Genomic DNA, 46911 nt, shown 5'->3' with positions numbered 1-46911 from the left:
AGGGTCGGTGATCTTGCCCAGACAGTGCGGTTCCATCTGCGCCCATTGGGCGTCCGTCAGTACAAAGCGATCCATCCAGAGTGTGAATCACAACTCCAGCAAAATGGAAATCCTAAATCCCCACACCCCTTAGGGCAGGCCCGCAGGCAAATCGCCGCGTGGGTAGAGGACTACAACCGGCACCGGCCGCATTCGGCGCTCGGCTATCAAACACCGGCGAACTTCGCCGCCAAATTGCACAAGCAATGGCCTGCTTCGCTTCGCCCTACGGACTGCGCTGCGCAGGCCATTGCTTCTACCGCGTTTATGCGCAACAAAGTCGCCCGACTATAATCCCGCTGGAGGCAAACTCGGGGTCACGTCAATCCCGTTCGGGGTAACGGCCGCCAGGGCAACCGCTTCTGTTGAACATGCCCCTAGCGAAGAATGCCCCATCTTCGATCGATAGGCAGTATCGGTCCAAACGCCCGGGGCAGTTTCAGCATTACTCCGGCCAAGCAGTAATATTGGCCAGTGCAGGATAAAGATTTTTTGGCGGCGTTGATAGAAAACGTTCGCACGTCTGCAATAAAACAAAATCAGGACGCAGATTTTCGATTAGCTTAACGTCTACTTCGTTTCCCCAATAAAATAAGTAGCGTTGGAAAATATGTGCAAAATATGGACTCATCCCCCAACTTGGTATTGTTTCACTAAAAGAATTTCCAAATATTATTATAGTTTTTTCAACTAAGCATTCAGGATTGTATGTTGCGAACATAGATCCAGTATGTTTACGTTGAGGATCTCCTAGATTAAAGACTGTACCGGTTCCTTCAAACATGGCTGGAACCTGCACAAATTCTTTCATTGGCGGATCAAACTTACTACCGAGATCACCAAGCTGTTCCACCATGTGGATATCTTCACTGCAACTCAATGCAACATCGACATCAAGCTCCCGCATCAGGTCATTGACATAGGCGATATTCCCCGCATAGGTAAAATGAGTGTCGTTTCGCCGAAACCATTCTCCACCCGATCGCATCAGATTGACAGGGCTGTGGATATGCCCCTTTTTTACATCAAGTATCTTGCTCAACCGCGGCGTGATGCCATTACCTAGTGGAAGTGGGTAGCTGTCACTCAGGATTGTCGCTTTGTTAGGAACGATTGTCAGAAGAAATCGTGCCGCGACATTTGCACAAGCCGAAAATGCGGAATCGGCATAATTCAGATATTTCTCCGCCTGAGCGTTTGCCTCATTAATATCCTGATGATAGGCTTGATAATAATCGTTGCTGCCGTTCAGAAGAAAAAGCCGGTCATTATAACCAACGATTGCCACGTCATCGGATGAGACGCTTCCGGATTGCATCCACTCTCCCAAAGCAACAGATCCACCTTTGTTCAATCCTGCTAAATTGGTCATCGAGAGTCCTGTGTTGCGCGTAGGAGCTACCAATATCTGAACAGCAGCCATTACGAAAGAGGCGAGCAAGAGAATGAGCCGTGCTCTTCGACGAACCTCCGCAGTCGGCAGGCCCGCCTCCTGCTCCTTGATCATCCCGATAATCTGCGCCTCGGTGAAACGGCTCTTCCTATTGCGTCTGCTCCTTCCTCGTGGACAGACTCTACATCAGAATGAGTGACCTTTCGGGGGGCAAGTCACCGATCGTCTAGGGCCTCAGCCAGCTTCACATCGGACAGATCATACCAGACCGACAACAGGAGCGCTCTGAACATTGCCAGAGGCGGCCAAGCGGGCTCACCTTTGCAGGCCGGATAAAGCGGATCGAGAGGAGCCGCGACCGTGCGCCAATCAATCAGCGATACAAGCGCGTCGAGCGATGACGTCTTGCGTTCGGACCGTGAAAACCCAAATTGCTCCAGCCCAATCGAACGCTGCGCCACGGCAACTCTACTCCTTGGAAAGCCCATAGAATCAGCATTTAACGCGACTGTCTACGCCCACCCGCGCACAGGCCTCACAAGCGCTAAAATAACGCCTCCTCCCGGTATGGAAGATTACATGCCGTTAGAAAGGCGCGATATATGACGCCGTTTCTGGCCCTTGTTGCCTGAAACTTCTTGACGTCAGCAAGGCTTAATTTTTCCTTCGCTTCTTCCAGCGTATTCAGCGAGGCCGCTTCCGAAGCAGTCAAAGTAGGAATGCCAGCAAAATCAGCCATTTCGCTTGTTCTGGAATCGTGTGGGATCAGCAGGGCTGGGACACCAGAGTTGAGAGCGATTATCGCTCCGTGGAGGCGGGTGCCAATCACCCCATATCTATCTCTTAAAAAATTGGACCAATGATTCACATCAAAGAATACCCGGCACCTTTTCCTGAGATAATCGAAAAAATCATTTTTCCGTTCAAAACCATATAGTTTCGAAAGATAATCAATGGCATTATCAGAAATATTTCTTGCTTCGGAATCTTGCTTAACAAGAATCATCATTTCCTCAATCTCAGATTGAAATATCATATCAGCATCTAGCTTTTTACAGATAGAAAATAAACTATTATTTATACTATCTTGTTTTAAGAACTTTTCAGAGATTCCATATCTTGTAGATTGTATTACTATAGACTCTCTCTTATCTATGCCATTTTTATAATCATCTAATTTCATATATAATGATGGGCATCCAGTAACTATCGAATTTTTTATTCCTAAGGTTTCCAAATATGATTTCGTTATTTGCCCTCTTACAGATATTAAAGGAGACTTTTGAGAAAGAATTCTCGCCAAACGTATTGATGATTCACTCGCCTTGAAATTCTTTATATCATTATTGTCATTCTGTATTCCTAGACCAACAACTGTTGCTGGTATGTGCGTTTTCTCTAATATATCACACAGCCATCCCCAATCATTATATGAGTTTATCCAGTTTGCCGCCGGTATGACAATGTGATCTAGTTCTTTATTAGCTTGATCTGGTTTATAGGAAAATCCAATACATTGCGTTTCTGCATTTAATTGCCTATAGACAGCTTCCGTAAACATAAAGTTTCCGGTATTCATGCCAACGCTTTTGTACACTTCATCGAAAGATAAAATATTTGTATCAACATTTCTTTCAATGGAGACAATTCCTATTTTTTTCATATTTATCTCCAGAATATTAGACTTTCTCTTTAAGCAGAAAGACCTTCTGATTGCATGGGAGGCAGCCAGTGAGCAAAAAAGCTGGATGCCAGCGCAATATATGCCCTGCACCATGAAGCACGCCACAGGTCAATCCCGCAGCGTCCCTCATGGCGCGTTAACGACAGGACGTCACTCCCGTCACCACAATGGCAGTTCTCTGCTGACAGCGGAGAAAAAATAGATGACATTATATATTCAGTCGGTCTCCAGACCGAAATGCGCGGCAACATGCTCTGCATAGGCCCCGGCGCGATCCATTGCCTCGCGGCCGAGATCATGTCGTCTGATCGTATCTGCCTGAACGGCTACAATCTCGTCATAATGACGCCTGTTGCCATTCGATATTGTAACGCTCCCGGAGTGACGTCGGTGATCATTCATGGCTTTGGGATTGAAGGCGATACTACCTCTTTCCAACACACGCAAATAAGCGACCCAGTCTCCGGCATTGCGATACGACAATATTTCCTCTCCATGTTCCGCCAGAACGGCCTGGAGAACGGATTTGCGGAACAATACTCCGCTGGCGTTTGGAATGGTATTTTTGAGATAAAGACCGGACGCTATCTCAACCTTACCTGAAACCTTATACGGCTTGGTCCACCGATCCATATCCAGGTCGGCGACATAGTCTAGATAATCAGGGGCAATGACCATGCCTTCGCTATCGATCTGACGCGACTGACTATAGCTGATTACCACATCTGGGTCTGAAAAGGCCGTGACAGTATCTGCCAAAAATGAGGGATGCGCGAGATCATCTGCTTCGGCAATCCAGATCACGTCGCCTTCAGCCATTTCGACACCGCGCTGCCATTGCCGAAAGACAGATCCGGAATTAAGCTCGTTTACGACTACCTTGACGGGAATATGACATCCAGAAACATAGTCCTTTATGACATCAACGCTATTATCGCTAGAATTGTCGTCAATAATGATAATCTCATAGGGTTTGAATTTCTGACTCAAAACAGTTTGAATTCTACTAACTATATATTTTTCGTAATTATAGCTAGGAATTATGACAGAAACCCTTGGATTACTTTCTCCGGCAAGATGAATAATATCGTGAATATAGCGGGAAAATGAGAATTTTTGATCTATCAGATCAAATCCTTTTTTCCTGCATTCACGTCTATGACCGGCGTCATTCAGAAGATTGACGATAGCCTTCCCATATAGTTTGGTGTCAAACTGAGGCACCAGGACACCACTGCACTGCGTAATCACGTCGTCCATCCCCGTCGCCTTGGCAAAGGCAACGACTGGCAAGCCACAATCCATAGCCTCTAGGGCCACGGAAGGAAACGGGTCTTCCCGGGATGTCAGTGCGAAGATATCGGCTCCGGCATAGAATATGTCAGTATGTTCGACCAAGCCGGGGAAATGGAAATGCGCCGATTGCCCTGCATCCGCAGCAATTTTCTGGACCTGACCGGTCCAATCCTCAGCATCATGCCCAAGCCATACAAACATGGCGTCCGGCACGGTCTGCAGGACTTCCAATCCAGCCCGGACGAACAAATCCACGCCCTTGCGCTTGTCCGCATACCCCACGCCCAGGATCACAGGCGCGCTAGCCGCGATGCCTAGTTTCTCACGCAGTAGACTGCGCGCTTTTTCGATTCCCCCCTTGGAGCGGCGGATGTTATTGACCTTATACAGGCCCTGAGGCTTGATCACGCACTGATCATCACCCAGACTTGCAAAAGACCGGAATGACTGAGCGACAGGTTCTGACGCAAAAACAACGTAATTGGATAAGCGGGCCACCGATTGAGCGATATTCTGCAATCCATATTGCCGGATTACATCGTGCATTTCGTGCACAAGGGTCAAAATATTATATCCTGCATCCTTGAACACAGAGAGCATGATTGAGGAAACAAGAGTATTGGATATGACGCTGCGCGCGCCCAAAGCGTAAAGTTCATTTACAATCCGTTTGGCGACATCGCCCTGAGGATCATGGCCGGACAGGTCGTGCAGATAGGCGACTTTGCGGAACTCATCCTTGAGCGGGCCGTCTCCCAGTAGAAAAACGTGCACTTCATAGCCGATAGACGACAGTTCCCGCGCTATGTTCAGCGAAAGATATTGCGCACCGTGCGGATATGCGTCGTGGCAAACCAGAGCAATGCGCCCGCGCATAGGGGGGGCCTCGTCCGACCAGCCTGCGATCGCGCGGCGTGTGGCCTCAAGATAAGCATAGCCGGTTTCCTGATCCGGCTCCAGATGAGCCCCTTCCGCCCATTCGTTCCAAGCGTTTACGAAAACGATCCGTTCCTGCAGATTAGGCTTGGTCCGCACTGTTTCATCAATGGCGTTGTTGAGCCAATGCTCGTAGAGTTCCGGCGTATTGTCCGCGAAGATGGCGCCGCGGTTCTTGCGGCGGGCGGTATTATCCCAACCTGGACAAACAGAACGAAACAGCTTGTATCCCGGATCTTCGTAATTCTCGCTGCGGCGAACAAACTCTTTCCAGTCGTAGATACGACCCTCGAAATCATCGTTCAGCAAAATGGCCTGATCGGTGATGTCGGGCGGACTGGAGTTGTTGGGCGGGAACTCGATGACGGCATCGAAGCCGAAGGCATCAAGGTCGGTCTGCCCAAAGGACTGGGTACACGCCAAAAAGATTTCGCCAATGCCATTTTCCCGACACCATTGGCGCCATCGCATTGCCGTTTCCTTCGGAAAGGGAAGCAGCGCTGGTCGATAGACCAGCACAAGCGGCCGACCATCAATGCGAAGGTAGCGCGGATCGCGAAGATATCGTGCGATGTCGGAAATGCAGTTTATGTCGTCGATCGCTGAATGTTGTTGGGCGATCAATATCTCGTGGTCGGAACCGTCCCAACGACGAGACCAGTTTTCATTTGCCCAGCAAAGACAAAATGGATGATCTAAGCTTTTATCTTCGAGCCAAGCCTCAATCGGCGATTCCATCAACCGATGACCTGCAAACCAGTAATAATAAAAGCAGAATGCTTCTATACCATATATCTTGGCTAATTCTATCTGCTTACGTTGTACGGCCTTGTCTGTCAGATTATAGTAGCCAATATCCTCATGTGGGACGTGGGGCTGATAATGTCCGACGAATTGTGCCTGAGCAGGGCGTACATTGGTCCATTCGGTAAAGCCCTTGCCCCACCATCTGTCATTTTCGGGAAACGGATGAAATTGGGGAAGATAGAAAGCAAGAAGACGCGCGCGCTTGGCAGCGAGGCCTATATGGCTCTCTTGGGACACATATTGGCTTTTGCCTGGCACCCATGCCACCGAGCTGGAGACTGCTGGTACAACCCGCGCCTCATACTGCCCATTTGTAATATAGTGAATCAGTGGGTTTATGTTAGCCAAGGCAACGTCAGGATTGGCATCCAGATAGCCTTTCGTGCTGAAGCGAGCCGATGGATCGCGATTCAGCTCGGCCCCGAGCTGAATATAGTGAACAATAGGATCCAACCCCAGCTTAGCTACTTCCGGATAGCGCCCAATATACCACGCTTCATCAAAAATGCCGGATTCCCGGATAATTCGCAGGTCATTTTCATCGCATTCATTCAACATTAGTTCGCCCCTGATTCATTTCAAAACACCCCGGTCAGGCAGACCACGTCCGCCCTTCATCTATGCCATGTCTGATATAATGATCGAGAGCATCCATCTGTGAGGATTCAACATCCGGATGAATGGAATAATATAAATCTCTGTCAAAAAATCCGCACCTTTTCATTTCTTCATAATTTTTATTATCTCTCCATTTTTTTGGCATTATATACCACCATCTTGGCTTTTCTTTCGAAATTACACCGAAAATTTTTCCAAGATTTTCATGAATATCTTTCATTTTTTCTGTATGTTCATCTTTAATTTTTTCCTTTAAAATATTTTCTCTTTCTATTTCATCGACGATAAATACAAGATCTTGCGTATCCGAAGAAAATTCCTTCGAAAGCGGTTTTCCAGATCTCAAATTTTGTGAAACAAATGAAACATCTTCCTTCATTTTTCTATAGAGATTTCGATACCTACTAGCCTCTTCATCCATTTCGATAAGACGCCGAGTTAAAAATTCTACGTTGTGATGAAGATCACTTGCCAAACTGGCAAGTTTTGTTTTTTCATAATTCGCTATTCCAAACTTATCATTTGCATTTCTTATGGCAATAGTTCTTTTATATTCATCCAATGGGCTTATTGGATTTTGTGATTTTAAATCTTTAACATTTATGCTATTCTTTAATTCTTCACAAAGATTTTGAAGGCGCTTCACTTCATATTTTTGATTTTCCAGATCAAGCTTTTCCTGAAGCAATCTAGCTTCCAAACGAGAAATTTTGTTCTGGCTTGAAGCTACGAGATTGGCGGCCTGGACAGATCTGTTTTGGTGACCTTTTATGGTGAGTTCCAAATCTCTTCTTTGACCTGCGAGATTGAACACCCACTTGTTTGCTTCGTCCAGTTTTTCGCGCAACGTCTCCGCTTCACTGGTCAAGCCATCCGCAATCGTCAACTGCCGATCCAGCGCGGCCTGCGCCTGGACTATCTCTTCTTCCTTCTGGCGCAATCGGTTATCGGCAAAGCCAGATTGCTCCTTAAGCTCGGCTCGCAGCGTTTCCGCCTCGGCGGTCAGTCGGTCCGTTCTTGACTGCTGATCTTGCAACTCCGCCTGTATCAGAGCGATCGCATCATCTTTCTGGCGCAGCACGGACCTAGATGCCTCGATCTGCCCTTCCAACTGACCCTGTAATGCCCTTGCCTCATCGGCCACCCTTTCGGCATTTTCCTTTTGCTCGCTCAGTTGCAGTTCGAGATTAGATGCCTCCTGCATCTTTTCGCGCAGTTGACCCTCGGCGACGTCGGCCCGATCGGCAAGGGGACGCAATTTTTCCACTTGGGCATGAGCAACAATGGTTTCCTTGTTGACCATGGAAAGAAGCGAAATCGTACTATCATTTGAATTTCGCATATTTTCCAGTTGAACTAGAAAATATTCTATTCCTTTCTTAATAGAAAGAATCTCATCTCTTATGGAAAAATTTATAGGTTTTTTTGTACCAGCGACGTTATTATCACTTATATCATTTTCTACGTTTTCCAACCATTCTATAATAGAATCGATATTTGATATTAACAACTTAGCTTTACCGCCATGATCATTATAATCTTTTGGGTAGATATCAGATTTATCATTCATTATTTAATCACCTTGGACGATCTCTGATATTTTTCCATCAATCTCTTTTTTTCGTTGGTCGGAGCGTTTGCTTTGACCGATCTCACACCGAATTCAAGATAGATGGTATGAAGTTCAACAGCTTGGTCATCCATACTACGGACCGCCGGTTGATGAAGCACAGGCTGGCCCCGATAGAGTGATGGATTGGCGTCTATTCTCGCAAAAATTCTGCTCAAATCTGCGGTGGTTGTCACATCAACCTGATGGCCATTTTGGTTTTCGACAATATCCTGCCCGATGGCTCCCAAGTGAGAAGCGACAACCCACAGCCCACTGGCGAGAGCCTCACGCGTCACAAGACCAAAACTTTCCGGCCATGTCGATGGCGCCAGAAGAACGTCCAACTGACTATATAGCTGTGCCACCTCAGTCTGCGCGAATGGCGCTGTCAGCCTTACCGGGGTCGTACCCCAAATAGTGTCCATATGCTGGCCAGGGCCCAATGTGCCGTCAACCATCGTCAAATGAAGATGGTGATAGTCACCACGGCGAAGGGTCGCCTCGATCAATGTGGCCCCTTTATGCGCAGAGCGGCTACCCACATGGCCCAGCGCCACTCTCCCATCGCTACGCGGCGTTCGCAGCACCAACTTGAGCGAGGGTGTGCCATTCTCAACGACACGCATATTGGAGATGCCTGCCTTCGCATATATGTCGGCGAAGGAGGCCGACACACTCATAGCGGCTTTCGCCCCCTGCAGCAGCGACGTGAGACGCTGCCGCCTGGCCATCGAGGCGGGCCCATGTGGGCTATTTTGGCAATCTCCCAAAATGTCCATGCTCGGCAATTGGAGCAGCCCATCGGAATCGACTAGGAACTGATAATCTGAAATCCACCATGCGTCGTGCAGAGTAACGACATAGGGGATGCCCTGCTTCAAGGCGACTTCGACAATCGTTGCGGTCAGCCTTTGGATGCAATGGAAATGGATGATGTCGGGCTTGAAGTGATCTAGCACTCTTTCAAACGGCTCTACATGCGCATCGTTGAACGGGCGCCAGTCCATGTTTACTTCCTGAGGCGTGGAGAGGCGATAGACAGCTATTCCATCTTCCTTATCCATGCTGAGCTGGCCGGCCGGCACTGCTCCGTCCATCGAACAGAAAATGGCGATATCCAAGTCCGGGAACCTGGCCTGGAAGGTGCGGACATTATCTTCTACGACGCGAGTGGCACCGCCATAGCTCTGTGGCGCGTAAAAGACGTTGCAGATCAGTACCTTTAAGCGCTTGCGTACTGCAACCACCGGAACAGGCGCAGCAGTATCAAACAGATTTGTCAGGCGCTGCGCCGCCACCTCTGTCGCATAGTCAGTGAGGGCCTTAGCTCGTGCGCGCGCGCCTACAGCCTCCCTCAGCTTAGGATTCTCAATCAGCCGTTTCAGAGTTGCATGCCACTCTTCCGGCGTGTCGGCGATAAACCCATCCTCGCCGTCGTCCAGTATCTCGCGGTAGGTCTTCGTCCCACTAACAACCGAAGGTATTTGCAGGATAGCAGCCTCAAGCCATTTGATTTCGCTTTTACAGTCGGCAACAATGCCCTTTTCAAGAACAGCTAGGTTGATGTCGCAACTGGCCAGAATCGACCAATACGTGGTGATATCCGGTGTAAACGGATAGAATAATATCCGATCCTCCATCACCGCGATCTCGCTCATCACCTTGAGATGGCCTGCGATCACGAGATCGACATGCGGATAGCGCCGCATCAGATCTAACAAAGCAGGACCAACGAGCCGGTTGAAATCCGCATTGTGCGCCTTGGTGCCCGACCCATAAAATATCCGCACCCTTCCGTCCGTCCGTCGGACCGGATTGGCTCCCATGACAATCGCTGGATCGTTGCGTTCATCCAACCCGTTGCGGATGACGATCCCTGATTGCGTGGCGGTGATGGCTTTCATCTGCTCGGCCAGCGTCGGGGTCGACGCGATGCTGCCTTTGCACATTGTCATCGCATAACGAAACAGGGGCACGCCAAATTGAAGCCCCGCATATTCTGTCACAGATATCTGATTTTCGAATGATTCATACGGATCGGGATAATGTTTTGCGTCGAAAATAAGATCGTCGATTTCATAGAATGTCTGCAAGTTCATGCTGTTGGCATGAAGTATCGCTCTCATAATATGCGGGAGCGCAGCAACTCTGTAGAAAATGGCTGCTCGAGCGCCTACCAAGCTGTCCATGAACCCTTGAACATCATGATGTGAAAATATTTTTACCGGGATTTCTGCATTTTCAAATTGAAATACTTTCTGTTCAATCCGGTAATGCGTGCATTGCCGCAGATCATCATTAGCCAAGATCGTTACATATCCATCGGGATTTCCGCCTGTAGCAAAAGGAATATTATCCATTTCCTGTAGCAGTTCCTGCATTTCATCGAGCGTATCTGTCATCATCGCATCGATGGCCGTGCGATTGACCAGCCCGCCGCTGCCTGCCGCAGCCTCCTGATACAAAGCATGTGCGCGCGCGCTCTGATGATCAAAATAAGCCTGGAGCAGCCCCTGTAGCTTTTGTCCGAATTCCACCTTCTGGCGCCAATATTCGGATGCGGCCCGCATGATGGAGAAAGCCTTGGCGAAATCCCTGCGATCCGCATAAATGTCGACAATATGCAGGAATGACCAGAGCGGCGCGCGATCCATGGCGATCGAAGCAAGATAGGCTTCAAGCGCGTCGTCTATGTCTCCTTGTTGACGGCAGGCGTCTCCAAGCAGGCACAATATCTCACTCGTCGGCGACGGACACTGCCTGAACACAGCGACAGCTTTGGCAAGATCGCCCTGGACGAGCGCGCGACGGCCGATGCAATCGAGGATACGGGTCGCGTCCCGCCCCATCAGGCCAACATAACGAATAATCTTGCGCGGAGCCTCATCAAACAATGACATCAACGCTTTGCTGCGTGTTGTCAGATGCGACAAGCCTGCCAGTCTTGCATATGCCTGCCAGTCGAAACTCATCGGAAACGGAAGACCGCCTAAATAAGGCGCCAGAAAGATTTGCTCATTAGGCGCTATACCCGCGGGAAACCCTTCTTTCAGCCACGCGCGATACACATCTGCATCAACCATGCCCTCGCATGCGGGCATCATCGTGTTTTCTCTGAAAAAATCTATGTCGAACCGATATGCGAAGCTAATAGGCCAAAGCTTATCAATTCCAATCTGGCAAAATAAATCTATAGCCTCTTCATTTGTGGTTGGAATAAATGGCAAATACTCTCCACTCCACGCCACGAAATCCGAAGCAGAAAATGCTTTTTTCCATTTATAATTTTTGCTATGAATTACATTCTTATTTTCGTCAGAAAAAAGGCTTGTCCTTCCTTCCGCAAAACCATGATTTACAAAATGATTGAATAAATCTTCGTCACTTTCAAATTTTTCTAGCAAATCCCTATTGTAGAATTTATAGGCTGCAATATCAAATTTTGAACGAAGATCATGGTTGAGCATAGAATTGCTCTTTATAAATTCATCACGGTTACGAAATCTATTTTCCGAACGTCCATGGTTAACAAAATGGCGCAACGCCTGCCTTTTGGTTTTTATCATTCTCAAGTCACTATAATGCGACATATAAAAATTGGCATCAAACCCTTTAGCTGAATTTGATACCATAATTTTATATATGAGACTTTTAATTTTTTTCACAAAAGATCCTTTTGTCGATCCTTGGATTCTAAATTATTTGTGATTTTTTATATTTTCTTTTAATATTTTCCAAATAGATAATTTTTTACTTTTATATAATTCGTTATCATCAAATTTTAATTCTTCGCCAAGATACGAATTCGGACGCCTCTTTCCATCACCGATAGATATCAGATCACGCAAATGCAGCTTTCCTAACACTTCGTCCGAAAAAGCCGGAGTATAATAGATACAGTCGTCAAAATAATAGTGCGTCACTTGGGACCAGCGGGTCAATCGGTTGTCATTCTGATAGCTGCCGCCGTGCAACAGGTTGGCACACCAGATCAGCGCCTGCCCTTTCCGCGGCAGGAAACATTCTTCCTGTACGCCATATACCTCCCGCAGCGCCTGCCAAGCCGGACCATAAGGATCCTGCGCGGATGCCAAGTCGCTGCCATAGCCGCGGCGGCCGATCAACGCATTGGTCATGATCGGCCATTTATGCGATCCAGGATAGTAGAAGAGCGGTCCCGCATCCGGCCCGATATCCTCCATCGCCAGCCATACGCCACACATGAACCGTTCGGGCAGGCTGGAGAAATGGACGGAATCCGAATGGGCGTCCTGTTGCGTGCCAACCGGGAAATTGAGCGTCTGGAACGGGAAAGCCCGGCGTCCGTAAAGTTTACTGAGCAGATCGATGACGGCTTGATTGGCTGCGATGGCGCGGACATCTTCGTCAAACTGCCAAGCGTCCTGTACACGGCGTTCGCCGTGCGTCTTGTTGCTATGCGGGTCGGCGAAATCGATGCCGTAGCGCGGCCCCAGATGCTGCTGGATACGATCTATACGGCCATCCAGGTCAGCGTCCGGAAAATCGAAGACGGCATAACCCTTTTCATACAGATCGGTGGCGATCCGATCTTCCTCCGCATTCAGTCCCCATTCCGCCTTGAGCGCCGGAAATAGCGGGGATTCGATCAGGGGCAGGCCGGGTAAAATGTTGGTCAAGCGCGTCGATCCCTTTGCGGACGTTGATGATAGGTTGGCGTCACCGCCTGAATTGATCGAGCATCAGGCGAAGAGCACGGGTGCGCCCTCCCCGCCCATGTCCTATTTGTTTCAATATCGAAGAAAAGTCATGCCGGATCGTTCCACGGTCGTCCAGTTCGCGATAGAGGTTCCAGAAAGCTTCAATCCCCACCACCTGCGGTATCAGCCAGGCCCCATGATAACCGAAGCTGGTCGCGACGTCCCCAGCCCGCTCGGCGGCGAACCGGTCGGCCAGCATGCGCGGGGCAAAGCGCATTCCCTGCGCTTCCAACCAGTTGCGGTTGATACGGGCGATCGCGACGTCTTCGGGGTGGGACAGACAGAAGGCAGGATCACGGCACAATTCCATCAGGCGGCGGCTGCGCAGCGAAAAACCGCCATTGCCGACATCATGGCCGTCGTCGAACTGGGGCCAGCTGGCGCCGATATAGTCATAAGCCAGAAAGTCGGGATGCCAGCGTGACGCGTCCAGCACATGGCCGTCCCACTGGATAGTCAGGCAATGGCTGGTTTCAATATGGTCGACCAGTTGCGTCAGGATGAAGTCGGAATAGGCCCGTGCCGATGTGATGGGCGCGATCGGCACGACGGTGATGCCGGGATCATCGGGCGTCACCGGATGGTCGGTCAACAGCAGCGCGGCTGCGACATCGATTTGCGAAAGGCTGACTTCCAGTGCCCGGATCGTCGCTGTGACATTGACAGAGCTGACCGCGCATAACGTCACCTGCGGCAGAGGGAGGCGAGCAGCCATCAAAGCGCCACCGCAAATTGTTCGCTGGCGCGGCTGAGTTTTGGGTGGTGATAGGGGTCGTAGATTTCGTCGGTCTGCCACAGGCGCTTGAGCGCAGCCAGTTCGCCCGCAAAACGGGCCGCTCCCACCGGGTCGCGATCCAGCCCGCGCGACACCGATTCATGATGGATCAAAGTCGCGCGCGGTTCGTAGAGCGACTGCCAGCCTTGTTGGTTCAAACGCAGACACAGGTCAACATCGTTAAAAGCGACGGCGAAATCCTGTTCGTTGAGGCCTCCCACGGCCATGAACTTGTCGCGTTCCACCACCAGACAGGCGGCGGTCACCGCCATGGTGAACTGCGGCAGGCTGTGGCGGTGGAAATAGCCTTCCTCATCGGGCGACAGAAAGCGATGTGCATGGCCTGCCGCATTGCCGACGCCGATCACAACGCCGGCATGCTGGATGCGGCCGTCGGGATAGAGCAGCCGCGCGCCAACCGCGCCGACTTCTGGGCGCAGCGCTTGCGTCGCTAATATGGCGAGCCAGTGCGGATCGGTCATTTCGATATCATTGTTGAGCAGACAGAGCAGCCTGCCCTGCGCCTGTGCCGCCGCGCGATTATTGATCGCCGAATAGTTGAACGCGCCGCTGTGGCGCAGCACGCGGTGCCGGACGGGGTCGAGCGCGGCTAGATAGGCCAGCGTTTCGGGATCATCGCTGTCATTGTCTACGACGATGATATCGACGTGTGGATAATCGGCCGCTGCAACGCCATCAAGGCAAGTGCGCAGCAGATCCACGCGGTTACGGGTCGGCACGATGACGGACAGTAGCGGCAGTTCGCGAGCGATGGTAATCGGACGGGCCGGAACACGCGGCGACGGGCGATGACGGCGGTGATGCAGCATCTGGCGCAAGTGAACCGGCGCGCCCTGCCCCCGTTCCACCATATTCGCGACAAGCCCTGCAGCCCAGTCAGCCCTGTCAGCGACGGCCTCCAGATCGGCGCGGATTCCATGAACGATGCATGCGCCAGTTAGATAATCCTGATGCCGGAACAATTCGCTGTTCCAGTCGGGCTTGAAATAGGGCTTGGCGCGACGATGACCAATCAGCAGATCGTCGTCAGCATAGATAAGCTTTGTCGCGCTGTTAGCCATGACGGTGCGATAAGCATCTGCTGTGCCGGATGCGATCCGGTCACCGGGGCGGATGGGTAACAGCCAGGGATTGGCGCTCCAGTCGATTAGCGCGATGGCCGCGGAAAATGTGGGCGTCTCAGGGGTGCCGATGGCAAGCGGCGCCAAACCTTCAGCCATCAGGCTTTGCTGCGTGGATGCCAAAGATTTCGGATCAAAGTCGCCGGTCAAGTCGATAAGCGCGATGATCGAATGGCCGGCATTGGTTTTGCTTCGTGCCGTTTCATCACGTTCCTGACGCAAGGCCCATAAAGTGTAGGCACGTGGTGACTGACTGAGCAGCAGTGCGAACTGACCGCGGGCGCGGACCCGTTTGCGCTTGATCCACCATTTGGCTGCGGTCAGATAAGCGCGCGGTTCGGCCCGGAAAGCGTCGAAATGGACGGACGCCGTCAGCCATACGTCAGCAATCTGCTTGAAATGATAAACTATCGACGTCGAACGCATGGGGTTTTGGCAGATAGCGGCTTTGGCCCGGATCACCAAGGAAATCCTTGGCAGTCGATAGAGCAATGTTATTTTTAGGATACCAGATAGCTATCAGATTGCTATACGGTATCGGATAGCTATATGGTTAGCGCATGCCTACCATTGCGTTCATAAGCCCCAAGGGGGGCGTCGGGAAAACCACTGCTGCGCTGCTTCTGGCCTCTCAGCTGGCGCGGGGCGCCAGGGTGACGGTGATCGACGCCGATCCCAATCATCCCATCGCTGCCTGGGGCCGGGATGCCCAGTTGCCGGAAAATCTGTCGATCGTCGCCGATGTCGATGAGGATAATATCCTCGACAAGATCGAGGACGCTGCGGCGCAAACCCCCTTCGTCATCGTCGATCTGGAAGGGACGGCGGCCAAGATCGTGCTGCTGGCCGTCAGCCAGGCCGATCTGGTGGTCATTCCGATGCAGGGATCGCAGCTGGACGCGGAACAGGCGAGCCGTGCGATCCGCGTACTGAAACAGCATGAGAAGATGACCGGCCGCGCGGTGCACTATGGCGTGCTGTTATCGCGGACCAGTCCGATCATTCGCACCCGGACCATGGGGCATATCCAGGACGGGCTGGTCGACGCCGGTGTACCGATGTTCACGACGCAACTGCATGAACGCGAAGCCTTTCGCGCCATCTTCTCCTTCCGCCAGACGCTGGAAGAACTGGATCCCAGGGACGTGTCCAATCTGGACAAGGCGATCGCCAATGCCGAGCAGTTCGCGGTGGAAGTGATCGAGCAGCTGCGCGCCCATCGCAAAAGCGCGGCAAAGACGGATGAGGTGGCAGGATGAACAGGGCCAATCCCTTCGGCGATCTGGACGATTTCGGATCGGACAATGGTGCCAAGCCGGTGCCCGCCGACGCGATCGAGAAAATCGCGCAAAGCAGCGGTTTTCCGAGCCGCAAGGCTGGTGCTGCAAAAGCAGATGAGACAGCGAATTGGACAGGTGAAACGGCGTCGCCCTCCCCTGCCCCGGCTACGCCGACGGTTGCGGCTTCACAGCCCGTTAGGCAGCCGCGCCGTCATGTGACCGGGCGCAACCGGCAGATCAATATCAAGGCGACCGAAGAGACGATCGAAGAACTCTACCGGATCGCCGACGCGATGAACCTGCCGCTGGGCGCGGTGCTGGAACATGCGCTGGCCGCGCTGGACCGGCAGCGCAGAGAATAAGATACTTGATAGCTACCTAGATATTACATTGGTATCCGATAGCTACTCTTTGGCGCAGATGGCGATTTCCGCCAGCTTGTGGCGGCCGTTCTGGCGCAGCGCATCGACCATGAAGCGCCACACATTGGCGGCATCGCTGCGATAGCCTGTTTCGGATTCCTCTTCGCCGACATATCGAATGATTTCCGACCCGGCATCCTTCATCAGATCGTCCGGTTCGTGTAGTGCGTCGATCACTGTCATAAGGTGGGGCAGATAGGTCGCCCATCGCGGCGCGCCGTCCGACAGTTGATCTTCATCGTCCCCATGGGCGCGGCACAGGGCGCGGGCGGCTTTTTCGATTGGACTCATGTGGCTGATGCTTGCGTCGGTCCGACGCTGCGTCAAGATGGATTATCCTATTCAATAGCCGAAGGATATTGGATAGCTATCGGATACCATTTAGATAGTCTGTGCTGTGGATCCGCCATCCCGTTCAGACCATGCGAACCGAGCGCGCCCTAGATGCCCCGATCAACAAGGGGTGTCCCGCAACGTCTGTCGTGAGAAACCACGAAAGGAGTCTGTCCTTTCAGCAATGGTCATAATGTCGATACGACTTCCGATAAAAAGGCGATCAATCAACGATATGGAGGCATCTGTACCCGAATTACGAGCCTCTCACTGTCATTGCCAGCATATCGAAGAAACATATTTATCGACTTTCCTATCCGCTGCGAAAACGCGTTGCCAAGGCCGCTTGCTCCCGCTGGGGAGCATATGCGCCGCGTAGCGGCGCTTCGGACGATGGTTATCGGATATATGGTCAATTCTGGTTGTTGATGTTGCGATGGAGGGGCGCCGTCAGGCGCTGACATGTTGGCCGACTAGGCCAACTCTGCTGATTTTCCTTTATAATTGAATCTATAAGCGGTTGCGGATGGTTTTGAGACTCACACTCTGTGGGATTGTCCAGCGCGGCCTCAATCCGCGCCAATATCGCCGCAAGCTTGCCCTTTTCCATCATCTTGCGCCGTTCGTCGGGGCAGAGCGTCGCACGCATCGCCGCCATATCCTCCTGCCGATCGGCTTCGCGCTGGACCTGATCGTCGGGAAGGGGGGCAGGGCGCATCCAGCGGGGCAGATAACGCTGCACGATGTCGGGCAGGAAAGCGCGGTAAACGTTCGACGTCTGGGCATAGCGCGGGCCGGGGCCATCACCCTCTACCCGCTTGAAGCGGCGCTGGCGCATCAGGAAGCCGATATTTTCGAGGATGCGCAGCGATCGGGCCACGGTAGCGCGGCCCAGGCTGGTCGCGTCGGCCAGATAATCATAGCTGGGGAATACCCGACCTTTGTTGAGGCGGGCGAGGGTGAGGATTTCCTCCAGCACGCGCACGCTGGCAGCTGTCAGCGTCGTCAGCAACTGTTCCGCGATGGTAAGGACGCGGCCGTCGCAGCGCGCTTCGCGGCGCAACAGACGTCCCGCGTCGAGGATACGCCGGGCCGCGCGCAGCAGGCGGTCGGTTTCGCCCTTGGCCGGGCTGGCGAAGAAGAGATGTTCGAACGTGCCCGCTTCCACGCTGTCGCGCAGCACTGGTGCACCGGTCGGATGAGGGGCGCCTGAGCGGCTTTTCCGGGGCCTGTCACGCAGGCGGGCGGATTGCCCTGATTTTGCACCATAAGTCGCCGCGGCCGTGCCGAGCGCGTCAAGCATCACCTCACCAAAGGCAAGCGTTCCCATTCGTCCCTCCACACAGGAGGGCCGTCACCAGACAAAAAGAGGGCGTGGCGCGAAGCGCGCATCCTTGAAACGGGTTTCGATCTGGAGTAGGAAGAAAGGGTGTGACCCCGGTTCGACGTTTGGCGACGTCGCTCCACTACTCCAACGGATGCCCGGCCTTCGTGCCGGGCGTTCTTTTATGTGGTCACAGCCACCCCTTCATTCCATTGTCCCCACCGGCAGGGCCGGCCTGATGATCCGAACCGGCTTTGCGTCGATCCGATGCGTGATCCGACGGCATGACACCGTCGGGACGAGCATAGTCGCAGCAAAAATCCTACATCGGAAGGCCTGACGGTTCGTGCTTTCGCGTAGGAATGCAGAAAATCGTTCGTGCTTTCGAATAGGAATGGCCGCACCATTCGTGCTTTCAAGTAGGAATGGAGTGAACGGATTCGTGCTTTCGAATAGGAATGACCGCCGCCTATTCGTGCTTTCGAGTAGGAATAGCAGGGTGCGGACGAATCAGCGGGCTATCGGGATGACGCGACCGGGCGGTCGCGACACTCGATCAGTGGTCGGGCAGGGGGGTAGACAGGAGCTAGGGTGGGAACGGGCGGCGGATCAGTCGACGGGCGCCGCTTCCAGCGTCGGTGCAGCGCGACGGGTGATGATCACCCGCGCCGGGGTCGGCCGACGCCCGGCCTTGCGCGGGGCATCCTCCGTTTCGGACAGGCTTGTCGCCGACGCATCCTCGATCATCTGAATATCATAATCGGGTATGGCGTTGGCCGCAGCGATCTGGCGCATGGCGATGCGGAAATTGGGCAGCGGGTTCTGGAAACCGGTCTGGAGTTTCAACAGCGACAGGTCGATGTCGAGCGGCTCTCCATCGGCGCAGGAGGAGCGGGCGACTTCGTAGATGCGCCGCTCTATCGGGCCAAGTTGGAAATAAGTTGACGCATAATCAAGGACTTGTCGGTCACGCAGGATGGCACGGAACAGCCAGTCGCACAGACGCACCTTGACCGCCTTCAGCCGTTTTTCACCGCTGCCGGTGCGCGCATATTGCAGCCGCGCTTCCGACAGCCAGGAGAAGAAACCTTCCTCGCCTTCGCCGCCAGCCTCGATATTGGTGCGGATCTGCGTCCCCTGAAGCCGCTCCAGCGCGTCGGCTAGGCGGGAGTAGGAACGGGCGCTGTGATTGGCGCCGGTGACGCTGAACAGGTCGTGCGCGGTGAAGGTGAAGTCCTGCGAAATGCTCATACCCGCCTCCATCTTCGCGGCCATAAGGCTGGCGATATAGAGGACGATTTCCTTGTCATAGATGGTGGCGACGCCGCGCGCGCTGGGTCGCACCTCGATCGACACGGTGGGGGTGGAATAGGCCAGCGGCTTCATCCAGGCATTTTTGGCAAGCGCGAAAAAGGGAAAGGCCATCAGCGATCGCTCGCCACGGATTTCGCCCAGCAGCGGACTGTCAAGCTGAAACAATTCATTCTGCGCCGATGCCATTATGGTCGCTCCATGCCGAAAACCATGTCTTTCCTATTTCTACTCGAAAGCACGAACTGGGCGCTTTGCCGTCTTTTTCCGTCCTGTCGGCGCGTCAGTCGCCATGCCATCCCGCCGTTCATACCCCAGATGGGGAAGGAATGTCAGACGCTGCCGGTTGTGCACCGCCCTGCTGCACAGCCGCATCGAAGGGCAGGGCGGTGTCCACCACCATAGTATCGCCCAGAGCACGGACCCGTGCTTCATGCTCCTCCAGCAGGCGTAGTCCGGCGCGCACGACATCGCTGGTCGAGCCATAGCGGCCCGATCTCACCTGCTCGCTGACGAACTGGCTGAAATGGTCGCCGATAACGATGGAGGTATTGCGCGCCATGATGATCCCTGGACGACGGATGATAGATGAAAGCTATACCAATAAATAATACAGGGCAATGCAAGATAAATGGTATCTTTATGATACCATATGGTATCCAAATAACTCCATGAATACACAATGGTATGGAGGCGCTGTCGATTGGGTGCGGGCAGCAAAAAATCCAGATGCCGCATTGTCGCGGTAAGCAATCTGGACATAGAATTGTGGCAGATGCCATGAAATGGTGTCAGGGGGATTCCGATGGATAACAAGGCACAGCCAACAGCGGCAGGTTCCAACATGCGCATCACGCCCGTCATATTAGCGGGTGGATCGGGCACGCGGCTCTGGCCATTGTCGCGCAAATCTTATCCCAAGCAGTTCGTGCCGCTGGTGGGGGACGCAACGCTGTTCCAGGCCGTCGCCCGTCGCCTGTCCGGCGCGACGGACGATTTTACCTTCACGCGGCCGATGGTGCTGACCAACGCATTATTCCGTTTCATCATCGCCGAACAGCTGACGCAGGAAGGGATCGACCCCGACGCCATCCTGATCGAACCGGAAGGGCGCAATACCGCGCCTGCCATATTGGCCGCCGCGATGCATCTGGCGGCGCGGCAACCCGACGCCATCATGCTGGTCGCGCCGTCCGACCATGTGGTGCCCGACGTCGCGGCATTCCACGAAGCGGTGGGCAAGGGGCTGGCCGCGATCGACCGGGGCGATCTGGTGACGTTCGGCATACAGCCGACACGGGCGGAAACCGGCTATGGCTATCTGGAGATCGCGAGCCGACCGGATGGATCAGGCGCACCGATCAGCCTGACCAGCTTTGTCGAGAAGCCCGATGCCACCCGCGCGCAGGAGATGCTGGCGACCGGCAACTATCTGTGGAACGCCGGGATTTTCCTGTTCGCGGTCCAGGATATCATCGCCGCGTTCGAACGGCACGCGCCCGCCATGCTGGACAGTGTACGCATAGCCGTCGAACAGGCGGAAGCGGATCTGGGTTTCCTGCGTCTGGCGGCCGATCCGTGGAGCAAAGCGGATAATATCGCGATCGATGTCGCCATCATGGAGCGCGCCGACAATCTGTCCGTCGTCCCCTATGATGCAGGATGGTCGGACCTGGGCGACTGGGACGCAGTGTGGAGCCATATGCAGCCCGACGAACAGGGCGTGTCGCTGTCTGGCGCGGCGACGGCGATCGATTGCCGCAATGCGCTGCTGCGGTCCGAAAGCGAAGGGCTGGAAATTGTCGGCCTTGGCCTCGACAATATCGTGGCCGTGGCGATGAACGACGCGGTGCTGATCGCCGACAAATCACGCACGCAGGACGTCAAGAAAGTAGTCGAGGCATTGCAACGCAAGGGCGCGGTGCAGGCAGAGACTTTCCCCAAAGATCACCGGCCATGGGGCTGGCACGAAAGCCTGCTGATCGGCGGGCGGTTTCAGGTCAAGCGCATCACTGTGCTACCAGGCGCATCACTCAGCCTGCAAAGCCATTTCCACAGGTCCGAACATTGGATCATCGTGGAAGGCACGGCGCGCGTCACGCTGGATGGCGATGTGTCGGTACTGACGGAAAACCAGTCCATTTACATTCCAGTTGGCGCGCAGCATCGTATCGAAAATCCGGGGCGCATCCCCATGGTCTTCATCGAAGTGCAGACCGGCCCCTATGTCGGGGAGGATGACATCATCCGTTATGAGGACCGCTATGCACGGGCATGACCGTGGCCACACGGTCTGATAACAGGCCCGGATGAACGAGCGGACGGCCCCCTATCCCTTCATCGCCAGAGGCGCGAGCGCGGAACTGTTCGACATGGGCGGAGGGCAGGTACTCAAGCTGTTCCGCGACAGCGTGTCGGACGAGATGGTCGCGCGCGAGGCTAATGCGTCTGTCCATGCGGCGGCATGCGGCGTGCCGACAGCTGCCGCGGTCGGGCGGCAGGGCCGGGATGGGCGACGGGGCATCATCTATCCCCGGCTTGAAGGCGGGACGCTGATGGACTGGATCCGTCGCAATCCGATGCGAGCGGGATGGGCGCTGAACCAGATGGGTAAAATCCATGCCGCCATGCATCGGTCAGATGGAGGAAATTTGCGGTCGCTGAAACAGGTTCTGGCTACCGACATCGCTTATGGTCCGGCGCCCGAATCGCTACAACGGGCGGCCATCGCCTATCTGGAGGCATTGCCGGATAGCGACGCCCTTACCCATGGCGATTTTCATCTGGGCAATGTTATGATGACGCCGCAGGGCATGATGGTGATCGACTGGTCGAAAGCGGCAGCAGGACATCCGGCGGCCGATGCGGTACGATCCGAAATGCTGATGCGTTTTGGCATCGGGCCCGCCGACTGGGTGACGAACCTGTGGCGCGACTGGGCTGCGCGGCGGCTGCGCAGGAGCCATGCGGCGGCGTCGGCAGTCAGCGTCCGTGACATTGATGCGTGGCGGCCTGTGGTAGCGCTGGCCTGGTTGCGCGCGAGGGACGCCCCTGGGCGAACGCCGGCCTTTATGCGCTATCTGGACGGAGCGTTGAAACAGGCGAGATTGCCCGTCACACGGTGAGAGGGTTCAAGCTGGTTTTTCCAGCACCGCCAGACTTTGCCAAAAGGGAGGGTGATCCTTGCTGTCCTGCCCGTCCGTAAAGCGCGGTTCTATAAAACCGGCGTCGCGGGCAAAGCGGCGGATCCAGTCGCGATGCAGGAAAGCGTCCAGATGCTCGGCGCGGTTGGAGGCGCGCAAATGATCCAGATTGGCGTTCCACACCCGGTCATGCTCCGCTTCCTCTAATTCGAGAAAGGAGAAAATCATCTTGCCACCGGGCTTGAGCGCGCGGAATGCATCAACGGTATAAAGATAAGATTCACCCGGATAGAGATGGGTAAAGACCGACCAGTGAAAGACCATGTCGAGCGAAGCGTCAGGCGCGACGATCCGGGGTGAAACGTTGAGCAGAACATCATAGCCGGGACATTGGCGCGCCAGTTCGTCGATCAGTTCCTGCACGACATCCGCGCCGGTATAGTTGCCCTGCCATCCATGACGAACCAACGCCTGTGCCGTGCGGCCGCACCCGCAGCCCAGATCATAGACAGTCATGCCATCGACCAGCCCATGGTGACGCAGCACCGCGACATGGCCGTCGCCGATCGACACGAAATCATCCATGGTGGGCGCGCCGATCGCCTGCGCTAGGGCCAAGGTCGGATTGTCGGGCAGGGATTTCAGCTTGGCGCGGACGAGCGCCTGATAATCCCGAACGGAATGACTTTGGCGGACATGTGCGGACGAACGCTTCCTGCGAAGCAAGCGAGGAAGCCTGATCATCAACGTCTCCATGCGATATTGGAAAGCGATTCCATCATGATGGACAGAAAACACAGCCGCAACAAGGATCGTTGTCAATCCGATCCGAAAAGATCCCGCGTGAAGATCTTGTCCGACACATCCTCTATATCCGCCGTCATGCGATTGGCGATGATGATGTCGCATTCCTGCTTGAACGCGCCAAGGTCGCGCACCACCCGCGATCCGAAAAACGTCTCTTCCTGCATCGCCGGTTCGTAGATCACAACCTCGATGCCCTTGGCCTTGATCCGCTTCATGATGCCCTGGATCGAGGACTGACGGAAATTGTCGGACCCCGCCTTCATCACCAGGCGGAAGACGCCGACTTTCTTCGGGTGCTTCGCGATGATCTGATCCGCCAGGAAATCCTTGCGGGTGTGGTTGGCCTCCACGATCGCGCGGATCAGGTTCTGTGGCACTTCGGAATAGTTGGCGAGTAGCTGTTTGGTATCCTTGGGCAGGCAATAGCCGCCGTAGCCGAAGCTGGGATTATTATAATGCGACCCGATGCGGGGGTCGAGGCCGACACCCGTGATGATCTGGCGGGAATCCATGCCATGAGCGATGGCATAGCTGTCCAGTTCGTTGAAGAAGGCGACCCGCATGGCGAGATAGGTGTTGGCGAACAGCTTGATCGCCTCCGCCTCGCTGGGGTCGGTGAACAGGATTTCGACGTCCTTCTTAACCGCGCCCTGCAACAGCAGATCGGCGAAGATGCGGGCGCGTTCCGACCGTTCGCCCACGATGATGCGCGACGGGTGGAGATTGTCCTGGAGCGCTTTGCCTTCACGCAGGAATTCGGGAGAGAAAATAACCTGATTGGTGTTAAGTCGCTGACGCACGTCCTCCACGAAGCCGACCGGTACGGTCGATTTGACGACGATGGTCGCGGAAGGATTGGCGGCCTTGGCTGTCTGGATCACCGCTTCGACCGAGGAAGTGTCGAACTTGTTGGTGCCGACATCATAATTGGTCGGCGTTGCGACGATCACATAATCGGCATCAGCCATGGCCTGCTGCGGATCAAGCGTGGCAGTGAGGTTGAGCGGACGCGCGGCAAGAAACTCTTCCAGTTCCACGTCGACGATCGGCGATTTGCGCGCATTGAGCATATCGACACGTTCGGGCGTGATGTCGACCGCCGCGACTTCATTATGTTGGGCCAGCAATACGGCGTTGGACAGGCCGACATAGCCGAGTCCGAAAACTGCGATCTTCATTCTTACCTGTCCCCTGCATTGCGCCAAAGCGATGCTGATCTGTCCAGACTAAACATCCATCATCCCGCTTCATCCGCTCTGCGTCGGACGCGACCGACTTACAGCCGTTCATCGGATGAGACACAAGCGCAATTTCTCCTTGTCTCCTCTTTATATGTGATAAAGGACATTATCACATATAAATGCACTCGGTCCGGTTTTCATGCTTCCGACGATCATATCACCCTCGCTCACCCTGCCACCGATCATCGCGGAGGCGCCGCCGCATGTGCACATGCGCTTTCTGGAGTTTTTCGCCGCCAACATCCGCAATCCCCACACACGGCGTGCCTATGCGAAGGCGGCGCGGGATTTCCTGTCATGGTGCTTTGGCCATGGCGTGCGCAGGTTGGACGAGATCGCGCCGATTCATGTCGCGGCCTGGATCGAAATGCTGGGCCAGTCGCTCGCCGCACCGAGCGTCAAGCAGCGTCTGGCCGCGATCCGTCATCTGTTCGACTGGCTGGTGACGGGGCAGGCGATCGCGACCAACCCCGCGGCCAGCGTACGCGGTCCGGCGCACAGCGCGCGAACCGGCCGCACACCGGTGCTGGAGGCGACAGAGGCGCGCGCGCTGCTGGACGCGATCGACATTTCGACGCCTGCCGGGCTGCGCGACCGGGCGCTGATCGGCCTGATGATCTACAGCTTTGCGCGGGTGGGGGCGGCGCTGGCGATGAAACGGGAGGATGTGTTCGTGCAGGGGCGGCGGCTATGGCTGCGCCTGCATGAAAAGGGCGGCAAGCGGCACGAGATGCCCTGCCACCATATCCTCGAAGATTATCTGCTTTCTTATATAGAAGTGTGCGACATCAGCGAGGGCAGGGGGGCATTGTTCCGCACCGTCGACCGTGGCCGCAGGACGTTGAGCGACAGGGCGCTGCGTCAGGCCGAAGCCCATGCCATGGTCCGCCGCCGCGCCCGCGCCGCAGGGATCGAAACGCAGATCGGCAATCACAGTTTTCGGGCGACAGGCATCACCACCTATCTGAAGAATGGCGGCACGCTGGAAAATGCGGCCGCCATGGCCAATCACAGCTCGACACGGACGACGCAGCTTTACGACCGACGGCGCGACGATATCAGTCTGGCGGAAGTGGAGCGGGTGCGGATCTGATGGCGCACCCAAGGCCGTGGTGCAGCGGGTGGGCGAAGCGGAGGAGAAGCTTTTTTTGTGGTGATGTTAAACATTCCCGGCATCATGCCTATCCGGCCCTCACCATAATATAGGCATTTGATAGTCTGCTTGAGCAGACTCCAGCCATGGCTGACGAACATTACGGCTTGATCCACGAAAGGCGGCGCCGATGGCGCCACCCAAATCGGACGTAGGGAAAAGCCGCCCCCCTATAGGGCGCGGCCGACATGGATGAAAAAATGATATGCAAACGCGGAGGAAGAGACTTCGAGCGATGAAAGCTCATGCACGGGTCGGCAACGGCATCGATCCGGCAGCAGGAAGATCAGGGCGAGGAAAAGAAATCGATCCTTGCACGCGCCTCATATGAAGCATATATATGCCTCAATTGAGGCAGGAAGATCATGGCAACCCAATTTCAATCGGTAGAGGCCTTGCTGGGCGTGAAGGCTGGCATCCATGCGTCGCGTCTGGCGCTGCCTTCGTCCATCGAAAGCGGGTTGCCAGTCGCGGCGCTCGACCATCTGGCCGACAGCGTTGCGCCCGGTGATGCGCGTTTCAAATTTCGCCTGATCCCCAAGGGGACGCTAGAGAGGCGACGCAAATCCGCTACCAAAAAGCTGACGAGCGAGGAGGGGGACCGTCTGGCCCGTCTGGCCAAGGTGTTCAGCTTCGCGCTCGACATCTATAAGGAGCCGGAGCGCGCCCGCGAATTTCTGGGCCGCCCGCACCCGATGCTGGACGGTAAAGCGCCGCTGGATGTCGCGCTGGCGACCAGTCCGGGAGCGGATCTCGTCATCAACCTGCTCGGCCGCGCCGCCTATAGCGGGGGCGTGTGACGGGCGGGGAAACCGACCGGGTTCTGACGGCCTATCGCATCGGCGACCCCGATGGCGTCCATCCCATCTATGACAGCGAAGGGGCGCGGCTCTATCCGGGGCGGTGGAACACGCCCGCCAGCCCCATCATCTACACGTCGGAACATTATTCGACGGCGATGCTGGAGAAGCTGGTGCATGCGGGCAGCGTGCTGCCACCCAACCAGCATCATATCCGCATCACCATCCCCAACGGCATCAGCTACGAAATCTTCCAGACCGCCGCGCACCCGGGATGGGACGGGAAGGATGAAGGGTTATGCAAGGCGTTCGGGCAGGCATGGTTCACGGAGCGGCGGAGCGCGATATTGATCGTGCCGTCCATGGTGGCGCGGGTGGAACGCAATATTCTGATCAACCCGCTGCACCCCGACGCAAAGGGAATAAGCCATGAATTGCCGGAGCCGGTGTGGTGGGATGAGCGGCTTTATGGATAGCGGATCTTCAATCCGTAATTATTCGGCGAGAACAAGTATTTACAATATTTGAATGTAGACAATCGCAATAGCCCTCCATAGCATAACTCATACTAATATGGGGGTGTCATGATTGTCAGGGGGATTGCGCCGCGTGGACGGCGTGTACGTGTGCTTGCATTGCAGACGAGTGCCATGCTGGGCGCGTTGCTGGTGGTGGAACCTGCTTTTGCAGCCTGTACGCCCGATCCCACTGTCGCCAATGCGACCACCACCTGCACGGACGCCGATAGCGACGGGTTGACCGTCGATGCATCGAACAGCCGGGTCGTGGTTGCGCAAGGGGCAACGGTGCAGCCCGGCAATGCCGCCGCTGCCATCCTGTCCCGCTCGACAAGCGCCAGCTTCGACATTCGGGGACTGGTCGATGGCGGCGTGAACAAGGCCGGGCTGTTCGTCAGCACAGGACCGGTCACGACAGTGCCTTGCGATCCCTATGCCGGGGCGTCGCCGATCTATTGCATTCCAGGCAGCAGCGTGACGACCTATCCGTCCGGCAATGCCACAATATTGGTGGCGGCAGGCGGCACGCTGACCGGTGCGCAGGGTCTGTTGATCCGCCGCGAGCCCGGCAACGTCAACGGCTTTATGAACGTATCGCTGGACAATGCCGGTACGATCACTGGCACCGCCGGTCCGGCAATCGTCGCAGACCAGATGGGCTTGGGCGCAATAGGGGTGACCAACAGGACGACCGGCATGATCGGCGGGGTTGCGGGCCGCCTGTCCTATATCACCAATAGCGGCACGATCGACGGCGGCAGTAATGCGGCGATCGCCACGACATTTCAGGGCTTGTCCGTAACGAATATGGGTCGGATCGTTTCTAGCGGTCCGGCCGCGACCCTGAGCGGCCCCGGCAACCTGTCGATCAACAACGCCGCCAACGGCGTGATTGGGGGTAGCACGACTGCAATCCGTAGCACCGGCACCCTGTGGCTGACCAATTTGGGGACGATCAACGGATCGGTCATTTCAACGGCCGGAAGCGGCCAGGGCAGCATGATCGACACGCGCAGCGGCACGATCAACGGCGACCTGCTGTTGGGCGCGGGCGACGACAGCGTGCGCGCGCGCTATGATGTGGCGACCGGACGGGTGGGCTCCATCACCGGCCAGATCGATGGCGGCGACGGGATCGACACGATCACGCTGGGCGTGGACAGCAATGCGACTTTCAGACAGGTCGCGCTGCCCACCAATTTCGAGCGGCTCGGCCTTGAGCTGTCAAACGATGCGACCGTGACGCTGGCGTCCGGTTTCACCATGGGCACCGCATTGCAAATTGGCGGAGCAGGTACGGTCGTCAATCAGGCGGCGCTCGTCGTCAGCGGTGCGGCCATCTCGACCGGCCTGACCACCGGCCTGCTTATGTTCGATAATCAGGGCTCGATCCTATCGACCGCGGGCAGCAACAGCCTTTATGCGGTAAGCGGACAGACCGTGGTCAACAGCGGGACCATCACCGCCAATGGCGGGTCGGGGGTGACCATCAGTTCCGCCCTGACCAACAGCGGATCGATCCGATCGACCGGCGCGATCGGCGCCTATCTGCAAGGCTATGCCGTTTCGACTAATAGCGGCACGATCGCGGGCGGGACCACCGGCGTCGTCCAGTGGAGCGGCTCCTTAACCAACAGCGGCACGATAACGGGCGGCTCCAGCGGGGTTGCCATTTCGGGTGGACGCCTGACCAATAGCGGCACCATCATCGGCGGGACCAGCGGCGCGACTGTAAGTGGCGGCATATTGCTGAACGATGCGTCCGGCCGGATCACGGGCGGCATAAAGAGCAGCGGCGGACGCGCAACCATCGCCAATGCCGGACAGATTACAGGCACGGTCGACCTGACGCCGCCGCCCGGCTATTATGATGGCAGCGACGACATCTTCATCGACAATGGCGGCAGCGTGACCGGCGCGATCCTGCTGGGCGGTGGCGACGACCAGTTGATCGTGGATCTGGACAGCGCTGCAACGCGCCCACTGGCAGGCGCGGCGGGCGGCGTGGATGCCGGCGCGGGCCGCGATACCATCCGTTATCGCGTCAAGGCCGATGCCAGCGCCACGCTGGCATTGCCCAACGGGTTCGAAGCGCTGGCCTATGAACTGTCGAACGACGCGAAGCTGGCGCTAAACACAGCGTCGCCAATCGTCACGACCATCGGTCTGGCGGGCAGCGGCACGGTGACGCTGAACGGCAGCGTGTCGATCGCCGACCGCAACCTGATCGACGCGACGATCCTGACGACCGACCAGTTGACCGGCGCAAGCAGCGGCCCCGCCCGCGCGCTGACCATCGTCAATGACGGCACATTGGCGCTGACTGGCACGACGCAAAACAACAATTATCAACAACTGGCGGCCATCTATGCCGGTACGGCCGACATCATCAACAACGGCACCATCACCATTGCCAACGCCACGGGGCGCTATTTCCCCGTCAGCGCCATTTTCGGCGGAACGACCGTAACCAACAACGGCACTATCCGCATGAACGGTAACGGCACTGCCATCAGTGGCGCGCGCGACATCGTCAATAGCGGCACCATCACCGATATTGCCGGATCGAACGCCATCGGCATCTCTGGCTTCACGACGCTGAACAACAGCGGCACCATCCGGATGGACGGGATCGCGGTCCAGTCAGGCTATTATACATCGGCCAGCCTGATCAACAGCGGCACGATCGAAAGCCGCAGGGCTGCCGCCATCGCCATGGGCTATGGCGCGACACTGACCAATGACGCCGGAGGCACGATCCGCGGCGCGACCGCGATCGACCTGTCAAACGGTGGGGCCATCATCAATCGCGGCGCCATCAGTGGCAACATCACGACATCGCCCTACAGCTATAGCTCGGCCGTCTATATCGCCGATGGCGGTACGCTGACCGGCAATCTGACCTTTGGTCAGGGCAGCGACCTGTTCGTCCAGACCGGCGACGATCATGGCGTAACCGGCACGATCGATGGCGGCGCGGGTTTCGACATCTTCGGCTATGTCCGCAAGGCCAGCGGTACGGTTGCGTTGGGCAACCGTCCGGGTATCAATTTCGAGGCCGATTTCGTGGAGGCGTCGGGCGCAGATACCATCGTCACCCTGTCATCGGCGAACAGCATCACCAATGACGTCTATGTGCAGGGCGACGGTGCCATCGTCAACGAAGCGACGATCGACGGCGCGCTGCTTACCCAAATGCCTTATTATATGATCGGGCAAGGCTTCACCAACCGGCTATGGGCGCTGACAAACCGGGGCACGGTGCTGGGCGGCGTGGATGGCGACATCCGGTCCTTCAGCAACAGCGGCACGATCGGCAGCGCTAGCCTCACCTATAGCGCCGTGTCGCAATGGCGATCGGCGGGCGACATCATCTTCGCCAACAGCGGCACCATCGCCTCATCTGGCACCTATGGCACCTATGGCACCGTGGCGCTGGGCGGCGATGGTCTGACCGGCATCTCCGCACTCAACACCGGCTTGATCGATGGGGGAATGCAGGTCAGCGCGACCTTCGCGCAGCAGCCTGAAGCGGCCGGATTGACCATCGATAACAGCGGTACGATCAGCAGCGCCAGCCCCGGCGTTCCGGGCCTGAACATCGCGGTGAACAACGGCTATTCTCCCGTCTATCCGAGTGGCCCGGCGTTGATCAGCCTGACCAATAGCGGCACCATCGAAGCAAACGGAACAGCGGCCAGTGGTGTATCGCTCCAGATCGCGGGCAACACCGCATCGACCTATGCTATCGACAATCGCGGTACCATCCGCGCGACCGGCGATGGCGTCACCGAAAGCTACGGCTATTGGACCTATCCGGGCTATGTCTACACGACCGCGACCTATACCAGCCCCACCATCGGCCTGAATATAGAAGTTACAGGTCCAAGCAGCGGCATCGTTTCCAACAGCGGCACGATCGAAACGGGTGGCGCGAAATCGGTGGCGGTGATGGTGTCCGGCACGGCGCTGGACCTCAACAACAGCGGTACGATCCGCGGGGGCGGCGACACCGTGCTGGCGGCCGACGACCTGTTCGCCCGGTCGATCGGACCGACCAGCCTGGCAGGGGCGATCCAGACCCTTGGCATCGCCGACGACCGGATCGTCAACAGCGGCACGATCATTGGCTCCATCGACCTTGGCCGGGGCAATGACCGGATTGAAAATTACGGCCGGATCGAAGGCGATGTCCGGCTTGGCGCGGGGGATGACAGCTTCCTTCAGGCGGCGGACGCGGTGCTGATCGGCACGGTGGACGGCGGCGAAGGCACCGACAGCCTGATCGTTGACGCGACGCGGGGCGGGGCGGTCAATGGCGACCAGTTCGTCAATTTCGAACGCTTCAGCCAGATCGGCAATGGCAATGTCACCTATTCGGGCAACTTCCGTTTCGACAGCATCGGCCTGTCGGGCGGCGGCGTAACGGTCGCCGCGGGACAAACCCTGTCGAGCGAAGGCGCGACGACGATTGCGGGCGGGGACGGCCCGGAAAGCGTGGTCAATGCGGGCACCATCACCGGCACTGTCGGTCTGGGCGCGGGCAATGACCGGGTGGTCAACAGCGGCATGATCGGCGGCGCGGTGCTGCTGGGCGCGGGCGACGACCAGTTCGTCGACATGGCCGGCAGCAATGTCCCGGGCGGCGTCGATGGCGGGGCGGGCAACGACCTCTACAGCGTGATGCTGGCGGGCGACCGCAGCGGCATCGGCCAGCGCAGCGGGTTCGAACGACTTGCCGTCGAGGGTAATGGCATGCTGTCCCTGACGCTCGACCAGAATTTCGAGGCGATCTCCCTGAACGGCACCGGTCTCGACCTGACCCTGAACGGCTTTGGCGCGGGCGTGGTGACGGGATCGGACGGCGCAGAAAGGCTGAGCGTCGATGGCGATGTCGCGGTCGCGATGTTGGGCGCGGGCGATGATGTGCTGGCGATCGGTGCAACGCGGGCGACAGGGTTGTATGCAGGGGGCGCAGGCACGGACATGCTGCGCTTCACCGCCAATGCGCCGGTCACGCTGGCGGGCGTCGCGAGCGGCTTTGAAAGCATTGCTCTGACCGGCGGATCGCTGACCATCACCGGCATACTGGGCACGGCGAACGAGGCGATCAGCTTTGGCGATGGCGCACAGTCGGTCAGCGTCGCCAATGGCGGTACGCTGGCAGGCATCATCGACCTGGGCAGCGGCGACGACCATTTCCGTCTGGCGGCAGGCGGGACGCTGGCGGGCACCGTCCATGGCGGCGCAGGCACCGACAGCGCCACGCTGGAACTGGCGGGCGACCGCACGCTGGGCACCGGACTGTTGACCGGGTTCGAAATTCTGGGGACCGAAGGCAGCGGCACGCTGACGCTGAACGGCAACCACGCCTATGAACGGGTCGCCGCCAACACCGGCCTGACCGTCGCGGCGGGCGCATCGCTGATCGCACCGGTGATATTCGGCGCGGGCGACAACCGCTTCACCATCGCGGGCGCCTTTGCTGGATCGATCGATGGCGGCGCGGGCAATGACGTCATCCAGCTGTCGGGTGGCAGCAGCGCCGCCCCGGTCGCCTTCGGCAATGTCGCCAATGTCGAAGGGCTGGCGATGACCGGCGGTTTCGCTACCGTGTCGGGCAGCGCAGCCTTTGGTAACATCGACCTGTCGGGCGGACGCCTTGTCGGCCTCGCCGGATCGACAATCCGCGCAGGGCAGATCGCCGTGCGATCGGGCGCGACCTTCGGATCGGCGGGCACGGTCAACGGCAATATCAGCGTTTCGGGCATACTCAGCCCCGGCGCATCGCCGGGCATCATGACCGTCAATGGCAATGTCGCGCTGGCCAACGGATCGACATCGCTGTTCGAAATCACCCCGACCATCGCCGACCAGTTGCTGGTAAACGGCAATGTCACGATCGCGTCGGGTTCGACGCTGCGCATCGTGGCCGAAGGGCAGATCCGGCCTGGCACATCCTATGACCTGATCGTCGCGAGCGGCGGAATCAGCGGCAGCTATACGACGATCGACAAGGCGGTGTCGCTGTTCGGCTTCGTCGTCCAGCGCGCCGATCGCATCCAGCTGCTCGGCCAGTTCCTGGACAATGCGGCGTTCAGCCCGCAGGTGTCGCGCAGCATCGCTTACGCCAACACAGCCATTCAGGCGCAGCCTGTCACCAGCGCGCTGTTCGTCGCGCTGCCCTCGCTGTTGCGAGCGGACGGATCTTCCGATCCGCGTGGCTTTGCCCGCCTGACGCCCGAACCCTATGCGTCGGCAACGCAGCTGAGCGTGGATCAGGCGTTGACGTTGGTCGATGTCGTACGCGGCCCCGGCTTTGCCGCGATCGACAGTGACGATGTGCGCCCCTTTACTTTCGGGCAGGGCATGGGTCAGTGGCACAGGTTGAGCGGCAATGTGCAAAGGGGGACATCCGCCGCGCAGACACACGGATATGGCTTGATCGGCGGGATCGGGATCGGCAATCGCGACTGGTCGGTCGGCGCGTTCGGCGGCTATCTCGACAGCCGTCAGCGGATAGGCGCACTGGCAGCATCCAACCGTACCGATGGCTTCGTTGCGGGCGTACAAGGCCGCTATGTCGCGAGCGGAGTGCAGATCACCGCATCGGCGCTGTTCAACGGAGGCGACGCGCGCACGACGCGGGCGCTGCCTAATGGCGACAGCTCTTCATCCCGCTACAACCTGCGTAACTGGGTCGGCGACCTGTCGGTCGGCTATGCCCTGTCGACTGGTGGGGACTGGGCGCTAATGCCCAAGGTTGGCGTCACCTATGTTCGCACTATCCGCGACCGTGCGGTAGAGACGGGTAGCATCTTCGGGCTGACCGTCGCGCGGGACCGGCATGACGCGATCTTCGGCGATGCGGGTTTCCGCTTCGCGCGGGCGGATGCTTCGGATGCGGCGTTCCGCCCCTATATCGGCCTTGGCCTGCGCGCCCAGTATAAGGGCCGGATGCCGACCGCCATCGGCGGCTATGCAAGCGCACCGCTGACGCTGATCGCGACGGGCGCACAGCGGGCGAAGATGGTGGGCACCGTATCGGCGGGCATGGCCTATCGTCTGGAAAGCGGCCTTGAGCTGTTTTCTGCGGTCGATGCGCAAACCGGGAGCGACGATCATCGCGAAAGCGTGATGAGTGGAGTGCGGTTGCGGTTTTAATGACGGGATGGTCCGTCCGGATAACGGACGGACTAACTTCGATCATCATCGGAATGCAAAGAACAACCGACGTTTTCCGCATTGCCTGATAAGCCTGTTCCTGATCAAAGGAGGTTTCATGACGCAATCCGTTTCCATCGCCGACTTGATGGCGCAATCCGGCGTCGCGTTCGGGACCAGTGGCGCGCGTGGGCTGGTGAGCGCGATGACGGACCGAGTCTGTTTCGCCTATACTGCTGCGTTCCTGCAACATCTGGCCAATGTCGGGCAGTTTTCACCCGGCACCGCTGTCGCCATCGCAGGCGACCTGCGGCCGTCCAGTCCGCGTATCATGGCGGCCTGCGCGGCGGCGGTACGGCATATTGGCGGGACGGTCGATGATTGCGGGTTCGTGCCTTCGCCGGCGGTAGCGGCCTATGGGTTCGCGCGCGGCATCCCGTCGCTGATGGTGACGGGCAGCCATATCCCCGACGATCGCAACGGCATCAAGTTCAACCGCACCGATGGCGAGGTACTGAAGCCCGACGAGATGGCGATCCGGGCGCAGAGCGTCGACCTGCCAGACCTGTTCGACGATAGGGGCATGTTGAAGGACGCCACGCCCGCCGAACCTCTGGTCGATGCCGCGACGCCCTATGTCGCGCGCTATGTCGATGCCTTTGGCCCGACGGCGCTGGCAGGCCTGACATTGGGCGTCTACGAGCATTCGGCGGTCGGGCGCGACATATTGGTCGCGCTGGTCGAGGCGCTGGGCGGCACCGCCGTGTCGCTGGGCCGGTCCGATCGCTTCATCCCGGTGGATACCGAGGCGGTGCGGCCTGAGGACCAGGCGCTGGCGCGGCAATGGGCGGCGGAATATGGGCTGGACGCGATCCTGTCGACCGACGGGGATAGCGACCGGCCGCTGCTGGCCGACGAACAGGGCGTCTGGATGCGCGGCGACGTGCTGGGCATATTGAGCGCGCGGGCGCTGGACATCGCGGCGATCGCTACGCCGGTCAGCTGCAACAGCGCGGTCGAGCTGTCGGGACTGTTCACGGCCGTGCGGCGGACCCGGATAGGGTCGCCCTTCGTTATCGAGGCGATGAATGGGCTGGTGGCCGATGGTCAGGCGAGCGTGTGCGGCTATGAGGCCAATGGCGGTTTCTTGCTGGCGACGCCGGTGGTGCTGGACGGGCGGACTTTAGGTGCGCTGCCGACACGGGACGCGGTGCTGCCGATCCTGTCGGTGCTGGTCGATGCAAAGCGGCGCAGCGTGACGCTGTCGGCATTGCAGGCGCAACTGCCCGAACGCTATACGTTCAGCGAGCGGTTGCAGGCCTATCCCACGGCGCAGAGCCACGCGCTGATCGCGCGTCTGGAGCAAGGCGAGGAGGCCGCCATATTGGCGCGGCTGACAGCCATGTTCGGCGAGCTGGCGGGCGAGGCGGACGGGATCGACCGGACCGACGGGCTGCGTATCCACTTCGCAGGCGGCGACATCATCCACCTGCGGCCGAGCGGCAATGCCCCGGAGCTGCGCTGTTACACCGAAAGCGACAGCGTGGAGCGGGCGGCATCGCTCAACGAACAGGCGCTGACGCTGGTGCGGGATTATAGCATTCCGGCCTGATCATGGCCGAAGGCTTGGCAAAGTGGGGCTGGCCGATAATGAGACAGCAAGTTGGACAGGTGCCACGCGTTTTTGCAATTACAGAGCTTTGATAAATAACGATTTTTGTTGAATAGCGCGTTTCGGGTGAACGCATTTTGTCCTATTATCGTTCATTATCAATGGCTTGTGTTCAATTCCATGTGCGCCGAGGTGGCCGATAATAGCCAATATAGGCCCTTACCCCAGCGACCCGAAAGGCGACCGAAGGTCAAGGCGGAGGCCTCAGGCGACAGCGGACAGGCTGTACAGCGCCATGGTGAAGCGCTGCGCGCTTTTGCCTGCGATGCCAGCCTGCGCTGGCATGACGGATATTTTAAGGTCGGCCTTTACGAAATTACGGGCGAAAAGCAGGGCAATCCGGCCCTTTCAGCGCGGAATGGCGAGCAGGGCGGAAACGGGGCCTGCCGTCAGGATGAAGGCGCAGTCGCCCTCCAGCAACAGGCAGTCGCCCTTTTCCCATGAAAGGCCGTTGACGGTCCCCGCGCCGCTTAATGGCGTGAACCAGAGCTGCTTGCCTGTCGGCACGCTGACGCTCTGGCCTTCGGTCCAGTGGACGAGATCGAGCGAGAAGGGGGCTTCGTCGGCGCCGATCAGCCGGGTTTCGCTGCCAAGCGGTGCTTCGCCCGGCGCACGGTCATAGGGGGTGAGGCGGCTGACCGCGACGCCGTCGTCCAGATGCAGTTCGCGCGGGCGGCCATAATCATAGAGGCGATAGGTAACGTCGGCATTCTGCTGAATTTCAGCCAGCGTGATGCCCGCGCCGATCGCATGAACCGTGCCCGCCGGGATAAAATAGCAGTCACCCGGCTTGACCGGCTTCCAATCGATCCAATGTTCCAGCGATCCGTCCTGCGCAGCGGCGCGGAACTGGTCCGGGGTCATCGGAGCGGTAAGGCCGATGCCCAGCGTCGCGCCTGGTTCACAGTCGAGGATATACCAGATTTCCTCTTTCCCGCGCGGCAGCCCCTTCGCCACCGCCTGCGCATCGTTGGGATGCACCTGAATGGACAGGCGGTCGCTGGTAAAGATATATTTGACCAGCAAAGGCAGGTCGCGGCCGTCGGCGCTCTCGAACCAGACTTCGCCAATCTGTCGCCCTGCACCGGCGGCGAAGATCGACGGAAGATCGGTCCGGCCCCATGGCTTTTCGACATAATGAATGGCAAGTTTCTGGGTTACCATATCGTCCCTATCATGTCCCATGGGGCAGGGGGTCAAGCCGATATATCAACCTTCGGTCAGCAGGGCGCGCAGATAGCGGCCATAGTCGGACTTGCCGAGCTTGCCGATCGCCTTTTCCAGTCCCGCCGCATCGATAAAGCCCTGACGATAGGCGATTTCCTCTGGAGCCGCGATCTTGAAGCCCTGACGCTTTTCAAGGACGCGGACGAAATCGGCGGCGTCGAGCAGGCTATCGGGCGTGCCGGTATCGAGCCAGGCATAGCCACGGCCCATGATTTCCACATTGAGTTCGCCGCGTTCCAGATAGACGCGGTTGACGTCGGTGATTTCCAGCTCGCCGCGCGGCGAGGGCTTGAGGTTCGCCGCGATGTCCACGACCTGATGGTCATAAAAATAGAGGCCGGTGACCGCCCAGTTGGACTGCGGCTTTTCCGGCTTTTCCTCGATCGTCAGCGCCTTCATCTGGTCATCGAAGCTGACCACGCCATAACGGTCCGGATCATGGACATGATAGGCAAAGACGCTGGCGCCGCTGGTGCGCGACGCGGCGCTGGACAGGATTTCGGGCAGGCCGTGGCCATGATAGATATTGTCGCCCAGGATCAGCGCCGACGGTTCGTTGCCGACGAAATCCGCGCCGATGATATAGGCCTGCGCCAGACCGTCGGGGCTGGGCTGCTCGGCATATTCGATGGTCATGCCCCAGGCCGATCCATCACCCAGCAGCGACTGGAACGCCGGCAGGTCGCGCGGGGTGGAGATGATGAGGACTTCGCGGATGCCTGCCAGCATCAGCGTGCTGAGCGGATAATAGATCATCGGCTTGTCATAGACCGGCATGAGCTGTTTCGAGGTCGACAGCGTCATCGGATAGAGACGCGTGCCGCTGCCCCCGGCAAGAATGATACCCTTCATAGCTTCAACTTCCCCAGATAATCAGTTGGCCACCGGTTGCAGGCGATCCATTATATCGTCCAATGATGCGCGCCAGTCGGGCAGCGTCACGCCATGCGCCTTTGCGATCAGGCCGCAGTCGAGCCGCGAATTGGCGGGCCGGGTGGCGGGCGTGGGATAATCGGCCGTGCCGATATGGCGTACCGATGCCGATGGGCCACCGCGCGCCGCCGACGCCGCGAAGATCGCTGCGGCGAAATCGGCCCAGCTGGCTTCGCCCGGCGCAGTCATATGGAAGGTGCCGCGCAGCACAGGGCTACTATCGGATACCATATTGGTAGCCACCTTTATGATACCATCCGCGATGGCGAGAGCGCTGGTCGGATTGCCGACCTGATCGCCGACTACGCCCAATTCGTCACGGTCGGTCGCCAGACGCAGCATGGTCTTGACGAAATTGCCGCCGAACGGGCTGTAAACCCATGCCACGCGCAGGACCGCGCTATCGTCATGGCCGTCCAGCACGGCGCGTTCACCCGCCAGTTTCGACGCGCCATAGACGCCGGTGGGGCCGGTCGGATCGCTTTCCACATAGGGGCGGTCCAATGTCCCGTCGAATACATAGTCGGTCGAGATGTGGATGAGCGGGACGCCCAGCGCCTTTGCCGCCTGCGCCACGGCGCCCGGCCCTGCGCCGTTGACGGCATGGGCCAGATCGCTTTCGCTCTCCGCCTTGTCGACCGCGGTATAGGCGGCGGCGGACACGATGACGTCGGGCGCAGCAGCCGTCAGCGCGCGCACGACCGACGCCGGGTCGGCAAGGTCGAGATCGGGGCGGCCGATAGCGATTATGTCATGCCCGGCGGCCGTGCCACGTTCGATGAGGCTGGTGACGACCTGCCCCGTCGTTCCCGTGACGGCGATCTTCATGCAGGCACCTTGGCGTCGGCCTTGACAGTCTTATCGAGGCCGAGGCGCTGGCCGTCATATTGTTCGCGCAGCGGCTGCCACCACCATTGATTGTCCAGATACCAGCGCACGGTCTTTTCTATGCCGCTGTCGAAATTCTCCTGCGCCTTCCAGCCCAGTTCATTTTCCAGCTTGGTCGCGTCGATCGCATAGCGGGCATCGTGGCCCGGACGATCGGTGACATATTCGATGAGGTCGGCGCGCGGGCTGTCGGTCGGGACCAGTTCGTCCAGCACCGCGCAGATGCGCAGCACGACGTCGATATTCTTGCGCTCGTTACGGCCGCCCACATTATAGGTTTCGCCCGGCTCCCCCTTTTCGATGATGATGTCCAGCGCGCGGGCATGATCGTCGACATAGAGCCAGTCGCGGATATTCTCACCCTTGCCATAGACCGGCAGAGGACGGCCCGCGAGCGCGTTGAGGATCGTCAGCGGAATGAGCTTTTCGGGGAAGTGGTACGGCCCATAATTGTTCGAGCAGTTGGACACCACCACCGGCAGGCCATAGGTGCGCTGCCATGCCTTGGCCAGATGATCGGACGCCGCCTTCGACGCCGAATAGGGTGAGGATGGGTCATAGGGCGTGGTTTCCTCGAACAGGCCTTCGTCGCCCAGCGAGCCATAGACTTCATCGGTCGAGACATGGAGGAAGCGGAAGGCGGCCTTCGCGTCGCCCTCAAGCCCGTTCCAATAGGCGCGGGCGGCCTCCAGCAGGGTGAAGCTGCCCACCACATTGGTCTGGATGAAATCAGCCGCGCCAGTGATCGAACGGTCGACATGGCTTTCGGCGGCCAGATGCATGATGCGGTCGGGCTTGAAGCCCGCAATCGCCGCGTCCATCGCCGCGCGGTCGCAGATATTGGCGTGCAGGAACTGGTGGTTGTTCTTACCCTCCACTTCTTTCAGCGAGGCTTCGCAGCCAGCATAGGTCAGCGCGTCGATGGTCAGGACGTCATAGCCCTTTTCCAGCACCAGATAGCGGACGAGGGCAGAGCCAATGAAGCCGGCACCGCCGGTGACGATTACGCGCATGGGTTAGTTGCTCCAGCTGAAATAGGCGGGAAGGTCGGCGAGCAGGGGCTGTTTGCGGTCCTTGGCGGAAAGAGTTTCGGCGTCGGCGACATCGGGCCATTGAATGCCGATCGCCGGATCATCCCAGGCGAGACCCTTGTCGCATTCCGGGCTGTAGTAGCTGCCCGTCACTTTGTAGCAGATGACGGTGTCGGGTTCGAGCGAGCAGAAGCCGTGCGCGAAGCCGGGCGGCACCCAGAGCTGCTTGCCATTGTCGGGGGTCAGCGTTTCGCCAACCCACTGACCATAGGTGGGCGACCCGGCGCGGATGTCCACGGCGACGTCGAACAGCGCGCCGGCGGTGCAACGCACGAGCTTGCCCTGGGCATGGGGTTCGCTCTGGAAGTGCAGGCCGCGGATCGTCCCGACCCGCGCGCTGCGTGATTCATTATCCTGCACGAAGCTGTTATCGCCAATGTGCCTGGCGAACAGGTCGGCGCGGAAGGTTTCCGCGAAATAGCCGCGCTCGTCGCCGATATGACGGGGGGTCAGCAGCGTGACGCCCGCTATATCGTAGGTCTGGACTTCCATAGTATCTCCTGAAAAGTGCGACCCGGTTTAGATCAATTGTTGCTGTTCTGGATCACCGACACCGCGCTTGTCACGGTCAGGACCGGCGAGAAAAGCTGACTGATCAGCTGAACAAGCTTGCTGGGTTGATTGGCTGCCGCATTGCCGAAATAGAGAACGTCCTTGTCCTGCATCGTGAATTTCTGCGCGATAAAATAGGCGCCCGTCTGCATCATGTTAATGTGATAGACGCGCGGCACTTCCTTGCCCTCAGCATCCACGACATAGCGGAACAGGAAGATGGCGGCGGGGTCGCCGAGATTGGGATTGGTCCCGCCCGCAGTCGCGATGGCTTCGGCCAGCGAAACCGTTGAACGCCGGAACGGCACCTGCTCGATCCGGCCCGATGCGCCCAGGATCGAATAAGTACGCGGATCGTCGACCAGCATCAGGCGATCACCGGGACGGATGCGCACATCCAGCGCGGGATTTTCAACCATGTCATTGATGCGGACATCAGCGCTGGTATCACCGCGCATGATGCGGGCCATCAAATCCTTCGAATTGCCGCGATAACCGCCCGCCAGCGCGATGACATCCGACAGGCTTTCGCGATTGGTCTGAAGCACCAGACGACCGGGCCGCGCCACTTCGCCGCCGACGATGATCGTGTTGGTGATCGCCTGATCAAGCGTCACGATTACCTGCGGATTTTGCGATATGCGACGCAGGGAATTGCGTATCATCGCCTCGATCTCACCCGTGGTCAGCCCCGCGACATGCAACGTACCTGCATAGGGTATGGTGATGTCGCCAAGGTCATCGATCCGGGTGGGGGGGAGCTTCTGGACCTGCACGCCGGGCGCGGACAGTTGCCCTGCCGCCGTTGCGGGTGAGCTGCTGGCGAACAGGGTGACTCCCGCTTCGTATATGTTGATGTCAAGCACATCGCCCGGACCCACCATATCGGTTGGGGTTGGCGCGGCCTGAGGCAGAATGGATGCTGGAGAGGCGCTGGCAACTCCCGCGGGCACATCGGCTGCACCTTGAATTTCGACGATCTGGATCGGAACCCCGTCCTTGGGCGCAACCGCGGATTTCTCGATTTGTTTGCCGGTCGGCCCACTGGAAGGGAGCGTAGCGCAACCCGCAAGTCCTGCGAGCAGGGCCAGATACACACTATTTTTGATATTCATTGATCAAAGGTCTCGAAAGGCAGCCGCTTGTCTGCGGAACGCCTTAGCATCGGGACGAAAGAATGGACAATAGTTCCTCTCGCATCGGCATGGCCCTTGCGCCTTTTCTCGTGTTGGCCTAGCGCAAGAGCGGCTCGATTAGCTTAAGGCGCCACAGTATTTTATGAACGTTAATACCTCGTTCCCGGTCGAAACCGACGCTTCAGCTCCACAATCTGCTTTCGCCCTTTGGGTCAGGAAGCGGCGTTGGTTTCTGCTGGCTGTCGTGTTTCCCACCTTGCTGGCAGCACTTTATTATGGGCTGATCGCATCCGATATCTACATTTCGGAATCCCGCTTTGTCATCAAAAGCCCTGACCAGAAACGCGGGCAGACGTCGACGCTTGCCAATCTGGTGCAGACCACCGGCCTGTCGGGTGGGCAGGAACAGGCGAACGAGGTGTTGACCTATGTCCGTTCGCGCGACGCGCTCAAAGCGCTCGAAAAGACTCTCGACATTCGGGACAAGTTCTCGACTTCCCAGGCCGACGCCCTCAGCCGTTTTCCCCGACCATTCTCGGACGGAAGCTTTGAAAACCTGTTCAAATATTATGGCAAACGGGTCGATGCGCGACTGGATAGCGAAACCAGTACGGCAATTATCAAGGTCGAAGCCTTCACTCCGCAAGATGCCTATCTCATCAACCGGGAATTGCTCGACCTTAGTGAAGCCTTGGTCAACAAGTTGAACGGCCGCGCTCAAAGCAAGGGTATCGTCGAAGCACAGAAACAGGTCGAACTCGCTACGCAGAGAGCTCGTTCCGCACGCGTTGCTCTGACGCAATACCGCAATGCTCAGGCAGTCATCGATCCTAGCAAGCAGGCTGTCGGCGTCCTGGAGATTGCCAATACTCTGACCGCCGAGCGTGCCGCCTTGCAGGCGCAGCTCGACCTCATGCAGAGGTTGACCCCGAACAATCCCTCAATCCCGGCGTTGCGTAACCGGATCAGCGCCATCGGAACGCAAATCGCATCGCAGGACAGCCGGGTCGTAGGCAACGGCAGCGGCATAGCTTCCAAGCTTGGAGGATATGAAAACCTGCTGGTCGAACAGGAGTTCGCAACCGAAAGCCTGAACGCGGCCAATGCAGCTTTAGTCCAGGCCCGCGCCGAAGCGCAGCGGCAGCAATTCTATCTTGAACGGGTCGTCGATCCGAATCTTCCAGATACCCCCCTGCTGCCAAAGCGGCTCATCAATATTATCGTCGTCGCTTGTGTTGCCCTTTGCCTCTATTTCGTCATCTGGATGTTCATGATCGGTGTTCTAGAACATTCGCCGGAAGATTGATCATGGCGAATGACACCCTGCATAAGTTGCGCGAAGGCTGGGGGGTTCAGACCCGAATTATCCATGCCTTGATGATCCGCGAACTCATCACCCGTTTTGGCCGGGAGAATATCGGATTTCTATGGATCATGGCCGAGCCGCTGCTGTTTGCGGGATTGGTCGGCCTAATATGGCATATGACCAAAGGTGCCACGGAACATGGCATAAGTATTATCGCCTTCGTGGCTACCGGCTATATTCCCATCACCCTGTTCCGCCATGGTGTGTCACGCAGTGTGGCCGTATTTACGGTCAATCAAAGCTTGCTGTATCACCGGCAGATCAAGATTACCGACTTCATCCTGGCGCGCTTCATCATAGAATTGCTCGGCGGCATGATGGCCTATGCCTTCATGGCTGTCGTGTTGATTCAGTTGGGGGAATTTCCCGTTCCCGCCAACATGGGCCTTCTGGTCGCAGGATGGATGCTTTATAGTTTCTTCTGCTTTTCCCTTTGCCTGGTCATTGCACCGGTTTCCGAAATGTCAGAAGTGCTGGAAAAGTTCATTCCGGTCGTAACCTATATCATGATCCCATTTTCCGGCCTATTTTATCTCGTCGACTGGATGAAGCCCAGCATAAGAGACTTTCTCCTCCTATCGCCGTTCGTCAATGGCATGGAAATGATGCGGAAAGGCATATGGGGCGACGATATCGTAGCCCATTATAATATCTGGAACCCCATTGGATGCGCCGTGGTCGCCACCATGATCGGCCTTGTTCTTTGCCGCCGCGTGCGCCGGACTTTGACAATTGAATGATTATCTGTCGCGATATCAGAAAATCCTATGGTCATGGCCATAGCACCAAGCAGGTTCTAAAAGGAGTGAACATCAGCGTCGCTCCTGGCGAAAGAGTTGGCCTGCTCGGGCGTAATGGAGCTGGCAAAAGCACTTTGATCAAACTGATCGGCGGCGTTGAAATGCCCACATCAGGCAAGATCATTCGCAACATGTCCATTTCCTGGCCTTTAGGCTTTGCAGGTGCATTCCAAGGCAGCCTCACAGGCTATGACAATACCCGTTTCATAGCTCGTATCTATCAGCGTGAATATGCATATGTTCGTGATTTTGTTGAAGAATTCACTGAACTAGACCGCCAGTTAAAAATGCCCGTGAAGACATATTCGTCAGGGATGCGGGCAAGGTTGGCATTTGCCTTGTCCTTGGCGATCGAGTTCGACTGCTATCTCATTGACGAGATTGTCCTGGTTGGCGATCAGAACTTTCAGCGTAAATGCCATGTCGAACTGTTTGAAAAGCGCAGCGACCGGGCAATGATTGTCGCATCGCACAGTCCGGGCTATATCAGCGACTATTGTAACAAGGCCGTTCTTCTAGATAGCGGCCATGCCACCACATATACCGACGTCGGCCAAGCGTTGGAACTATACGAACGCCTTTAGTTCAAAACAGGCTTGAACATCTACCGGAAACCATGGTGGGCCGCCTTGCGCGGTGCCCATTCGCCGGGATGATTGCCGCTCTTTTAGCGAGGTGGCGGGTGTCGGACGAGATCGAGGATTCAGCAAGCGAACGGGCGAGTAGTCATATGAGTAATCATATGAGTGGTCGGATCGAGGTCGTTGGCCGGGTGTCGGGCCGGCGGCGGTGGACGGTAGAGCAGAAGCTATTCGTGCTGTGGGATGCATTCGGCCCGGAGGGCTGCGTGCGTACGGCCTGTGAACGCCATGATGTCGGCAGCGGCTCGATCTACACTTGGCGGTGCCAAGCGATGTCCGGTGAGCTTGCCGGGGTTCGCAAGTTGGCCGAGCCGGCATTTGCGGAGGTGCAGATCAGCGAGAAGCGGCGGCGTGATTGGCATCGAACTGCCGTTTGGTATCAGGGTGAGCGTGGATGCCACGGTCGATGCCGATGCCCTGTCACGGGTGATCGGTATCCTGACGCTATGATCCCACCGCCGCCATCGACGCGGATCTTCCTGGCCTGCGGTGCGACCGACATGCATAAGGGTTTCGACGGCCTGGCGGTGATGACGCGGCAGGTTCTGGAGCAGAGCCCCTATTCCGGTGCGCTGTTCGCTTTCCGGGGCAAGCGCGGCGATCTGGTGAAGCTGCTTTGGTACGACGGCCAGGGCATGTGTCTGTTTTCGAAGCGGATGGACCGGGGGCGCTTCGTGTGGCCGTCGACCAAGACGGGGTCGGTGGTGATGACGGCGGCGCAGCTTTCGATGCTCTTGGAAAGGCATCGACTGGAGGCGACCTGAACGCACTTTCACTCCTTCATTGGCGGGGTAAAACGCCCATTTTCTGGTGCTTTTATTAGCGTTTCGATCATCGATCTGCTATATGATCGTGGTGTCGGACTGACGTGCCCCCCCGGATTGTCCTCCAAGCTTGATTAGAGTCTTGCGTGATGGAAGGACGGACGAATGAAGCGAGCAAGGTTCACAGAAGAGCAGATCATCGGTGTGCTGAAGGAGCAGGAGGCTGGCGCGAAGACTGCCGACCTGGCTCGTCGCCACGGGGTATCGGAAGCGACGATCTACAACTGGAAGGCCAAGTATAGCGGTCTGGAGGTCTCAGAGGCCAAGCGGTTACGGTTGCTCGAGGACGAGAACGCCAAGCTGAAGCGACTGCTGGCCGAGGCGATGCTGGATAACGCCGGCCTGAAGGATCTTCTCGCAAAAAATTGGTAACGCCCGCTGCCAAGCGAGAGGCGGTCGCTCGTCTCCAGGCGGTTCTGGGGATGAGCGAGCGGCGGGCGTGCCGTGTTATCGGCGCTGACCGGAAGAGCATGCGTTACCGGTCACAGCGGGAGGATGATGCCGACCTTCGGGCGAAGCTGCGTGAGCTTGCGCAGCAGCGCCGCCGGTTTGGCTATCGTCGGCTGCACATTCTGTTGCGACGTGAGGGCGTGGTGATCAACCGCAAGAAGACGCAGCGGCTCTATAGTGAGGAGAAGCTGGCGGTCCGACGCAGGAGGAACCAGCGGCGTGCCATCGACGCACGAGCACCGGCTCCCGTGCTGGCGCTACCCAATCAACGGTGGAGCCTGGACTTCGTCCATGATCAGCTGGCGACGGGGTGTCGTTTCCGGGTGCTCAACATCGTCGACGATGTAACCCGCGAGTGCTTGCGCGCGGTGCCGGACACATCGATCTCAGGGCGTCGGGTGGTGCGTGAGCTCACCGAGCTGATCGCCGAGCGCGGCAAGCCTAGAATGATTGTCAGCGACAACGGTACCGAGCTGACGTCAAACGCCGTCCTTGCCTGGTGCAGCGAGATCGGCGTGGAGTGGCACTCATTGCCCCGGGCAAGCCGATGCAGAATGGCTACGCCGAGAGCTTTAACGGTTGCATGCGTGACGAACTGCTCAACGAGACACTGTTCCTCAGCCTAAGGTTTGTGGGGATTCACCGGGAATTGGTGACGGCTGCAGCGAGGTGGATCATGGCCTCGAAGCTGCGATCGGTTTTGCAAGCGCGCATGGCGATACGCTTGAATTTTTTGAGTATGCAGGAGAAGTTTTCGACGAGGTGGCGCCACTTGTACATTTCGGCGTCGAGCG

Annotated in this window: 34 protein-coding genes and 4 pseudogenes; 16 read left to right on the top strand and 22 right to left on the bottom strand. The window is 57.5% G+C overall.

All coding sequences use genetic code 11. From position 1 onward, the window contains the following. On the top strand, positions 1 to 333 hold a 333-nt coding region (locus ACOJSJ_RS17535), incomplete at its 5' end, for an integrase core domain-containing protein (protein WP_420146240.1). A 151-nt stretch (positions 334 to 484) separates the two neighbouring features. Here the strand turns inward: ACOJSJ_RS17535 and ACOJSJ_RS17530 are convergent. From ACOJSJ_RS17530 to ACOJSJ_RS17490, 9 genes are all read right to left on the bottom strand, one after another. After that, positions 485 to 1546: a hypothetical protein gene (locus ACOJSJ_RS17530; RefSeq protein WP_420146239.1), complete on the bottom strand. Its 1062-nt coding sequence runs from the start codon at positions 1544 to 1546 to the stop codon at positions 485 to 487. A gap of 101 nt (positions 1547 to 1647) precedes the next feature. Beyond that, positions 1648 to 1893 (bottom strand): transposase, encoded by a 246-nt coding sequence (locus ACOJSJ_RS17525; protein ID WP_420146238.1) that lies wholly within the window; start codon positions 1891 to 1893, stop codon positions 1648 to 1650. Between the two features lie 83 nt (positions 1894 to 1976). After that, positions 1977 to 3095 (bottom strand): polysaccharide pyruvyl transferase family protein, encoded by a 1119-nt coding sequence (locus ACOJSJ_RS17520; protein ID WP_420146237.1) that lies wholly within the window; start codon positions 3093 to 3095, stop codon positions 1977 to 1979. Positions 3096 to 3332: 237 nt separating this feature from the next. Next, positions 3333 to 6713 (bottom strand): glycoside hydrolase family 99-like domain-containing protein, encoded by a 3381-nt coding sequence (locus ACOJSJ_RS17515; protein WP_420146236.1) that lies wholly within the window; start codon positions 6711 to 6713, stop codon positions 3333 to 3335. A gap of 34 nt (positions 6714 to 6747) precedes the next feature. Then, positions 6748 to 8343 carry a hypothetical protein gene (locus ACOJSJ_RS17510; protein ID WP_420146235.1) on the bottom strand — a complete coding sequence of 532 codons (1596 nt, stop codon included), beginning with the start codon at positions 8341 to 8343 and terminating at the stop codon, positions 6748 to 6750. Next, entirely contained in the window at positions 8343 to 12050 is a 3708-nt protein-coding gene (locus ACOJSJ_RS17505; RefSeq protein ID WP_420146234.1) for a glycosyltransferase, read from the bottom strand. Before ACOJSJ_RS17505 ends, ACOJSJ_RS17510 begins: the two co-directional genes overlap by 1 nt. A 33-nt stretch (positions 12051 to 12083) precedes the next feature. Further along, positions 12084 to 13043, bottom strand: coding sequence for a phytanoyl-CoA dioxygenase family protein (locus ACOJSJ_RS17500; protein WP_420146233.1), 960 nt, complete (start codon positions 13041 to 13043; stop codon positions 12084 to 12086). A 40-nt stretch (positions 13044 to 13083) separates the two neighbouring features. Beyond that, entirely contained in the window at positions 13084 to 13839 is a 756-nt protein-coding gene (locus ACOJSJ_RS17495; RefSeq protein WP_420146232.1) for a DUF5672 family protein, read from the bottom strand. After that, the gene (locus tag ACOJSJ_RS17490) at positions 13839 to 15140 is read right to left on the bottom strand and encodes a glycosyltransferase family 2 protein (RefSeq protein ID WP_420146231.1); all 1302 of its coding nucleotides are present in this window, start codon (positions 15138 to 15140) and stop codon (positions 13839 to 13841) included. The genes ACOJSJ_RS17495 and ACOJSJ_RS17490 overlap by 1 nt, the downstream gene beginning before the upstream one ends. Before the next feature lie 461 nt (positions 15141 to 15601). Between ACOJSJ_RS17490 and ACOJSJ_RS17485 the strand changes: the two genes are divergently transcribed. Both ACOJSJ_RS17485 and ACOJSJ_RS17480 read left to right on the top strand, forming a co-directional pair. Then, a complete protein-coding gene (locus tag ACOJSJ_RS17485; protein ID WP_420146230.1) occupies positions 15602 to 16300 on the top strand; it encodes an AAA family ATPase in 699 nt (232 codons plus the stop codon). Next, positions 16297 to 16683, top strand: coding sequence for a hypothetical protein (locus tag ACOJSJ_RS17480; RefSeq protein WP_420146229.1), 387 nt, complete (start codon positions 16297 to 16299; stop codon positions 16681 to 16683). Before ACOJSJ_RS17485 ends, ACOJSJ_RS17480 begins: the two co-directional genes overlap by 4 nt. Before the next feature lie 42 nt (positions 16684 to 16725). On the opposite strand, the gene ACOJSJ_RS17475 is transcribed toward ACOJSJ_RS17480, so the two are convergent. The 4 genes from ACOJSJ_RS17475 to ACOJSJ_RS17460 form a co-directional block, all read right to left on the bottom strand. Further along, positions 16726 to 17034 carry a hypothetical protein gene (locus ACOJSJ_RS17475; RefSeq protein WP_420146228.1) on the bottom strand — a complete coding sequence of 103 codons (309 nt, stop codon included), beginning with the start codon at positions 17032 to 17034 and terminating at the stop codon, positions 16726 to 16728. Positions 17035 to 17488: 454 nt separating this feature from the next. Continuing rightward, positions 17489 to 18406, bottom strand: coding sequence for a helix-turn-helix domain-containing protein (locus tag ACOJSJ_RS17470; protein ID WP_420146227.1), 918 nt, complete (start codon positions 18404 to 18406; stop codon positions 17489 to 17491). A 603-nt stretch (positions 18407 to 19009) separates the two neighbouring features. Further along, positions 19010 to 19900 carry a replication initiator protein A gene (locus ACOJSJ_RS17465; protein WP_420146226.1) on the bottom strand — a complete coding sequence of 297 codons (891 nt, stop codon included), beginning with the start codon at positions 19898 to 19900 and terminating at the stop codon, positions 19010 to 19012. 118 nt (positions 19901 to 20018) lie between these two features. After that, on the bottom strand, positions 20019 to 20273 hold the full coding sequence (locus tag ACOJSJ_RS17460) for a type II toxin-antitoxin system ParD family antitoxin (RefSeq protein ID WP_420146225.1): 255 nt from the start codon (positions 20271 to 20273) through the stop codon (positions 20019 to 20021). Between the two features lie 243 nt (positions 20274 to 20516). Between ACOJSJ_RS17460 and ACOJSJ_RS17455 the strand changes: the two genes are divergently transcribed. Both ACOJSJ_RS17455 and ACOJSJ_RS17450 read left to right on the top strand, forming a co-directional pair. Then, the gene (locus ACOJSJ_RS17455) at positions 20517 to 21989 is read left to right on the top strand and encodes a mannose-1-phosphate guanylyltransferase/mannose-6-phosphate isomerase (RefSeq protein ID WP_420146224.1); all 1473 of its coding nucleotides are present in this window, start codon (positions 20517 to 20519) and stop codon (positions 21987 to 21989) included. 31 nt (positions 21990 to 22020) lie between these two features. After that, positions 22021 to 22836, top strand: coding sequence for an aminoglycoside phosphotransferase family protein (locus tag ACOJSJ_RS17450; protein ID WP_420146223.1), 816 nt, complete (start codon positions 22021 to 22023; stop codon positions 22834 to 22836). Positions 22837 to 22842: 6 nt separating this feature from the next. On the opposite strand, the gene ACOJSJ_RS17445 is transcribed toward ACOJSJ_RS17450, so the two are convergent. Further along, positions 22843 to 23580 carry a class I SAM-dependent methyltransferase gene (locus ACOJSJ_RS17445; protein ID WP_420146222.1) on the bottom strand — a complete coding sequence of 246 codons (738 nt, stop codon included), beginning with the start codon at positions 23578 to 23580 and terminating at the stop codon, positions 22843 to 22845. 92 nt (positions 23581 to 23672) lie between these two features. Further along, the gene (locus ACOJSJ_RS17440) at positions 23673 to 24839 is read right to left on the bottom strand and encodes a nucleotide sugar dehydrogenase (protein ID WP_420146221.1); all 1167 of its coding nucleotides are present in this window, start codon (positions 24837 to 24839) and stop codon (positions 23673 to 23675) included. A gap of 202 nt (positions 24840 to 25041) precedes the next feature. Between ACOJSJ_RS17440 and ACOJSJ_RS17435 the strand changes: the two genes are divergently transcribed. The 5 genes from ACOJSJ_RS17435 (at position 25042) to ACOJSJ_RS17415 (ending at position 36149) form a co-directional block, all read left to right on the top strand. Beyond that, positions 25042 to 25995, top strand: a complete 954-nt coding sequence (locus tag ACOJSJ_RS17435; protein WP_420146220.1) for a tyrosine-type recombinase/integrase — start codon at positions 25042 to 25044, stop codon at positions 25993 to 25995. A 425-nt stretch (positions 25996 to 26420) separates the two neighbouring features. Further along, positions 26421 to 26855 (top strand): antitoxin Xre/MbcA/ParS toxin-binding domain-containing protein, encoded by a 435-nt coding sequence (locus tag ACOJSJ_RS17430; protein WP_420146219.1) that lies wholly within the window; start codon positions 26421 to 26423, stop codon positions 26853 to 26855. After that, entirely contained in the window at positions 26852 to 27331 is a 480-nt protein-coding gene (locus tag ACOJSJ_RS17425; protein WP_420146218.1) for an RES family NAD+ phosphorylase, read from the top strand. Before ACOJSJ_RS17430 ends, ACOJSJ_RS17425 begins: the two co-directional genes overlap by 4 nt. Positions 27332 to 27439: 108 nt before the next feature. Then, positions 27440 to 34537 (top strand): autotransporter outer membrane beta-barrel domain-containing protein, encoded by a 7098-nt coding sequence (locus tag ACOJSJ_RS17420; RefSeq protein WP_420146217.1) that lies wholly within the window; start codon positions 27440 to 27442, stop codon positions 34535 to 34537. Between the two features lie 118 nt (positions 34538 to 34655). Next, positions 34656 to 36149, top strand: coding sequence for a phosphomannomutase (locus ACOJSJ_RS17415; protein WP_420146216.1), 1494 nt, complete (start codon positions 34656 to 34658; stop codon positions 36147 to 36149). A gap of 408 nt (positions 36150 to 36557) precedes the next feature. Here ACOJSJ_RS17415 and ACOJSJ_RS17410 read toward each other — a convergent pair whose 3' ends face one another. From ACOJSJ_RS17410 to ACOJSJ_RS17385, 6 genes are read right to left on the bottom strand one after another with little or no spacing between them, the layout of a single operon-like run. Then, positions 36558 to 37373, bottom strand: a complete 816-nt coding sequence (locus ACOJSJ_RS17410) for a class I mannose-6-phosphate isomerase (protein ID WP_420146215.1) — start codon at positions 37371 to 37373, stop codon at positions 36558 to 36560. Between the two features lie 45 nt (positions 37374 to 37418). Continuing rightward, on the bottom strand, positions 37419 to 38288 hold the full coding sequence (gene rfbA, locus ACOJSJ_RS17405) for a glucose-1-phosphate thymidylyltransferase RfbA (RefSeq protein ID WP_420146214.1): 870 nt from the start codon (positions 38286 to 38288) through the stop codon (positions 37419 to 37421). A 21-nt stretch (positions 38289 to 38309) separates the two neighbouring features. Continuing rightward, positions 38310 to 39197: a dTDP-4-dehydrorhamnose reductase gene (gene rfbD, locus ACOJSJ_RS17400; protein ID WP_420146213.1), complete on the bottom strand. Its 888-nt coding sequence runs from the start codon at positions 39195 to 39197 to the stop codon at positions 38310 to 38312. Continuing rightward, positions 39194 to 40270, bottom strand: a complete 1077-nt coding sequence (rfbB, locus tag ACOJSJ_RS17395; protein WP_420146212.1) for a dTDP-glucose 4,6-dehydratase — start codon at positions 40268 to 40270, stop codon at positions 39194 to 39196. Before rfbB ends, rfbD begins: the two co-directional genes overlap by 4 nt. Before the next feature lie 3 nt (positions 40271 to 40273). After that, positions 40274 to 40840, bottom strand: coding sequence for a dTDP-4-dehydrorhamnose 3,5-epimerase (rfbC, locus tag ACOJSJ_RS17390; RefSeq protein ID WP_420146211.1), 567 nt, complete (start codon positions 40838 to 40840; stop codon positions 40274 to 40276). A 32-nt stretch (positions 40841 to 40872) separates the two neighbouring features. After that, complete coding sequence (locus ACOJSJ_RS17385) at positions 40873 to 42015, bottom strand: polysaccharide biosynthesis/export family protein (RefSeq protein ID WP_420146210.1); 1143 nt, start codon at positions 42013 to 42015, stop codon at positions 40873 to 40875. Between the two features lie 163 nt (positions 42016 to 42178). Between ACOJSJ_RS17385 and ACOJSJ_RS17380 the strand changes: the two genes are divergently transcribed. From ACOJSJ_RS17380 to ACOJSJ_RS17355, 6 genes and pseudogenes are all read left to right on the top strand, one after another. Beyond that, the gene (locus ACOJSJ_RS17380; protein ID WP_420146209.1) at positions 42179 to 43342 is read left to right on the top strand and encodes a capsule biosynthesis protein; all 1164 of its coding nucleotides are present in this window, start codon (positions 42179 to 42181) and stop codon (positions 43340 to 43342) included. Positions 43343 to 43344: 2 nt separating this feature from the next. After that, complete coding sequence (locus ACOJSJ_RS17375) at positions 43345 to 44142, top strand: ABC transporter permease (RefSeq protein ID WP_420146208.1); 798 nt, start codon at positions 43345 to 43347, stop codon at positions 44140 to 44142. Then, complete coding sequence (locus ACOJSJ_RS17370; protein ID WP_420146207.1) at positions 44139 to 44786, top strand: ABC transporter ATP-binding protein; 648 nt, start codon at positions 44139 to 44141, stop codon at positions 44784 to 44786. The genes ACOJSJ_RS17375 and ACOJSJ_RS17370 overlap by 4 nt, the downstream gene beginning before the upstream one ends. A 32-nt stretch (positions 44787 to 44818) precedes the next feature. Beyond that, positions 44819 to 45118: pseudogene (locus tag ACOJSJ_RS17365) on the top strand (transposase); the annotation flags it as partial. Positions 45119 to 45289: 171 nt separating this feature from the next. Beyond that, positions 45290 to 45638 (top strand): annotated as a pseudogene (gene tnpB, locus ACOJSJ_RS17360) (IS66 family insertion sequence element accessory protein TnpB). A gap of 134 nt (positions 45639 to 45772) precedes the next feature. Next, a pseudogene (locus tag ACOJSJ_RS17355) lies at positions 45773 to 46742 on the top strand (IS3 family transposase); the annotation flags it as partial. A 14-nt stretch (positions 46743 to 46756) separates the two neighbouring features. On the opposite strand, the pseudogene ACOJSJ_RS17350 reads toward ACOJSJ_RS17355, so the two are convergent. Further along, positions 46757 to 46911: pseudogene (locus ACOJSJ_RS17350) on the bottom strand (IS5/IS1182 family transposase); the annotation flags it as partial.

This window comes from Sphingobium sp., from assembly GCF_048594625.1.
In the GTDB taxonomy this organism is placed as follows: domain Bacteria; phylum Pseudomonadota; class Alphaproteobacteria; order Sphingomonadales; family Sphingomonadaceae; genus Sphingobium.
This window is presented reverse-complemented; position numbering and strand designations above follow the sequence as displayed.

What these genes read in the sequence shown, in the direction of transcription:
- ACOJSJ_RS17455 (WP_420146224.1), top strand. Translation starts at nt 20,517, where the DNA reads ATGGATAACAAGGCACAGCCAACAGCGGCAGGTTCCAACATGCGCATC.
- rfbA (WP_420146214.1), bottom strand. Translation starts at nt 38,288, where the DNA reads ATGAAGGGTATCATTCTTGCCGGGGGCAGCGGCACGCGTCTCTATCCG.
- ACOJSJ_RS17460 (WP_420146225.1), bottom strand. Translation starts at nt 20,273, where the DNA reads ATGGCGCGCAATACCTCCATCGTTATCGGCGACCATTTCAGCCAGTTC.
- ACOJSJ_RS17515 (WP_420146236.1), bottom strand. Translation starts at nt 6,713, where the DNA reads ATGTTGAATGAATGCGATGAAAATGACCTGCGAATTATCCGGGAATCC.
- ACOJSJ_RS17440 (WP_420146221.1), bottom strand. Translation starts at nt 24,839, where the DNA reads ATGAAGATCGCAGTTTTCGGACTCGGCTATGTCGGCCTGTCCAACGCC.
- ACOJSJ_RS17430 (WP_420146219.1), top strand. Translation starts at nt 26,421, where the DNA reads ATGGCAACCCAATTTCAATCGGTAGAGGCCTTGCTGGGCGTGAAGGCT.
- ACOJSJ_RS17520 (WP_420146237.1), bottom strand. Translation starts at nt 3,095, where the DNA reads ATGAAAAAAATAGGAATTGTCTCCATTGAAAGAAATGTTGATACAAAT.
- ACOJSJ_RS17420 (WP_420146217.1), top strand. Translation starts at nt 27,440, where the DNA reads ATGATTGTCAGGGGGATTGCGCCGCGTGGACGGCGTGTACGTGTGCTT.
- ACOJSJ_RS17465 (WP_420146226.1), bottom strand. Translation starts at nt 19,900, where the DNA reads ATGGCATCGGCGCAGAATGAATTGTTTCAGCTTGACAGTCCGCTGCTG.
- rfbB (WP_420146212.1), bottom strand. Translation starts at nt 40,270, where the DNA reads ATGCGCGTAATCGTCACCGGCGGTGCCGGCTTCATTGGCTCTGCCCTC.
- ACOJSJ_RS17495 (WP_420146232.1), bottom strand. Translation starts at nt 13,839, where the DNA reads ATGGCTGCTCGCCTCCCTCTGCCGCAGGTGACGTTATGCGCGGTCAGC.
- ACOJSJ_RS17450 (WP_420146223.1), top strand. Translation starts at nt 22,021, where the DNA reads ATGAACGAGCGGACGGCCCCCTATCCCTTCATCGCCAGAGGCGCGAGC.
- ACOJSJ_RS17375 (WP_420146208.1), top strand. Translation starts at nt 43,345, where the DNA reads ATGGCGAATGACACCCTGCATAAGTTGCGCGAAGGCTGGGGGGTTCAG.
- rfbD (WP_420146213.1), bottom strand. Translation starts at nt 39,197, where the DNA reads ATGAAGATCGCCGTCACGGGAACGACGGGGCAGGTCGTCACCAGCCTC.
- ACOJSJ_RS17415 (WP_420146216.1), top strand. Translation starts at nt 34,656, where the DNA reads ATGACGCAATCCGTTTCCATCGCCGACTTGATGGCGCAATCCGGCGTC.
- ACOJSJ_RS17410 (WP_420146215.1), bottom strand. Translation starts at nt 37,373, where the DNA reads ATGGTAACCCAGAAACTTGCCATTCATTATGTCGAAAAGCCATGGGGC.
- ACOJSJ_RS17370 (WP_420146207.1), top strand. Translation starts at nt 44,139, where the DNA reads ATGATTATCTGTCGCGATATCAGAAAATCCTATGGTCATGGCCATAGC.
- ACOJSJ_RS17485 (WP_420146230.1), top strand. Translation starts at nt 15,602, where the DNA reads ATGCCTACCATTGCGTTCATAAGCCCCAAGGGGGGCGTCGGGAAAACC.
- ACOJSJ_RS17475 (WP_420146228.1), bottom strand. Translation starts at nt 17,034, where the DNA reads ATGAGTCCAATCGAAAAAGCCGCCCGCGCCCTGTGCCGCGCCCATGGG.
- ACOJSJ_RS17470 (WP_420146227.1), bottom strand. Translation starts at nt 18,406, where the DNA reads ATGGGAACGCTTGCCTTTGGTGAGGTGATGCTTGACGCGCTCGGCACG.
- rfbC (WP_420146211.1), bottom strand. Translation starts at nt 40,840, where the DNA reads ATGGAAGTCCAGACCTACGATATAGCGGGCGTCACGCTGCTGACCCCC.
- ACOJSJ_RS17530 (WP_420146239.1), bottom strand. Translation starts at nt 1,546, where the DNA reads ATGATCAAGGAGCAGGAGGCGGGCCTGCCGACTGCGGAGGTTCGTCGA.
- ACOJSJ_RS17380 (WP_420146209.1), top strand. Translation starts at nt 42,179, where the DNA reads ATGAACGTTAATACCTCGTTCCCGGTCGAAACCGACGCTTCAGCTCCA.
- ACOJSJ_RS17490 (WP_420146231.1), bottom strand. Translation starts at nt 15,140, where the DNA reads ATGGCTGAAGGTTTGGCGCCGCTTGCCATCGGCACCCCTGAGACGCCC.
- ACOJSJ_RS17510 (WP_420146235.1), bottom strand. Translation starts at nt 8,343, where the DNA reads ATGAATGATAAATCTGATATCTACCCAAAAGATTATAATGATCATGGC.
- ACOJSJ_RS17480 (WP_420146229.1), top strand. Translation starts at nt 16,297, where the DNA reads ATGAACAGGGCCAATCCCTTCGGCGATCTGGACGATTTCGGATCGGAC.
- ACOJSJ_RS17435 (WP_420146220.1), top strand. Translation starts at nt 25,042, where the DNA reads ATGCTTCCGACGATCATATCACCCTCGCTCACCCTGCCACCGATCATC.
- ACOJSJ_RS17385 (WP_420146210.1), bottom strand. Translation starts at nt 42,015, where the DNA reads ATGAATATCAAAAATAGTGTGTATCTGGCCCTGCTCGCAGGACTTGCG.